We start from the raw sequence: 57671 nt of genomic DNA on the forward strand, positions 1-57671 counted from the left end.
ATGAGTGTAACTGCGCAAACGGTATGGAATAATTGTCTCCTATTTATAAAGGATAATATCCAGCCACAAGCATACAAAACTTGGTTTGAGCCAATTGTAGCGGTTAAATTAACGGACAATGCACTTAGCATTCAAGTACCAAGTAAATTTTTCTACGAATGGCTAGAAGAACACTATGTAAAATTATTAAAAGTTGCTTTAACTAAAGAATTGGGTGAAACTGCCAAACTAGTGTACATTATTAAAATGGAAAACACCTATGGCAACAAACAACCATTTACAGAAAAAATTCCAAGTTCTAATAGAAGTGCAGTAAAGTCGCAAGACGTTGATGTACCGCTTAATAATAAGAACCCAGAGTTAAGAAACCCTTTTGTAATTCCTGGTATTAGAAATGTAAAAATCGAATCTCAACTTAATCCAAACTATAATTTTGATAACTTTTTAGAAGGTGATTCTAACCGATTAGCACGTAGTGCTGGTTTAGCAGTATCTGCAAAACCTGGAGGGACATCTTTTAATCCCTTATTAATTTTTGGTGGTGTTGGATTGGGTAAAACACATTTAGCACATGCTATTGGAGTGGATATTAAAGATAAATATCCAGAAAAAACAGTTTTATACATCTCTGCTGAAAAGTTCACACAGCAATATATAGACTCTGTTAAAAAGAACAATAGAAATGACTTTATACACTTTTATCAATTAATAGATGTATTGGTTATTGATGATGTACAATTCTTATCTGGTAAATCTGGAACACAAGATGTATTCTTCCATATTTTTAATCACTTACATCAAAACGGAAAGCAAGTTATTTTAACCAGTGACAAAGCACCTGTGGATATGCAAGATATTGAACAACGTTTACTATCTAGATTTAAATGGGGACTTTCAGCCGAATTACAAACACCAGATTTTGAAACACGTGTTTCAATTTTAAAGAATAAATTATATCGTGATGGTGTAGAAATGCCTGATGATATTATTGAATACGTTGCTAAAAACATCAAATCTAATATTAGAGAATTAGAAGGTGCTATTATCTCTTTAATTGCTCAATCTTCGTTCAATAAAAAAGAAATTAATATTGAATTAGCTAAGCAAGTCGTTGAGAAGTTTGTAAAAAATACTAAACGTGAAGTTTCTATTGATTACATTCAAAAGATTGTATCTGATTACTTCCAAATGGATGTAGATACCTTACAATCTAAAACTAGAAAGCGTCACATTGTACAAGCTAGACAGTTAGCCATGTTTTTTGCAAAAAAATTCACCAAAGCCTCATTAGCTAGTATTGGTTCTCAAATTGGTAAACGTGATCATGCTACGGTTTTACATGCTTGTAAAACAGTAGATAATTTATCCACTACAGATAAGCAGTTTAGAAAATACGTTGAGGATTTAACCAAAAAACTGTCGGTTTAATTAATTAATTTCCGATATCTCGGAAAAAATATATGACTAAAATTTTAATGGTTTGCTTAGGAAACATTTGTCGTTCTCCTTTAGCAGAAGGTATTTTAAAATCTAAACTAGATGCAGACTTTTTTACAGTTGATTCTGCAGGAACCAGTGCTTATCACATTGGTAATAAACCAGATGCAAGATCCATTGCTGTTGCAAAATTAAATGGTATTGATATTTCTAGTCAACGTGCTAGACAATTCAGCAAACAAGATTTTAAAGATTTTGATGTTATCTATGCAATGGATAATTCCAATTACAATAATATTGTTGCTTTAGCAGCTAATGAAGACGATAAAGCAAAAGTAAAATTAATTTTAAACACAATATCCCCAAATCAAAATCTAGACGTACCAGATCCATATTATGGAGGTGACAAGGGTTTTGATAATGTGTATCATCTACTAGACAATGCTTGTTCTGCTATTATAGAAACCCTTTAAAATAATTAATTTATTACCTTTAAAATCTATGGATAAAGGCACACTATATTTAATACCTTCGACTTTAGGAGATTCTAATCCTTTACATGTTTTACCCATTCAAGTGAAACATATTATAGACAGATTGGATACATTTATTGTAGAAAACTCAAAATCTGCAAGAAAATTTATAAAAAGTATAGCTCCAGAAAAGCAACAATCAAGTCTAACACTATTTGAATTAAATAAGCATACAGAACCAACAGACTTACCAAATTTTATACAAACTTGTTTAAAAGGTCAAGATTTAGGTTTACTATCTGATGCTGGTTGCCCAGGAATTGCAGATCCAGGAGCAGATATTGTAAGTTTAGCACATAAACATAACATACAAGTTGTTCCTTTAGTAGGCCCATCTTCTATTCTATTAGCTATGATGGCTTCAGGGTTTAATGGACAAAGCTTTGCTTTTAATGGTTATTTACCTATTGATAAAAATGAAAGAAAAACAGAGATAAAACGTCTTGAGCGAATAAGTTTTGAGCAAAATCAAACTCAATCTTTTATAGAAACTCCTTACAGAAACAATAAATTATTAGAAGATTTATGTGCTGTTTTGGGTGACCATACAGAAATTTGTGTAGCGTGTGATATCACTCTTCCTAAAGAATTTATAAAAACTAAAACTGTAAAGGATTGGAAAAAAAATAGTGTTAACCTACATAAAAGACCAACACTATTTATTATTCATAAAAGCTAATTACTAAGCTCTATTATATTTTACTTTTACCTTTTTTAAAGGTTTTATTAATGAAGTATCGTATCCAGAGAACTTCTTCATATAGTACTTAATAGTAGCACCATTGGCATCCGCAAAGTTTTGCTCGCCATAACTTCTAAGAAATTTTTTAACACTTCCTGGACCTGCTAGATGTGCTGCAGCTAATATACCTGATTCGGTCACCTTAACACCACTAACATATTTACCATTAAAACGTTTAATATCACGACGCAATACCCATTTATTACGTTGTGCATTAGCAATAAATGCTTTTTCTTGTAGTTCAGGATTATTTAAGAAGAAATTTGGATGATGAATTCCAATAACTTTTAAAGTACTTTTTCCAAACTGATATTTTCCTAAATACCCATATTGGTTGACTCTAAAATAATCGTTTTGAGATTCTTTAAAACCTAAAGCTTCTTTAAAGCCTGTAAAGGTCTTCCCTAAATGTGGGCTATAAGATTCAGGTTGGTAACAGTTTTCAACAGTTACCTTTTGCTCCTTTAATTGTTTTGGAGCAGGTTGTATAGAAATGACTATAACAACTAAAATAGATATTGTAAGTACTAGCGATAAAAACTTTCCAATATTTTTCATTTTTCTAGTTTTTGTAACCTTAAACCATGGTGGTTTTGAGGCTAAAATTTCGACGCGCAAATATACGACATTTTATTAAAAACTGAAAATCAATATGTTAACTTGTGTTAAAAATAGATAAAGTGCCCAGTTAGCTTACCATTACCGCTTATTTCTAGCGTTGGAAAAGGTACCTTTATAACATTAATAATGTTGAAAAATTGTTTTAAAAAAGTAGATTTAGTTTTAATCTTAGTTAAATCTGCATCTAAACTTAAATAAAATTGCTGACGTCGTTGTTGATTAGGAAAATGTACAGATTGAAGGTCATTAGTTCCATACAACAATCCATCTACTCCATATCCAACTGCTATGTTTAACCACTTGGGTACATTGCTGTCTTTAAAAAAAGAATGTACATTGGCACTTAACCAATAGGTTTGACCATTATAGTCTTTAATAACCTCTTCTAATAATCCTTCTCCCAATTTTTTAGGATTTTGTTTTGCATACGGACTTCTGTTAAAAGAATACTTTAGCTGGATACGTTGCTCATCCCATAATAAATCTTGTCCTACATACAAGCCAGCACCTGCTGCGTTTGCTGCAAAATCTCCCCAAGAAAAACCCCATTCTTTAGAAAATCCATCTAAAATTTCTACTGCTGTTAGAAAAGTAAACCCTAATGTTGCACCAAATACTAACTGGTTTTGTTGACTAACTCCACTCCATTCCAATGTTTGTGCTCCAAATCGACCCAATTGATAAGCAGTAAACGTATGACCTAACTTATCCATTTGAAACCACTCCGAATTATCGTTGATAGTATGAAACTTTGAACGCTCAAAATCTGCATACCACAATTGATCTAAACCAATTAAAGCTATAGATGCTAAACCAGTTTCGGTAATAATTACAGCGCTTCTTCTTTTGATATTTAAGGTATCACTTGGTGCAAAAAATGAAGTCGTATCGGTTTGTGCAACAGTGACAACCGAAAAAAAGAATAAGAATAAATACGATATATATTTCAACAAAAAAATTATCTATTAACGCCTTGACTATTAATCCAATTGACATATTCCTGTCTATTAGCATTATGCTGATTCAGGGTTTTAGCAAATTTATGGTAACCAAAGTTTTTAACATTAGCTACAAAGTAATAGTAATCGTGTTTTTCTGGATTTAGTACAGCATCTATTGCAGAGACGTCAGGCATAGTGATTGGTCCAGGAGGAATTCCTGGGTATTTGTACGTATTATAAGGCGAATCTATTTCTAAATCTTTATATAAAACACGTTTGATGACTTGATCAAAATCATTCTCTTTAGATTTTTTAGCAAATATAACGGTTGGGTCAGCTTGTAAAGGCATACCTCTTTTTATTCTGTTTAGATACACACCTGCAACTCGAGGTCGCTCATCGACTTTTGCGGTTTCCTTTTGCACAATAGAAGCTAAGGTCATCACCTCATTGACTGATAAGTTTAACGCTTTACGTTTGGCTTGTCTATTATTATTCCAAAACTTAAAATATTCTTTCAACATTTTATCTCTAAAAGCTTCCGCAGAAGTATTCCAGAAAAATTCATAGCTATTGGGTACATACATATTTATAACAGTACCCTCTGTAAACTTATTCTTCTCTAAAAAAGCTTTATCAGTCATAGCTTTTAGTAGTGTTAAGCTGTCTGGTTCTATTTGTTGAGCAATTCGACCTGCAAGGTCTTGGATACGTTCTTGATTATTAAAACTTAGTTGTATTGGTAAATTATTAATTCGGATTGAATTAATAATATCGTTATTACTCATGTCTTTTTCAATTGCATAACGACCTGCTCTTATATTAGTCGTATATTCTTTTCTTTCAGCTAAAGCATCAAAACTATTTATGTCTTTAAGTAAAGGAATTAGTTGTTCTCTAACATCTTCATATCTTGCATCTGTTGGAATATAAATATAAGCTTTATCATTATTAAAAGCAGTGTTTTTTTTAAACATCGCTCCATAAACAAAGTTTGCAAAGTATGCAGCTATGACTAAGCCTATAATGGCAATAGCCACTAAAATTTTTTTAATATACATCTGTGTTTATTAATTGAAATAAATATTCGTTTTTATAGTGTCCGTTAATAAAATTCCAGTCTTTTTTTAGTCCTATCTCTTTAAATCCTTGGTTTTTAAAGAGAATGATGCTAGCTTCATTGTTTTCTGAAATATTACAATACAATTGGTGTAAATCTAAATGCGTAAAACAATAATTAACTAATAATTGCACTGCCTCTTTACCATAGCCTTGTTGTCGGTTTTCAGTATCCTTAATCAAAATTCCAATACCTGCACGACGATTTTTAAAATCAAAATCAAAAATATCAATCATACCAATAGCAACATCATTAGTATTACAAATCACTAACCGCAGTTGTTTGACTTCAAAAATATCTTTGTGTGCATTATCTAAATATTGCTTTATTAAATATTTTGAATAAGGTGTAATGGTATTACTAATTTCCCAAATAGTTTCATCATTTTCAATCTGATGAATAAATGCTAAATCTTCAGGCTCTAAAGCACGCAGATAAATATGTTTGCCTTGTAATGTTAGCATGTAATTTCGCCTTTAAAAACTTGAGTTGCAGGTCCAATTAACATGACCTGTTTATAGGTGTCTTTTTCTTTATTAAAAGCCACTTTTAATTGTCCGCCTTCAACATTCAAATTAATTTCAGAAGCATCCGTTTGCCCTGTCTTATGCATAGCTATTGCTACAGCTGTTACACCAGTACCACATGACAACGTTTCATCTTCTACACCTCTTTCATAAGTTCTTACCGCAAAGGTGTTTTTGTTAACTTGTTCTACAAAATTTACATTGCTTCCAATTTCATTATAAGGCTGTCCATATCGTATTGATCTACCATCGTTTTTTACATCAAAAGCTGTTAAGTCTTTAACCACTTGGACATGATGTGGTGAGCCTGTATCCAAAAACTGATGGGTATCAAAAAGTTGGATGGTAGTGACATCTTTCATTTGTAAATGGATTAAACCGTCTTCAATCTTAGCATAATGTAATCCATCAATTGCTTCAAAAGTGGTTTCGTGTTTAATAAGCTGCAAAAATTCCGCGAAAGCAACAATACAACGTCCACCATTACCACACATAGTGCTTTCGTTTCCGTCTGCATTAAAATACACCATTTTAAAATCAAGAGTAGGATGATTTTCTAACAATATCAAGCCATCAGCACCTATGCCAAATTTACGGTCACATAAAAAAGCAATCCGTTTGGTATTATTTTTGTTGAAGATACCTTGTCTGTTATCAACGATAACAAAGTCATTACCTGTTCCTTGATATTTGTAAAAAGTTAGAGTCATTTAAAAATGCAAAAATTGTAAGACAAATATAAGTTTTTTCAGTTGTTAAAACGTCGTTAAAGTTGAAATAGGCACTCAATAATTAATTAATTTTAATCGTTAGTCTAATAAATCTAAACTAAGTTTTTTATATGAAGAAGATGTTAACTTTGGTTTTAGTTTCGGTATTAGGAGGCGCAATTACTCTAGGAACCTATAAAACCTTTCTTGAAAAAGAAGAACAGCCAATTGCAACAACATTGCAGGATAATCCTGTGTTTTTACCTACCAATTATAACTCAAATAAAACTGTTTTAGCTGCTGCTGAGGGTATAGATTTTACTACTGCTGCAGACAAAACTTTAGATGCTGTAGTACATGTTAAAAATGTAGCAGTTAATAATGTACAACCAACTTTACAAGACTTGTTTTATGGTCGTGTACCACAACGTAGACAGTTAGGTACTGGAAGTGGCGTTATAATTTCGCCTGATGGTTACATTATAACTAACAATCATGTTATTGAAGATTCTGAACAATTAAGTATCACCTTAAACGACAACAGGACATTAGTCGCAGAAATTGTGGGTACAGATCCTAAAACAGATATTGCGTTATTAAAAGTAGAAACTGAAGACCAGTTACCATACACTACGTTTGGTGATAGTGATTCTGCAAAAATTGGAGAATGGGTTTTAGCTGTTGGTAATCCGTTTAATTTAACCTCTACGGTTACCGCTGGAATTATAAGTGCTAAATCCAGAGATTTAAGTGGGCAAAGTACACAATCCTTTATACAGACTGATGCTGCTGTAAATCCAGGTAATTCTGGAGGAGCCTTAGTAAATACAGCTGGCGAGTTAATTGGTATTAATACTGCAATTACTTCGCAAACAGGGTCTTACATTGGATATTCGTTTGCGGTACCTAGTAACATAGCCAAAAAAGTGGTACAAGATATTATGGAGTTTGGTAACGTACAAAACGGTATCTTGGGTGTTATTGGAGGTTCTCTAAATAGTAACTATGCCGAAAAATTAGGAGTAGCAGAAACCGAAGGGTTTTATGTAGATGATGTTGAAGAAGATACAGGAGCTGCAGAAGCTGGAATTAAAAGTGGAGACATCATTAAAAAAATAGATAATATCTCTATTAAAAAGTTTAGCGATTTAAGAGGGTTTTTAGACTCTAAAAGACCAAATGATGTGGTTAATGTAACCTTGTTAAGAAATGGTGTAGAAAAAGAACTTTCTGTTACACTGCTTAAAAGTAATACCTATATTTTACCTGTTATAGGTGTTATTAAAAATGCGAAGCCAGAAGAATTGAGAAAATACAAAACTAAACATGGTGTAAAAATCATGAAAGTTAATGGTACTTATGGCAGATATTTACAAAGTGAAGGCATTGAAGAAGGTAACATTATAACTGCCATCAATAATATTAAAATTGAATCTATTGATGATGTTGATAGAATACTAAAAAACAGAGATACTTATCAACCTTTAAGCATTGAGTTAATTAACTCTAAAGGCGAAACTAATCGCTATGGTTTGAGGTAATCTTTTAAATACTTATTATAAAATGACAAAGCACTTAATTTAAAAATTAAGTGCTTTGTTTTTTTTGTGGATTTTGTTTTACGAAATCGTTTGAAATCTGTACTTTTGCCGAAATTTTCAAATTCAATTTTAACAACACACTAAACAAAAAACAATGTCCATTAACGAAACTTACGAAAACGAATTAGCGTTTCAGGCAGACAGACGTAGAGCAACAGTAGAATTTATTAAAATTGTTAGCGATTTATGGTATGATAAATCAATTGAACTAGTCCTGTTTAGAAACCAATTAATTGACAGAAATGTTTCCGAAATTTTAAATCTTCATGAATATGCTGGCGAGTTTGTGCAAAAACCAATCTCTGTATTTGATTCTGTAGAAATTGCTCAAGCGATTAAAACACTTGACGTACCTCCTGCAAAGTTAGATATTGGTAAACTTACATATGAATATCATTTAGAAGAAAAAAAGTATAGTAACGCGATGGCTTTTGTAGCAAATAAGCTTAAAGGCGCTAGCAAAACCAAGGATATTACACCTAAAGATGTCGTACTTTATGGTTTTGGTCGTATTGGTCGTTTGGTTGCAAGAGAGCTTATGACACGTACAGGTAAAGGTAGCCAACTGCGCTTACGTGCTATTGTAACTCGTGGTACAATGGATGCAACAGTTTTAGAAAAGCGTGCTGCATTATTACGTAACGACTCTGTACATGGTGATTTTTCTGGTACAGTGACAACAGATATTAAAAATCAAGCATTAATTATAAATGGTACAACAGTAAAAATAATTAATGCTAATCAACCTGAAGATATAGATTATACTAAATATGGAATTAACAATGCGTTAATTATTGATAACACTGGTGTGTTTAGAGATAAAGAGGCATTGACACGATTAAAAAATTCGCCTGGAGCAGATAAAGTCTTGTTAACAGCACCTGGTAAAGGCGTGCCTAATATTGTGTATGGTGTTAACCACTTAGAAAATAATCCTGACCAAGTAGATATCTTTTCTGCTGCGTCTTGTACTACAAATGCAATTACTCCTGTTTTAAAAGCAATAGACGACACTTATGGCGTTAAATCTGGACATTTAGAGACCATTCATGCTTACACAAATGATCAAAATTTAGTGGACAACTTCCATAAAAAATACAGACGTGGTCGTGCAGCTGGTTTAAATATGGTAATTACAGAAACTGGAGCAGGACAGGCGGTATCTAAAGCATTACCTAGTTTTGAAGGTAAACTAACTTCAAATGCTATTCGTGTACCAGTACCTAATGGATCTTTAGCTATTTTAAACTTAGAATTAACTTCAAAAGCAAGTATAGATAGTATTAATGCAACTCTTAAAAAATATGCTTTAGAAGGTGATTTGGTTGAACAAATCAAGTACGAAATGAGTGACGAGCTTGTTTCTAGTGATATTATTGGTAGCTCTGCACCTTCTATTTATGATAGTAAAGCCACCATTGTGAGAAAAGACGGAAAAAATGCAGTCTTGTATGTATGGTATGATAACGAGTATGGTTATAGCCATCAAGTGATAAGACTTGCCAAGTATATCGCTAAAGTTAGAAGATTTACATATTACTAACATCCAATTTTAATTTCTCATCGTATATTATAAAGCCTCGCAACTGTGAGGCTTTTTGTTATATTAAACCTATAAAGCAATCCTTTTTTTATATTTTCGCAAAGCGAAAGACAACAAACTAAATTAATATGTGTAAAACAAACTATCTATTAGCAACAATTTTCGTTTTAATTTTTTCATTTGCTACCTCTGCTCAAACGCAAACAACTGATGCAACTGATAAGTTATCATTAGATTCTGGAACATTAGAAAGTCAATTTGAATATTTAACAAAAAAGTCGACCAATTGGAGAGATGAGCGTGGACGATCTTACGAAGTAATTAGAAATGAATGGGTCGCAAAAATAAAAGCAAATACTTTAGACTCGTTAAAAGCTATTAAAAAAGACTTATTGGATACTCAAAATAAGGTTTCTGCTCAAAGCACTGAAATAGACCAATTAAAAAGTAGTTTATCAAACACTAAAACTAGTTTAGAAACTACAAATCAAGAAAAAGACAGCATGTCTTTATTTGGGATGCAAATGAGTAAAACTGGTTATAATGCGTTGTTATGGTCTATTATAGCAGGTTTATTAGCGTTTTTATTGTTTTTCATTTTTAAATTTAAAAATAGCCATGCAGTGACTAGAGCTGCAAAACTTAAATTAGAAGAAACGGAAGAAGAGTTTGAAGAACATAGACGTAATGCACTAGAACGCGAGCAAAAAGTAAGACGTCAATTACAAGACGAAATCAATAAAAACAGAAACAGTTAATTCAGTTTTTAAAATAATTATATAATCAATAAAAATCTGTAAATTGAACCTTACAGATTTTTTTATGACTATCATTCAAGCAAATTCATCACATTTAAATCAAATAGCACCTTTATTTGATGCATATCGTATATTTTACAAGCAAAACTCTAATATAGACGCAGCAAAACAATTTATAAAACAACGTCTAGAGAAGCAAGACTCAATTATTTTACTTGCTTTTGTAGACCATGAGCCTGTCGGGTTTACACAATTATTTTATAGTTTTTCTAGTGTTAGTATGCAACCCTTATTTATTTTAAACGATTTATATGTCAGTAAAGATTTTAGAAAACAAGGTATTGGCGTAGCACTTTTAAATAGTGCAAAAGCATTGTGTAAAACATATAATTATAAAGGCTTGGCTCTACAAACCGAAACGACTAATCCAGCTCAAAAATTATATGAACATTTGGGTTGGACATTAGATAAAGACTTACATTATTTTTGGACTAATCAATAAAAAAAGCACAATCAAAATGATTGTGCTTTTTAAATCTTTTAAATTAAAAACTAAACTACATAGCTCCCCATTCTTTTAGGGAATCTTTATTCATCTTAACATAATCAGCATTACCAGCTTTCTCTGCTCCTGCTAAAGACGCTTTAGCAGCTTTAATTGCTCCTTTTTTGTCTCCAGCTTTTGCATGAATTAAAGATTGTTGACGCAAATACCAAAATCTTGGTTGATTTTTAGTCATTTCTACAGCCATATCAATCCATTTTACTGCTTGATTAATGTCTTTTCCTGCAGTTAAATAGTAAACCGCTGCACTATAATAATCTGCAGCTCCTGGACCAGCCATAACTTTATCTATACTTGCAGATACTTTTTTATCTGTTGGCACTTCAATTTTAACTCCAACATATGCCTTTTCCCACATCATACCTAACATTGCAGAGTCATTAGTCATATCATCAAAAGAGATAGTAAATGTCTCAATATCCATAGGCAAAGGATATACTTCTGCAGTTACTTTAGCGGCTACTTTAGAATCATCCCATTTTTGAGGTGTTCCCCAATTTTCAGTGTCAGAATAAAATACTACGTCCCAACTACTTTCATTTGGAGTTGTAAATACTGCATAAGATCCAGCTTTTACTTCTTTTCCTCCAATCATAACATCATCACTAAATGTTATTATAGTATTTTTATTTGCTCCTGTTCTCCATAATTTTCCATAAGGCACTAAATCTCCAAAGATTTTACGTCCTTTCATAGACGGTCTAGAATATTCTACAGTCATATCTGTAAGACCAACTTTTTGTTCCATTTTTTGAAACGGGCTTGGTGCTGGCGCTTCAACTTGCGCATTAACAGCTAAAGAAACTGTTAACACCATAATAAGAGTCATTAATTTTTTCATGGTTGTGTTTTTTTGATTATAAATAATAAGTCTATAAAATTAAGCATATCTAACAGCTTGTTTGTTAATAAAAACTTAAAATAAAGTGAAAACATTTTTTAAGTAATAATATTAATCGTAATATTGCGATATACAAATTAATAGATTTATAAATGGGATTAATTAAAACCGAAAAATTTTCAGATTCTCAAAATCAGATTGCACTTTTTGCAAAAGCTTTAGGCCATCCTGCTCGTGTAGCTATTATTCAACATTTATTTAAAATAAATGCGTGTGTTTGTGGTGATTTAGTGGAAGAAATAGGATTAGCTCAACCTACAATCTCTCAACATTTAAAAGAACTTAAAAACCTAGGTCTTATTCAAGGCACTATTGAAGGCACCAGCGTTTGCTATTGTATACATAAGGACAATTGGAAAGCTATGAAAGCTTTACTTAACTCCTTTTTTGATAACGATGTAAATAACAATACATGTTGCTAATATCCAGAATTAATTAAACAATTTAAATTATGACACTTTCAGAAGTAAAAAAACAATTATCAACTTTAAATCAGTTAACTTTTACATTACCTGATGGTAGCTTAGTGCCAAGTCATTTTCACGTTACTGAAGTAGGAAAAACATCCAAACACTTTATTGATTGTGGTGGGACTTTAAGACAAGAAAAAAAGATAAATTTTCAATTGTGGAGTGCTAACGATTATGACCACAGACTACATCCTGAAAAATTGATAAAAATTATTGAGCTGTCTGAAGACATCTTAAATTTAGGCGATTTAGACATTGAAGTCGAATATCAAGGAGATTTAACAATTCAAAAATTTGGATTAGAATATAAAAACAATACGTTTCAATTAACGTCTTTACTAACGGATTGCTTAGCAAAAGATAATTGTGGCGTTCCAACACAACAATCAAACAAAATAGAAAGTTGCGCTCCAGGTTCTGGTTGTTGCTAAATTAAAATCTAAAATTAAATGTTTACAGACATCAACAATTACATAGAAACTTTAGATACAGAACTTATTTCTGAACAGCGAAAAAAAACGCTTGGACCACTAATAGATTTTATATCATCAAAAAAATCACAAAACAAACCAATCAATTTAAACTTTATTTGTACTCACAATTCAAGACGAAGTCATTTATCACAAGTTTGGGCACAAGTTATTGCTCATTACTTCTCGGTTAAAAATGTAACTACCTATTCTGGTGGTACAGAAGCTACAGCTATGTTTCCAAAAGTAGGAGAAACGTTAACTAAAACAGGGTTTAAAATTACAGCTTTGTCTGAAGGAAAAAACCCAGTGTATAGCATAAAATATTCAGATAACTTGCATCCCATAATAGCATTTTCAAAAACATTTGATAATGATTTTAATCCTAAATCAGAGTTTGCAGCTATATTAACCTGTTCTAGTGCAGATCAAGGATGCCCTTTTATTGCAGGAGCAGAACAAAGAATACCAATCACTTATGAGGACCCAAAAGCTTTTGATAATACAGAGTTGCAAGACGAAAAATACTTAGAACGCTCAACTCAAATTGCTACCGAAATGAAATACGTATTCCAACAGGTAACAACTAACTAAATGAAAAAATATCTAGCAGAAACTATTGGTACATTCGCCATGATATTTTGTGGTTGTGGTGCTATGACCATAAATGAGATAACCCACGGAAGCATCACGCATGTTGGTATTGCTTCAGTTTGGGGCTTGATAGTAATGGCTATGATTTATGCATTTGGAGCGACTTCTGGTGCACATTTTAATCCTGCTGTTTCTATTGGTTTTGCAACAGCAAAAAAGTTTGCTTGGAAAGAAGTCCCAAGATACCTAATAGCCCAGTTTTTAGGCGCTATCATAGCTATAGCTTTACTAAGCTTTTTATTTCCTGAAAGTCAATTTTTAGGAGAAAGTACACCAATGATAGATTATCCAGATTATAAAGCTGCCATTTTAGAGTTTATATTGACTTTTATTTTAATGATAGTCATCATCAACATTTCTACTGGTAGTAAAGAAATAGGTGTTATGGCAGGTATAGCTGTTGGTGGAGTTATTTTACTAGAAGCTATGTTTGCTGGACCAATAACCAAAGCCTCTATGAATCCTGTGAGAACAATTGCTCCAGCAATTTTTACAGGCCATTTTAATCATGTTTGGTTTTATATATTAGCACATATTTTAGGTGCAATTTCTGCTGTTTTATCTTACAATATATTCAACCACAATACAGCAAACACAAAGTCTTGTTAAATTTTGTTTAACCTTTGAAAAATTTGGTTAAACATTTGTATCTTTATGTCATTAAATTTTCACATAATGGCAAAAAAGAAAAACATATCTAATAACGACATTATTTCATTTTATATGGATTATGTTTTGGAGCATAATGAACAACCAAAATCTGTTTACGCTTTTGCAAAACACAACAATTTTGAAGAAGCAAAATTTTACGAACATTTTGGAAGTTTTGATGCTGTAGAAAAAGGCGTTTTCAAAGCGTTTTTTGACAACACACACAAAGCTTTACAAGCAAGCGAAGACTATAATACTTTCAACCCTAGAAATAAATTATTAAGCTTTTATTTTACCTTCTTCGAGAATCTAACTGCAAATAGAAGTTATGTTGTGTATGCTTTACACAAACACAAAAACAGTTTGAAAAGTTTTAAAACATTAGCACAATTAAAATCAAGTTTTACCAATTATATTCATGATTTAGGTATCGAGTTGATTGATGTCAAACAAGAACAGTTAGAGCGTATTCAAAATAGAGGTCTTAAAGAGACTGCTTGGTTACAATTACTACTAACTATCAAGTTTTGGATGGATGACACCTCTCCGTCTTTTCAAAAGACGGATATTTTTATTGAGAAATCAGTAAACACTAGCTTTGATGTACTTAACGTTGCTCCGCTTAAAAGTTTAATTGACTTTGGAAAATTCATCTTCAAAGAAAAAATTCAGATGAATTAATTTAACACTCTTACTATTGAAAACAATAGATAAAATACCGACTTCAAAAATTGCACGTGCTACCAAAATGGTTACAACTGGAGCTAAAGTAGGTGTCAATTATTTAAAATATTATGGTGATAAAATCACTAAAACTGAAGCAGAAGCTAAAGCAAGATTAAACGAGAATAATGCAGAAGATATCTATGATGGCTTAAAGCAACTTAAAGGTAGTGCTCTTAAAGTTGCACAAATGCTTAGTATGGAAAAAAGCATTTTACCACAAGCCTATGTAGAAAAATTCTCGTTAGCGCAATTCTCTGTACCACCATTATCTGCACCATTAGTTAGTAAAACATTTAAACAATATTTTGGGAAATTACCTAGCCAAATTTACGACTCTTTCAATCTTAACTCTGTAAATGCAGCCAGTATTGGTCAAGTGCATGTAGCAGAAAAGGATGGGAAAAAACTTGCTGTGAAAATTCAATATCCTGGAGTCGCAGAGAGCATTGCTTCAGATTTGGCTATGGTAAAGCCCATTGCAATAAAAATGTTTAATATTAAAGGAAAAGACTCTGATAAATATTTTAAAGAAGTTGAAAATAAACTAGTTGAAGAGACTAACTACCTTTTGGAAGTAGAGCAAAGTAAAGCAATTGTAGAGGCTTGTAAGCATATTCCAAACCTTAAATTTCCAGAGTATTACGAGGAATTATCGTCAGAACGTATTATTACTATGGACTGGATGGAAGGTGAACACTTGTCTGAATTTACTGCTCAAAATACAGACCAAGACAAAGCTAATAGGTTAGGTCAAGCCCTTTGGGACTTTTATATGTATCAAATGCACGTCCTTAAAAAAGTACATGCAGATCCACATCCTGGAAATTTTTTAGTTTCTAAAGAAGGAGACTTAATAGCTTTAGATTTTGGTTGCATGAAAGAAGTACCAAACGACTTCTACGTACCATATTTTGAACTAGCAAAAAAAGAAGTAATTAATAATCCTAAAGCGTTTACAGAAAAAATGTACGAGCTTGAAATCTTGCGTAAAGATGATAGTAAAGATGAATTAGCATTTTTTTCAGACATGTTTCATGAGTTATTAAGTCTATTTACAAGACCATTCCACGAAGAATCTTTTGATTTTTCCAATCCAGAATTCTTTGATGCTATCTCAGAAATGGGACAACGTTACAGCAAAAGTACAGAACTACGCAAAATGAATGGTAATCGTGGTTCTAAGCACTTTATTTACATCAACAGAACATTTTTTGGATTATATAATTTGATGTTTGATTTAAAAGCAAAAGACGTTAAAATAAATAATTTTATAAATTTATAATGCAATATTTCAGCAGAAAAGATATTGACACTTTACAACACTTATATAAAATTAATCTTATAAATAGTTGTTCTGGCTTTAAGAGTGCAAATTTAATTGGTACTAAATCTAAATCAGGTCAAGAAAACGTGGCTGTATTTAGCTCTGTAACACACATTGGTAGTAGTCCTCCTCTACTTGGTTTTTTTTGTAGGCCAACAACGGTAATGCGTCACACCTATGAAAACATTAAAGAAACTAATGTTTATACGCTAAATGCTATTCATTTAGAAAATTTTGAAGATGCACATCATACGTCTGCTAAATATCAAAAAGACATTTCAGAATTTGATATGACTAATTTAATTTCTGAATACAAAAAAGGTTGCTATGCACCTTTTGTAAAAGAGTCTCCAATGCAATTAGAAATGCAATTTGTGACAGAATACCCAATTAAAGAAAATGATACGATTTTAGTTATAGGTGAAATAAAAGGTATACATATTAATAAAGATATATTAGAAGATGATGGCTTTATAAATTTATCTAAAGCCAATGTCGCTTCAATAAATGGATTAGATGGATACACAATACCAAAACTAGAAAAACGCTTAGAATATCAAAGACCGAAGTCAATAAGTAGTGAGCAGTATTAAATTACAACTTATAATACAACGCTAGTTAAGTGGATATTAATAAAAATAATTGTATCCAGAAACAATAAATTAAAACTAAACCAATGAGAATATTAGTAACAGGAGCAACAGGCTACATTGGCAAGCGCATTATTCCGTTACTACTGGAGCAAGGTCACACAGTTGTATGTGCTGTACGTGGAAAATTACGGACTGAAAAAAAATATTCAGATGAAGATAATCTTCATGTTATTGAAGCCGATTTTTTAAAACCAGAAACACTTAAGAATATTCCTAAAGATATTGATGCTGCTTATTATTTGATACACTCCATGTCAAACTCGGTAGATCAGTTCCATAAAATGGAAGAAGAATGTGCTATCAATTTTAAAACTTATATTGAAACAACTGACGCTAAACAAGTCATTTATCTTAGTGGTATTACCAACGACACCAAACTATCCAAACACTTGTTATCTAGAAAAAATGTCGAAGACACCTTAAAGTCAAACCATTATGCTTTGACTGTTTTTAAAGCAGGAATTATTGTAGGATCTGGTAGTGCAAGCTTTGAAATAATAAGAGATTTAGTCGAAAAACTACCAGTCATGATTGCTCCAAAATGGCTAAATACTAAAACACAACCTATAGGTGTACGTGACGTGTTGGCTTTTTTAACCAAAGGATTAAGCAAAACAGAACTTTATAATACGTCTCATGACATTTTTGGACCAGAAGTGCTTACCTACAAGCAAATGTTACTACAATTTGCAGAGATTAGAAAATTAAAACGCTACATTATAACTGTTCCAGTAATGACACCAAAATTGTCTAGCTATTGGTTATATTTTGTGACATCTACATCATACAAATTGGCTTCATCTTTAGTAAATAGTATGGGAATCGAAATTATTGGCGAAAAAAGCAATATTAACACACTTTTAGAAGTCAATCCAATGTCTTACAAAGAAGCTGTAAAATTTGCATTTGTAAAAATAGAAGGTAATGAGATTATCTCCAGTTGGAAAGATGCCTTTATTAACAGTCGCTATAAAAAACGTGCCTCAACAAAATACTTGAAAGTACCTAAATATGGATGCTTTAAGGATATTAAAGACCGCCAAGTTTTAGACGAACAACGCACTCTTGATAAAATTTGGGCTATTGGAGGCGAAAACGGATGGTATTATGGCACAACACTTTGGAAAATAAGAGGTTATTTAGATAAATTAGTTGGTGGTATTGGGTTACGTCGTGGGCGAACCAATAAAACAGATATCCAAACTGGTGATGCTTTAGATTTTTGGCGTGTATTATTGGCAGATAAAGATGAAAAACGCCTAATATTATTTGCAGAAATGAAATTACCTGGCGAAGCTTGGCTAGAATTCCAGGTAGCTAAGGGTAAGGTATATCAGCGTGCAACTTTTAGACCACGTGGACTTTGGGGACGATTATATTGGTATAGCGTTTTACCATTTCATGGATTTATATTCAATGGGATGATTAAAAAACTAGCCAATGCCTAAAACTATTAAAAAACAACATCTTCCAACTAAAACCTGCAATACCTGTGGTTTGCCATTTACTTGGCGTAAAAAATGGGAGAAAAACTGGGACGATGTAAAATATTGTAGTGAAAAATGCAGACGAAACAAAACAAAAATAGCTTAATCTGGTTCAGAAACAATCTAAGAACTCATGACAATGCATCTATTGTTAATGCAATTAATGAGAGTGAACAAGTAATTGCTATATTTTGTTTTGACCCTAGACAATATAATATATCTCCTTATGGATTTAAAAAGACTGAGAAATTTAGAGCACAATTTTTAATCGAAACCATAACCGATTTAAAAACACAATTAGCCAAACTAAACATTCAACTTTTTATTTATTTTGATTATACTGAATCGTGTATATCTAAACTAAATAACACCTTTAATTTTGATGCTATTTATTTTCAAAAAGAATGGACACAAGAGGAAGTAGATATTACTAATAAAGTTATAAATATATTTCCAGAATCAATAAAAATTCGTGAGACATACAATCAGTTTTTGTTCCATCCAGAAGATATTAATATTGACGTTGAAAACATCCCACAAGTCTTCACTAATTTTAGAAAAAAAGTTGAAAAATACAGCAAAGTAAGACCTGAAACTGAAACTATTTCAGCAGAAAGAGACAACTTTAATATCAAAAACAACACTAAAATTCCTACTTTAAAAGATTTGGGTTTTTCTGAATTTGAAACACACCCTAATTCAGCTTTTCCATGTAAAGGAGGTGAAACAGAAGCCATAAAAAGATTACAAAATTATTTTTTTGAAACTAAAAAATTAGGGTTCTATAAAAAGACCAGAAACGGTTTAATAGGCACTGATTTTAGCAGTAAGTTTTCTTCTTGGTTAGCAAATGGTAGTTTATCTGCAAAACGCATCTATTGGGAAGTCAAACGTTTTGAAAAAGAACACGTTAAAAATCAATCTACCTATTGGCTAATTTTTGAACTTATTTGGCGCGATTACTTCAAATACATTTCGATGAAACATGGTAATCAAATTTTTAAATTAGAAGGCATTCTAAAAAAAGATTACGACTGGAGCGTCAACAAAAATAAAATCAATAATTGGATAAATGGAACAACTGGCGAGCCATTTGTAGATGCCAACATGATAGAAATTAAAAAAACGGGGTGGATGAGTAATAGAGGACGACAAAATGTAGCCAGCTATTTTGCAAAAGAACTGGAGTTAGATTGGCGCATAGGAGCCAGCTATTTTGAAAGTTTACTTATCGATTATGATGTCCATAGTAATTATGGCAATTGGATGTACGTAGCAGGAGTCGGTAATGATCCAAGAGATCGAAAGTTTAATGTTAAACTTCAAGCAGAACGTTACGATACAAACGGAAAATACCAACGTTTATGGCTTCAAGACACTCTTTTTTGATTAGCGTCAGTTTGAGTGTTTTTTGAAGAATGAACAACATGTATCGAGAACATTTAATCAAAAATTATAAAATTAACCATTGAAAACATTAAGATTAATATTAGGCGACCAACTTAACAGTAAACATAGTTGGTATAAAGAAGACCAAGACAACGTTGTGTACTGTTTATTTGAAATGCGTCAAGAAACAGACTATGTAACGCATCATATCCAAAAAGTTATTGGTTTTTTTGCTGCAATGAGAGACTTTGCGCAACACCTAGAAAAGCAAGATTGCAAAGTAGTTTATTTTAAGTTAGACGATAAGCAAAACACGCAAAGTCTAACAGAAAACTTAACCTTTTTAATTAAAGAACATCATATTAAAAAATTTGAATATCAGCTTCCTGATGAGCATCGTTTAGATGAGCAACTAACTGCTTTTTGTAAAGATTTAGATATAGACTCACAAAGTTTTTCTACAGAACATTTTTACACTAAAAGACAAGACTTAGCTACTTTTTTTAAAGGAAAAAAACAGTTTTTAATGGAAAACTTCTATCGTGATATGCGTAAAAAACACGATATATTAATGGTAGCTGGACAACCTGAAGGTGGTAAATGGAATTATGATAAAAGCAATCGTAATAAATGGAAAGGAGAACATGACATCCCAACTTACAAATACTATAAAAATAATGTTGAAAATATAGTTTCGCTTTTAGAAAAAGAAGATGTAATAACCATAGGTGAATTTGACACTAAAACCTTTAGCTATCCTATCAACAGGACTCAAGCTTTAGATCAGTTAAAGTATTTTTGTGAAGTGCTTCTCATCCATTTTGGTGATTACCAAGACGCCATGCATACAGACGAAGTGTATTTATTTCATTCTAGATTGTCCTTTGCTATGAATCTTAAAATTATTTCACCAAAAAATGTGGTAGATACTGTCTTAAATTATTGGCGAAAACATGGTGAAAATATCAACATTAGTCAAGTTGAAGGATATATTAGACAAATCATTGGCTGGCGTGAGTATATGCGTGGCATGTATTGGGCTTTAACGCCTGACTACAAGTCTTTAAATCATCTAGAAAACAATAACAAGCTACCCGATTTTTTCTGGACTGGTAACACCAAAATGAATTGCTTAAAACAAGCCATAACCAATAGTTTAGATAACGGTTACGCACACCACATCCAACGCTTGATGGTAACTGGTAATTTTGCTTTATTAGCGCAAATACATCCAGATGACGTTGACGCATGGTATTTAGGCATATACGTAGATGCTATTGAGTGGGTTCAACTTCCCAACACAAGAGGAATGAGCCAATTTGCAGATGGCGGAAAAATAGCAACAAAACCTTACGTATCTAGCGGAAGTTACATCAATAAAATGAGTAATTATTGTGATAGTTGCCATTACAATAAAAAAGAAAAACTAGGAGACAATGCTTGTCCTTTTAATAGTCTATATTGGAATTTTCTGGACGATAAACGCCAACAATTAGGCAATAATTTTAGAATGGGTATGATGTATAGTCTTTTGGATAAAATGGAAAAAACACAACTCAGTCAAATTAAAGAAAGAGCACAAAAAATTATCGAAAATCCAGATGCTTTTTAATAACAAATGAAACAGAACCTAAGCATCGTTTGGCTAAAAAGAGACCTTCGTTTACAGGATAATGAAGCCATAACAAATGCTGCTAATTCTGGTAATCGTATCCTTCTACTCTATGTTTTTGAAGATTTCATGATTGAGGATAAACATTACAGTCAACGACATTGGGATTTTGTAAAACAATCATTGCAGGATTTAAATTTGCAATTAAAAACTTATAACTCTAAAATTTTAACCATAAATACAAAGGTTGAATTGGCTATTAAAACATTACAATCTCAATTTAATATTACTCATGTTTTTTCTCATCAAGAAACAGGATTACTTTCTACTTATAAAAGAGATATCGCTTTCGCTGAGTTCTGCAAAAAACAGAATATTATTTGGACAGAAAACATCAATAATGGTGTACAACGCGGAATAACCAATAGACAAACTTGGGTTGAAGATTGGGAAACTTTTATGATTCAAGATGACTTTGTATTTAACCCAAAAGACAAACAACTACTTACTGTTTTAGAAGTTGAAACCCTTGAAAAAAGTTTTAAAACGGTTTCACTTAAAACAACACCAAATACAAACTTCCAAAAAGGCGGAACTACTACTGGATTAAAATATTTACGTTCTTTTTTTAAAGAACGTTATAAAAACTACATGTTTCATATCTCAAAACCCTTAGAAGCCAGAACAGGTTGTAGTCGGTTATCACCATATATTGCTTGGGGAAATTTATCTATAAAACAAGTTATAAATGTAGCTGCAGAAGTAAGAAATCAATCTAAACACAAACGTCACTTAAATGCATTTATATCTAGATTACGTTGGCAATCACATTTTATTCAAAAGTTCGAGATGGAACACTTCATGGAACATAGAAGTTTAAATAAAGGCTATTTAACACTAAATAAACCAGTAAATAAAGCCTATCAAGATGCTTGGAAAACAGGACATACAGGTTTCCCATTGGTGGATGCTTGCATGCGTTGTTTAAACACAACAGGTTATCTCAATTTTAGGATGCGTGCGTTAGTCGTATCCTTTTTTACTCACAACTTATGGCAACCTTGGCAAGATTTAAGTGAGCATCTAGCAAGTCTGTTTTTAGATTTCGAAACAGGAATACACTATCCTCAAATACAGATGCAAGCTGGTGAAACAGGTATAAATATGCTACGTATTTACAACCCATTAAAAAATAGCATAGAACATGATCCTGATGGTTTGTTTATTAAAAAATGGGTTCCGGAATTGACAAACTTAGACGCTCCATTTATACATAATCCTTCAGAAATGTCTTATTTTGATCAGCAACTAACTGGTTTTGAATTGGGCAAAGACTATCCCTTCCCGATTATAAATGAAAAAGAAACCAGAAAACATGCTAGCAATATTCTTTGGAGTGTGAAAGAGCTTCCTCTTGTAAAAAAAGAAAGTTATCGAATTTTAAAACGACATACTTTAAGCGATAGAAAACAAATGCTTCGCAACCAATAGATTTGTAACATTTTACATTAAAACACCTTCAAATGTTAAATTTTGTTTAACATTAATTATTAAAAGTTAAACATTTTGTACATTTGAGTATATTCCAATATCGTTTGATACTAAACACAACACATACAAGTAAAGAAAATAAAGAGCTTATCAATGATTTGGTAGGCAAACCATTTACATTCTTACAAAGTGTAAAAATGAAAGGTGTTGGATCTAAGCGTATGATTATTGATGAAGTTAGCCCAAACATGGCATCAATATTGAATACTATTGATGATATTAATTATGGTAATATTGAATTAAGACCAAAGGGTATTATTATACACATTATTAAAGGTTTAAAAAACTTTGCATGGGTTATACCATATTATCAATTGGTGATTTACAAAATAAACGGAACTAGTATTCATTCAAACGGAAAATTTATTCATTTTAGAAATAATAAAACGTTTAAAGAAAACAAGAAATTTTTTGATAAATTATTAAATGAAAAAGTAAAATATGATGAACAGTTTAATTTTTCGCCAATATAAATGACAACAAAATTTACAATTGAAGAACTAGATCGCATCATAGAAATGGCTTGGGAAGATCGCACACCATTTGATGCTATTACATTTCAATTTGGCATCAAAGAGCAAGAAATTATACAAATCATGCGACGCGAAATGAAACCAAGTAGTTTCAGATTATGGAGAGCAAGAGTCCAAGGAAGAAGTACAAAACATAGTAAAAAAAGACCATTTGAAGAAGGTCGATTTAAATGCACAAGACAAAAACAAATTACACACAACAAAATATCTAAACGTTAGGTATATATAAAATCTGCTTTGATTTAGTAAAACTAAATACAGCAACTAAAAAAGACAACATGAACAACAAACAAACACTGGTAAAAACAAACGGTCATCACTTAAACGGTTTTGATATTGAAGAAATCGGAGACGACCACCTTTACACTGGTTTGGAAACACCAATGAGAGCAGACGCTTTCAAGCTTTCTGACAAAGAAAAAAAGGAAAGAATAGCTATATTATTTGAAGAAATAATGGAAGTAATGGGCTTGGATTTGACCGATGATTCATTAAAAGGTACACCTAATCGTGTAGCAAAAATGTACATTGATGAAATATTTTCTGGATTAAACCCTCAAAATAAGCCAAAAATTGCGTTATTTGACAACAAATACCAATACAATCAAATGTTGGTGGAGAAAAACATTACTTTCTACTCCAACTGTGAGCATCACTTTGTGCCCATAATAGGTAAAGCTCACGTAGCCTATATTTCTTCAGGAAAAGTCATAGGCTTATCAAAATTAAATAGAATTGTACAGTATTATGCTAAACGTCCTCAGGTACAAGAGCGCTTAACAAATCAAATAGCAGAAGACCTAAAAGCAACTTTACAAACAGATGATGTTGCTGTAATTATTGATGCCAAGCATTTATGTGTTTCGTCACGAGGTATTAAAGATGAATCTTCTGCTACAGTAACAACTTTCTATGGTGGACAATTTAATACACCAGAGAAAATAGCCGAATTACAGAATTATTTAAAAGAGTAAGATTATGAGCATTGTAGAAAAAGCATTAGAGTTTGCAGACAGAAAGCACAAATTTGTAACCACTAGCGACAGAATTATAGCTGCAAGAGAAGTCAAAGATTTAATTTTAGGAGTTAATGAACTTTATAAAGAAAATAAAGATCAAGAATTAATGGACTTAATGAAACGCCTAACTGTTATTAAACAGAAAATTGAAAAGCGCCTTAAAGGTAGACCTTCTGCTGCATAAACAGAAAAAGAAAATTTTCATAAACACTTAAAAAGTGGTACTAATTGGCGCATAAAAAATGTGTAGTACCGCTTTTTTTATACCTAAAAATTAAAAAAATGAAACATTTAGTTATTGTTGGAGGCAGTAAAGGCATAGGTAAAGCTATTACAGAAACCTTTTTAAATAATCACAAAGTCACAAATATTAGTCGCTCTGCTCCAGAGCTAACTCATAATAATCTAACGCATTATAGTTGCGATGTATTAACAGATGATTTACCAGACATAGAAAGCGTAGATACGTTAATTTATTGTCCTGGAAGTATTAATTTAAAACCTATTGGACGTTTAAAATTAGACGATTTTAGAGAGGATTTTGAAATTAATGTACTAGGTGCAGTTAAAGCCATACAAAAGTATATAGACCCATTAAAAAAAGGACAACATCCATCTATTGTACTTTTTAGTACTGTAGCCTCTAAACTAGGTATGCCTTTTCATGCAAGCGTTGCAGCGTCTAAAAGTGCAGTTGAGGGATTAGTAAAATCTATTGGAGCAGAAATGGCTCCAACAGTAAGGATTAACGCTATTGCACCTACCGTTACAGATACAGATTTAGCTTCAAAGTTACTACGTAATGAGAAAATGATTGAAAACATGACCGAACGCCATCCGCTTAAAAAGTTTTTAAATCCTCAAGAAGTTGCAGATATGGCAGAATTCTTAACGTCTACCAAAGCTGCGTCAATTTCGGGACAAATATTTGAAATGGACTGCGGAATTGTAAGTTTTAAAATTTAAAGTATGAATCCTTTTAAAGCATTTGCTGCCACCTTATTTTCAAAATCAGAATCAACCTTGATAGAGCCAATGTCTATTTACGATATCGAAATTAATAGTTTGCAAGGCAAAACTATTAATTTAAAAACCTTTAAAGGTAAACATATACTATTTGTTAATGTTGCTTCAAAATGTGGATTCACATCACAATACAAAGACTTACAGGAACTTCATGAAGCGCATAATGACAAACTACAAATCATTGGAGTACCATGTAATCAATTTGGAAATCAAGAACCTGGAGATGCAAATACAATAGAAGAATTTTGTGAGGTTAACTATGGTGTATTGTTTTTGATTACAGAAAAAATAGATGTAAAAGGTAATAAACAACATCCACTTTACGAATGGTTAACCCAAAAGCAAAAAAATGGAGTTAGCAATTCTAAAGTAAAATGGAATTTCCAAAAATATTTAGTTAATCCTGAAGGGCAGTTAGTAGATTACTTTTATTCTATGACCAATCCAAACAGTTCAAAAATTATAAAATACTTAAAATGAAACTATTAAAACCATTACTACTCTTTTTAGTCATCAATTTTGGAGGATTGGCATTAGGCAGTTGGCTTATGGATAATGGACCATCATCAGAATGGTACAATAATCTTAACCAAGCACCATGGACACCTCCAGGATGGGTATTTGGCGTAGCATGGACGACCATAATGATTTGCTTTTCAATATACTTAGCATATTTATTTACAAAGATAAACACACAAAAACTAAAGCTAGTATTTGCATTACAAGTATTTTTAAATGTTGTTTGGAATTATATTTTCTTTAATCAACATCAAGTTTTTTTAGGTTTAATTACAATTACAGCTTTAACAATAGTCATCTTTTATTTCTTCTTTAATTACAGACAAGAAATGAAAAACTTAAGTTATTTACTACTACCCTATATGGTATGGCTACTTATTGCTACTTCACTTAATGGATATATTTTATTAAACAACTAGAAATCAATTTGTATGAAAATATACAGACTACATAAAAAACAAAATTTACCAATTACTAAAGTTGAAGCTTGGAAGTTTTTATCAGATCCAAAAAATCTAAAGACTATCACTCCAGATTATATGGGCTTTAATATCTTGTCTGGTGCAGACAGACCTATGTTTGCAGGTCAAATTATACAATATATTGTCACACCAGTGTTAGGGATTAAAACTAAATGGGTTACAGAAATTACACACGTTAAGGAAGGTGAGTATTTTGTAGATGAGCAACGTTTTGGTCCTTACGCTTTATGGCATCATAAACATTTTATAAATGATATTGATGGTGGTGTAGAAATGGAAGATATTATAGATTATAAAATACCTTTAGGTTTTCTAGGTCAGTTAGCTCATCCTATTCTAGTCAAACCCAAGTTAGAAGAAATCTTTAATTATAGAACTAAAAAGCTTGAAGAGCTGTTTGGTAAATATTAAATAAAAAAATAAAGACTTATAACTCAAAAATGAAAAAACAAGTAAATATATTCTGGTTTAGACGCGATTTAAGATTAGACGATAATCTTGGGTTTTACAATGCCCTAAAATCTGATTATCCTGTGTTACCTATTTTTATTTTTGATAAAGAAATATTAGATAAACTACCAGAAGATGATGCACGTATTACCTTTATTTTTGAAACGCTACAAAATATGCGTAATACACTACAAGAGGAGCATAACAGTAGTTTAGCAATGTTTTATGGCACACCAAAAAACACGTTTGAACAATTGATTAAAGACTATCAAATTAACACTGTGTTTACCAATCATGATTATGAACCTTATGCAACAGAGCGTGACAAAACTATTAAGTCGTTATTAGAAGACCATAATATTAAGTTTAAGACCTATAAAGATCAAGTTATTTTTGAAAAAGATGAAGTCGTAAAAAAAGATGGCGACCCTTATGTGGTATACACACCATATATGAGAACATGGAAAGAACAATTTAAATCACATGATTTAGACATTTACTATACTAATTCCTATCTAAATAATCTCATAGAACATACAAGATTACCTAATGTTAGCCTGTCGGATATGGGCTTTAAAACATCCTCACAAGAGATTAAAGATTATACAGTAACACCAACACTAATACAGGAGTATGAAGATACCAGAAATTTTCCTGCTAAAGACAGTACGTCTCGTTTAGGGCCTCATTTACGTTTTGGAACTGTCAGTGTTAGGAAAATGGTTAAAAAGGCTATTGCCGAAAAAAATGAAATTTTTTGGCAAGAGTTAATTTGGCGTGAGTTTTTTATGCAAATCTTATGGCATTTTCCACATACTAAAGACGAAGCGTTTAAATCTAAATATGATCGTATAGAATGGCGTAACAACGAAAAAGAATTTAAAGCATGGTGTGAAGGTAAAACGGGTTATCCTTTAGTAGATGCTGGTATGCGACAACTTAACCAAACAGGATTTATGCACAATCGTGTGCGTATGTTAGTTGGTAGTTTTTTATGTAAACATTTATTAATTGATTGGCGTTGGGGAGAAGCCTATTTTGCAGAGAAACTACACGACTATGAGATGGCATCTAATGTTGGAAATTGGCAATGGGTTGCAGGATCTGGTGTAGATGCTTCACCATATTTTAGAATTTTTAATCCAACCACACAAATAGATAAGTTTGACAAGGAACATAAATTTATTAAGCAATGGGTTCCAGAGTATCAAGAATCTAATTATCCAGAACCGATAGTAGACCATAAAGAAGCAAGAGAGCGCTGTTTAAAGGTCTATAAGGAAGCGGTTGGATAAATTGGATAAAAAATAAATTCTGATAAAGATCAAATCAATTAATATAAAACTCTGTAATTTATTGTCAAATTTACTGTAGAGTTAGTTATATATTATTAACTTTATGTTCATTCAAGCTATTAATCCATACCAATCGCGTTAAAAACGTCGATAAACCAACAACATGTACCAACTTAATTACCATTCAAAATCAAAATCAGGGTTAGTTCTAAAAGATCTAGAAAACATTCTTGAAAGTGCTATCTTCACAAATTCCTCAAGAGATATTACAGGTTGCCTTATTTTTCATAATAAAAATTTTGTACAAATATTAGAAGGTAAAAAAAAGGATGTACAAGACGTTTATGAAAAAATTAAAATGGATAATAGACACTCTGATGTCACATTACTTTGGGAAAATAAGGTAGACAAACGATATTTCCCGGAATGGAATATGGCCTACCACAAACCAGAAAATGAAAACTTAAAACAATATGTCAATAACCTAATGTTACTTTCAGCTCTTTCAGATAGATCGACAGGATCGTTACTAAGTTTTTGGGCAACTGTCCGTAAAATATTAAATAATGATAAAAAACATCAACTAAAAGAAATTTAGCATTTAATGAGCAAAACTTGGATACTTATATTATCAATTTTACTGTTTTTAATACTCACTTTTGTGTATTGGAAATTAACTAGAGGGTATGTGCAACGAGTTATGGGTGAAAAAATGTGGTCGCATTGGGGAAATCGCACATTTTATTGGACCAATGTGCTATTAGTTAGTGGGTCGTTGACAGTATTGGTTATTTACCTTCTTAAAGGATCCAATATTATAGATTTTTAATTGTCTACAAAATTAAATCCAACCTTCACGTTTTGCTAATTCTTCGATATGTGCATAGTGATGGTTACAATGCCAAGCATAAATCCCTAAATTTTCGGTTAACGCTACTGTTTCATTACCTTCTGGATGGATAAATGTTCGATGTAACTGCTCTAAATTTAGTCCTTTAACAAAATATACCAATTTAGCATGCACAGCCTTTATATGATATAATGATGCATCAATAGGTTGACTATAATCGTGTTGCTTAGCCCAATCTTGTTCGTTATATGCTTTAATAATAGGGTTATCTTCAGTCATAGCCCATTTAAATCTGGTGTAACTATTATGATGACTATCTGCAACGTGATGTACAACTTGCCTAACCGTCCAGCCCTCTGGTCTGTATGGTGTGTCCAATTGTTTGTCTGTAAAATCAGACACTAATTGCTCCAGTCTATTTGGAAAATGTTCTAAAATAGAAATCCAAGCATCTATTGTAGACGCTGAAATAGTTGTTGGACAATCAAATGTACCTATAGGATATTTAAGCTGTTCTAATTCTTGGTCAGTCATAAGCATAAAAGTAAATAAAAAAACCTCAAAAGTTCCGAAACGTTGGAATTAATCTTTTGAGGTTTTTTTATCTAATAGCTAAAGGCTAAAACCAAAAGCATTTTTTTAACTAACAGCTACAAGCTCTACATCAAATACAAGAATAGCATCTGGTGGAATCACTCCTCCTGCTCCTCTTGCTCCATATCCTAAATCTGAAGGAATTACAAATCGTGCTTTATCACCTACGTTTAATAATTGGATACCTTCGTCCCAACCAGAAATAACTTGTCCTACTCCTACTTGAAAATCTAAAGGTTGGTTACGCTTGTAAGAACTATCAAACACTGTTCCGTCTGCTAGTTGACCTTTATAATGTACAGATACTTGGTTACCCTTTTCTGCTTTTTTACCATTTCCTTTTTGGATGATTTGGTAACGTAAACCGCTTTCTGTCTCTTCAAAACCTACAGCTAATTTATCTAAGGCTTCACGTTTTGCTTCACGTTCTGCAGCAACACGTTTTTCTCTAGCTCCTTCAAACGTTCTAAAGGCTTCAATAGCATTAAAGTTTTCTGCATCCTTACCGACTCTTACAATTTCTAAAGTGTCAATTTGATCACCTTGTGCTATTGCATCAACTACATCTTGACCTTCAATAACTTTTCCAAATACTGTATGATTACCATCTAACCAATCTGTTGCAATATGAGTGATAAAAAACTGACTACCATTGGTTCCAGGTCCAGCATTAGCCATACTTAAAACGCCAGGTCCATCATGCTTTAATTGAGGGTGGAACTCGTCATCAAACTTGTAACCTGGATTTCCTGTTCCTGTACCTTGAGGACAACCACCTTGTATCATAAAATCTGGAATCACTCTATGAAATTTTAAACCATCATAATAAGGCGTCCCTTGAGGTTTTACAGCATTTTCCATATTTCCTTCTGCTAAAGCTACGAAGTTTCCTACGGTTCCTGGTGTTTTTTCAAATTCCAAAGCGACTAAAATTTCGCCTTTTGTTGTATTAAATTTTGCGTATAATCCGTCTTGCATGTCATTGTTTTTTAATAAGGTGCAAAGATAGGAAACTAACATGCAAGTTTAAAAGTTAAAACTAGAAAGTTTGATCGGCTAATTTTTAGTAGTTTTGACCAAATTAAAATAAAAGAATGGGAATTTTTAGCAGTTTCAAAAAGAAACAAAACCAAGAAAATAGTGATCCAAATTATATTGAAACCATCTTAAAACATAGTCAAGATGAACCTCTTGGTGTAGCAGATAATAATCTGATTTATGCAGGATATAATGAGCTAGGTGGTTATTATTACTTTCAGACTTATGTAATTGGTAAATTTAAACTTAAAACCAAAACTGGTGCAAAATTGCGCATAGAAGGTACTAATTACACTTTAGATTTAAATGCTGATATGGATGAACTAGAATCTGAACCAGCAGACATATTTAAAGGTTATGTTACCAGAATAGATTTTGAAATTGAAAAAGACGTAGTAGAAACCATAAGACGTTCGACAATTAAAGAACTAATATTAACTACTAAAAAAAACAAACTTGTTTTTAAGCCTTTTAAAAAATCTGAAGTTTAAAACAAAATACTTTTTACTTTTCACTTTTCACTTTTCACCTAATTAGCAACTTCACTAATAAACTTGATGCGATACAATCGTAATTCTTCATCATCATAATCACCATCAAATTCATCAATAGCCACATCTATTTTATCTGTTTCAGACTCCATAAAATAATCATGTAACTCTTCTTGTTGGTCTTCGTCTAAAATATCGTTAATCCAATAATCAATATTCAACTTAGTCCCAGAATAGACAATTGCTTCCATTTCTTTAATAAAAGCTGCCATTTCCATGCCTTTTGCAGAAGCGATATCCGTTAATGGTAGTTTTCGGTCAACATTTTGGATGATATATAATTTTAATCCAGAGTTGCTTCCAGTAGATTTAACGACTAAATCGTCTGGTCTAGTAATATCATTATCTTCTACGTATTGACCTATAAGTTTTACAAAATCTTTACCATATTTTTTAGCTTTACCTTCTCCAACACCATGTACATTGGATAGTTCTTCAATTGTAGTTGGATATTTTAGTGCCATATCCTCTAAAGAAGGGTCTTGAAATATAACAAAAGGTGGTACACCTAATTTTTTAGCATTGGTTTTGCGTAGGTCTTTTAGCATTTTCATTAATGCTTCATCCACTACTACTCCTCCACCCTTTTGAGCTGTTATGATGTTACTATCGGCATCGTCACCAAAATCATGATCTTTAGTCATCATAAACGATTCTGGTTTTTTAATAAAGTCTTTACCTTTAGGAGTTAATTTAATAACACCGTAAGTTTCTATATCTTTTTTAAGTAATCCTGCTACTAAGATTTGTCGTGTCAAAGCCATCCAATAGGATTTCTCTTTATCTTTTCCTTTACCAAAAAAGGGTTGGTCATCTGTTTTATGAGAGCTTATTAATGCATTAGACTTACCAACAATAACATTAACTAACTCTTTTGCTTTATATTTTTCGTTTGTCGCATCAACTATTTCTAATACTAATTTAGCATCCTCTTTGGCTTCTTGTTTTTCTTTAGGATGACGCATATTATCATCCATATCTCCACCTTCACCTGTTTCATTATCAAACTCTTCACCAAAATAGTGCAGTATAAATTTACGTCTTGAGATTGAGGTTTCCGCGAAAGCAACCACTTCTTGTAATAATGCGTGACCAATTTCTTGCTCTGCAACAGGCTTACCAGACATAAATTTTTCTAACTTTTCTATGTCTTTATAAGCATAATAGGCTAAACAATGACCTTCTCCTCCATCACGTCCAGCACGTCCAGTTTCTTGATAATAACTCTCTATGCTTTTTGGGATATCATGATGGATAACAAAGCGAACGTCTGGCTTGTCAATTCCCATTCCAAAAGCAATGGTTGCTACTACAACGTCTATATCTTCCATCAAAAACATATCTTGATGACTAGATCGTTTTTTAGCATCTAAACCTGCATGATATGGCACAGCTTTAATCCCATTAACTTGCAAGACTTGAGCGAGTTCTTCCACACGTTTTCTACTTAAACAGTAGATTATACCAGATTTTCCTTCATGTTGTTTTACAAAACGAATAATATCTGAGTCTACTTGTTTGGTTTTAGGACGTATCTCGTAATATAAATTTGGTCTGTTAAATGATGCTTTAAAGGTATTAGCATCGTTCATACCTAAATTTTTCAAGATATCTTCTTGTACTTTAGGTGTTGCAGTTGCTGTTAACCCTATAATTGGAATATTATCGCCAATACGCTTAATTATAGATCTTAAATTACGGTATTCTGGTCTAAAATCATGTCCCCATTCACTAATACAATGGGCTTCATCAACAGCCATAAACGAGATTTTTACTGTTCGCAAAAATTCGACATTTTCTTCTTTAGTTAAAGATTCTGGAGCTACATACAATAGTTTAGTAATACCATTAGTAATGTCTGCTTTAACTTGTTTGACTTCAGTTTTATTTAAAGAAGAATTTAATACATGTGCTACACCATTTTCATTTGAGACACCTCGTATGGCATCTACCTGATTTTTCATCAGTGCAATTAAAGGCGATACTACTATAGCTGTACCGTCTTGCATTAAAGCTGGAAGTTGGTAGCATAAGCTTTTACCACCTCCTGTTGGCATAATTACAAATGTATTTTTTTGTTCTAGGATACTTTTTATAACTTGTTCTTGAAGACCTTTAAACTCGTCAAAACCAAAGTATTTTTTTAGTGCTGAATGCAAATCGCTTTTCACTAGATATAACTTACGTATTAAATTAATTATTTACACTTACATACTTTAGGCACACAAATAAATAGTTGCTAAGAATTGAATTCCCCTCCCAATTTTTTCGCTAAATTTGTTGCCATTAAGAATCTATAAAACTGTAGTTGTTTTTAGATTAAGACTAAAGATACTAAAATCTTTATAAACCAAAAAAATTAAAGACATTGAAAACTAAAGCGTCCATTATTAATAGCGCAATCGAAACTATTAAACTAGAAGGACAGTCTATACTTAACCTTTCAACATTAATTGATAATGATTTTGCAGAAGCTGTAGAACTTATCTACAATTCTAAAGGACGTGTCATAATTACAGGGATTGGTAAAAGTGCAATTATTGCTACCAAAATAGTGGCTACGCTTAATTCTACTGGGACACCAGCTGTATTTATGCACGCTGCAGATGCCATACATGGTGACTTAGGATTGATTTTGGAAGATGATGTAGTAATCTGTATTTCTAAAAGTGGAAACACACCAGAAATTAAAGTTTTGGTGCCTTTAATTAAAAATGCTGAAAATAAAATGATTGCCATTACTGGTAATAAAGATTCCTTTTTAGGGCAACAAGCCGATTTTGTTTTAAATGCGTTTGTACAGAAAGAAGCTTGTCCTAATAATTTAGCACCTACAACCAGTACCACAGCACAACTCGTCCTTGGTGATGCATTAGCTGTTAGTTTATTAGAATTACGTGGTTTTTCAAGTAAAGATTTTGCAAAATATCATCCTGGTGGTGCCTTAGGTAAAAAGTTATACTTAAGAGTACATGATATATCTTCTGTTAATATGAAACCTGAAGTAGCTTTGGACACCAATATCAAACAAGTTATTGTAGAGATTTCAGAAAAAATGCTAGGCGTCACAGCTGTTACTGAAAACAACAAGATTGTTGGAATTATTACCGATGGTGATTTGCGTCGTATGCTAAGTAAAGTTGATGATTTTAGTCAATTAACTGCTAAAGATATTATGAGTGCCAACCCTAAGCGCATAGAGGAAGACGCTATGGCTATAGACGCTATGGAAGTGTTGGAAACGTATGGGATATCTCAATTATTAGTCGAAAAAGAAGGTCTTTATGCTGGTGTCGTACATGTACATGATTTAATTAGAGAAGGGATTTTATAATGGCAAAGAAAGATGTAAATGAGATGTCGTTTTTAGATCATCTCGAAGATTTAAGATGGCATTTAATTAGAATAGTTACAGCAGTAGTTATTTGCGGAATCATAGCGTTTTGTTTCCCAAGTTTTATTTTTGATACTATTTTATTTGCGCCTCAGAAAATGTCTTTTCCAACCTATCAATGGTTGTGTAATTTGTCTCAATTCTTTGGAATAAACGATATTAGTTTTTGTGCAGACGCCTTTCCGTTTATCATTCAAAACCGCGAAATGGCTGGACAATTTTCTATTCATATCTGGACTTCTATTTATACAGGTTTTATTGTTGCCTTTCCATATATTATTTATCAATTATGGCATTTTATTAGTCCTGGATTAACTGCTAAAGAAAGAAAAACTTCAACTGGATTTATTATTATTTCATCATTGCTGTTTTTTATGGGTGTATTATTTGGTTATTACATAATCACACCTTTATCTATTAATTTCTTAGGAACATATTCTGTAAGTGCAGAAGTGTCCAATGAGATAGACATTTCATCCTACGTAGGTTTAGTAAGAGCTGCAGTTTTAGCGTCAGGAATTATCTTCGAGTTGCCTATCCTTATTTATTTTTTAGCAAAGGTAGGATTAGTTACTGCAGAGTTTTTACGCAAATACCGCAAATTTGCATTAGTCATTGTATTAATACTGTCTGCAATAATCACGCCTCCAGATGTAGCCAGTCAAATTATAGTAGCAATTCCTGTGTTGATTTTATATGAAATCAGTATTCATATTGCTAGAATAGTAGTAAAAAGAGATTTAAAAAAACAGAATAAACATGTCAGACCAAGTTAAAGACTTTAACGACTATCGTGCTAAGATGAACGACAAAATTCTTAGCGATAATAACAAAATAATCAAACGTATTTTTAATCTAGACACCAATGCATTTACCGAAGGTGCTTTAGACGTTAAAACTAAAGAATTGTTAGGCTTAGTAGCCTCAACCGTTTTACGTTGTGACGATTGCGTTAAATACCATCTAGAATCAAGCTTTAAGCAAGGTTTATCTAAAGCAGAAGTTATGGAAACCTTAAGCATAGCTACGTTAATTGGTGGTACTATAGTTATTCCTCATTTAAGACGTGCTTACGAGTATTGGGAAGCATTAGAAGCACAAGGTTAAACTTTACATAAAATAATAGTCCTATTTTAATAGTTATATCTAAATGACTATTTTTAGCACAATTAAACACACCACATGAAGCTTAGAGCCGAACATTTAATGAAGTCCTATAATGGACGTAAAGTTGTAAAAGACGTCTCTCTTGAGGTTAATCAAGGAGAAATTGTAGGATTATTAGGTCCAAATGGAGCTGGTAAAACCACATCGTTTTATATGATTGTTGGTTTAATTAAGCCTAATGGTGGGCAAATATTTTTGGATAATACAGAAATTACTAAATATCCAATGTACAAGCGTGCACAAAATGGTATTGGTTACTTAGCACAGGAAGCATCTGTATTTAGAAAACTAAGTATTGAAGATAATATTTTAAGTGTTTTACAACTAACGAAGCTTAGTAAAAAGGAGCAATTACACCGAATGGAGTCTTTGATTGAAGAATTCAGTTTAGGACACATTAGAAAAAACAGAGGTGATTTATTGTCTGGTGGTGAGCGTCGTCGTACAGAAATTGCACGTGCTTTAGCCACAAATCCTAGTTTTATTTTATTAGATGAACCCTTTGCAGGAGTTGATCCAGTTGCAGTAGAAGATATTCAACGTATAGTCGCACAATTAACCAAAAAGAATATTGGTATTTTAATTACAGACCACAACGTACAAGAAACTTTAGCTATTACAGATAGAACCTATTTAATGTTTGAAGGAAGCATCCTAAAGGCAGGAGAACCTGAAGAATTGGCTAACGATGAAATGGTACGTAAAGTGTACTTAGGACAAAATTTTGAGTTGCGTAAAAAGAAGATTAGAGAATAGTACTAATAATTCACTACCTCATAAAAAAAATCCCAATTGAAATTCAATTGGGATTTTTTTTATGACAACTTATCTTTCTTAGTATCTTTCATCATTGCTTTCTGCTCTGCCAAAATCTTTCTTTGATAACGACCTTGTACAACATCTGTTATCACTAATATAGCAATCACAAAGTAGAAGGTTGTTTTACTCATTGATTCTATTGGGTTGCCAAATAACTTTAAATGTGCTAAGTGACCACCTTCAGTGACTAACATAATTCCTACTATAAATAGGATAAATAAGCCAAGGACTTCGTACATTCTGTTTTTTGCTAAAAACACTGAAATTCTATCTGCTAAAAACAACATTAATAACCCACTAATAACAATAGCTATTGCCATGACAATGAAAGCAGTTGTGCTATTTTCAATATCGCTAGTTAATCCAATTGCTGCTAAAATAGAATCGAATGAAAATACTAAATTCATAATAACTATACTAGTAATTACTGCATTGGCAGATTTTCTACTTTTACCATCACCTTCAATATCATGATCTAAATCAGGAGCACCAATCATGTGCCAAATTTCTTTTATAGCAGTATAAATTATAAATCCACCACCAGCAAGCACAATTAGACTATGTCCATTAAATTCAAAGGATGCAACGTCTCCAATTTCTCCAGTTAAAAAAGAAAATGGCTCTTGAAAAAAACCAATGATTCTAACCAATACAAATAGTAAAACTATTCTTAAAACAATAGCGATTAAAATCCCCTTTTTTCTAACCCCTTTTTGATCGGCTTCTGGTGCTTTTTTGGACTCTAAAGAAATATATAACAGGTTATCAAAGCCTAAAACAGCTTGTAATAAAATAAGCATTAGTAATGTAAAAACAACTTCTAACATAGTATAAGATTAGTTAATATTATTAAATAAGGATAGTAAAATATATAAGGCAATAATAATTGGTATGGCTGCAAAATGCAAGACAATTAATAGCACGATACTTAAAATAATAAAGATGTAACGGACTGCATTAGTCTTAAACGACCAATCTTTAAATTTTAAAGCAAATAGTTTTATAGGTGAGTTTAATAAGTAACAACTCGTTAAAGTTAGAGCAATTAAAAACCACTTGTTTAATATTGTTGCGTTAATTAAATCGTTATTCTGAAACTCTAAAATTAAAGGCAGAGATAAAATTAGCAAGGCGTTTGCAGGTGTTGGCAAGCCTTTAAAGTAGCTTTGTTGGTCTTCGTCTAAATTAAAACGTGCTAACCTGTAAGCAGATGCTAACGTAATAAATAATCCAATAAAGGGTAACAAATTTAACTTATAACCACTCCATTGCATAGTTTCTGACCATTCACTTACAGGTGTTATAGCTTTGCTATTACTAGCTAACTCTAATAACTTAAACATGATAATTCCAGGCACCAAACCGCTAGTTACCATATCGGCCAAGCTATCTAACTGTAAACCTAGCTCACTTTGGACTTTTAATTTTCTAGCTAATAGACCATCAAAAAAATCAAAGAAAATACCTAAAAACACAAAAAAAGCAGCAAACACAAAATGGTTATTGACTGCAAAGATGACTGCCACACTTCCGCAGAATAAATTTAGAAGTGTTACAAAATTTGGTATAAAAGCTTTAATAGTCATTAGTTAGTTTTTTGTAAAAATAGCAAAGTATTTTGGTCTATTCCAAACACTAAACAATATAGTATTAAAATTGAAGTTTAATATATAGAAAAATTATAGCATCTTTGTAAAAAAAATTGACATTGAAAATACGCTTACTAGCTTTTTTATTACTGAGCACGTCCATAAGTATAGCTCAAACTACACGTAAATATTCTAACGAATTTATGAATATTGGCGTGGATGCAGCTGCATTAGGTATGAGTAATGCTGTTGTTGCACGAAGCAGCGACGTTAATTCTGGTTATTGGAATCCTGCTGGATTAATAAACTTAGAAGACAACCAGTTAGCCTTAATGCACTCTAGCTACTTTGCAAATATTGCTAATTACGACTATGCTGCATTCGCTATGCCATTAGATGACAGGAGTGCTTTTGGAATCTCTTTGATACGTTTTGCGGTTGATGATATTTTAGACACTACACAATTAATTGACGAACAAGGAAATGTAAACTATGATAGAATCAGCTTGTTTTCTACTGCAGATTACGGGTTAACGTTTTCGTATTCTAGAGATTTACCTATTGAAGGTTTAAGCTACGGAGTCAATGCCAAAATTATTAGACGTATTATTGGAGATTTTGCTTCAAGTTGGGGTTTTGGGTTAGATGCTGCCATTCAATTTGAAAGTAACAATAATTGGAAGTTTGGTATCATGGCTCGAGATATAACAACCACTTTTAATGCTTGGAATATTGATGAAGACGAATTTGCTAAAGTGCAAAACGCTGTTGAAGGACAAAACCAAGAATTACCTGAAACTACAGAAATCACCATACCTAAGCTGCAAATTGGTGTGGCTAAATTATACCGTTTTCATTACGATTATACATTGGAAGCCGAGTTAGATTTAAATGTTAGATTCGAGCAGAATAACGATATTCTATCCTCCTCTTTTGCAAGTATTAATCCAGCTTTAGGATTTGAATTTGGGTATTTAGATATGATTTATTTAAGAACTGGAGTTGGTAATTTTCAAAACGAATTACAGTTTGATAACTCGGAAGATTTGACCTTTCAGCCTAGCTTTGGTGTAGGTTTTAAATATAAGGGTATTCAAGTGGATTATGCTTTTACAGATATTGGCGACCAAAGTGTCGCTTTATACTCTAATGTGTTTTCTTTAAAACTTGATTTTAGTGTGTTTAGATAAGTTATCTTTGTAGTATGACCTTAGTATTACGTTTATTCTTTTTATTTCTAGTTTCTACCAGTTTTTCTCAAACATTACCTTTATCTGAAGATAGTACTGTTAGTGTCATAACTTTTGGTCCAGGTAGCAATTTAAATGATGCTTTTGGACATAATGCTATCCGTATTAAATCTCGTTTTTTTGATAGAGCTTATGACTTTGGTCGATATAACTTTGATGACCCAAATTTTTATCTAAATTTTGCTCAAGGGAAATTAAAATATCTTCAAGGAAAAACAAACTATCAAGGTTTCATTACTTCATACATCAATGATGACAGAACTATTATAGAACAACAATTAAATCTAACAACTTCACAAAAACAACAATTATATAATTACTTAGAAGCCAACTATAAGAAAAATGAAGGCGCCTATTTATATGACTTTTTTTATGATAATTGTGCTACCAAAATTAGAGATATAATTGAAACGACTTTAAACGGAAATTTAAATTACAATTTACCTAAAGACTACAAAGACCAAACATTTAGGACATTAATTGATAAACACCTACATTGGAATACTTGGGGAAGTTTTGGAATTGACATTGCACTTGGTTCCATAATTGACAGAGAGGCTACTCCTAGAGAACAGCTATTTTTACCTGAAAAAATTTATCAATTTTTTGAAGTTGCGACTTTAAAAAATTCTGGAGAAAAATTAGTTAGCAACACCAAGGTTATTTACACTAAAGAAGGAGTTAATGAAAACAAGCAAGCCAATTTTTTAATAAGCCCTCTATTTACAATATTGATAATTTCTGCAATTATTATTTTTTTAACTTACAAAGACTTTAAAAACAAAAAAAGAACTAAATGGTTAGATCTTATTGTTTTTATATTAACTGGATTGGTTGGATTGGTTTTATTTTTATTGTGGTTTGCTACGGATCACACAGGTACAGCTTATAACTATAATTTATTATGGGCTTTTCCTTTAAGTTTATTTTGCGTGTTACAATTATTAAAAGTCAATCCTAAAAAATGGTTTATTGGGTATATTAAATTTTTGATTTTAATGCTATGTCTAATGTCATTACATTGGACTATTGGTGTGCAACGCTTTGCTCCTGCTTTAATTCCTTTAGTATTTACTCTGTCTGTTAGATATGTGTTTTTGTTGAATTATTTCAAGAAAACTGCATAGCTTTTTTAATCGATAAGTTACCAGAATAAATTTTATACTCAACACTGTTGACTACTAATTATTGTCCTCTAAAAAAGATTACTGTGCTTAAAGTTTTAACAATAATATTAATGTCCAATAAAAAACTACGGTGTTTGATGTAATACAAATCGTATTGAAGTTTTAACAAACTATCATCTATACTTGAACCATAACGTGCTTTTACTTGAGCCCAACCTGTAAGTCCAGGTTTTACAATGTGTCTTGTCTCATAAAATGGAATGACTTGAGATAACTCGTCCACAAAATATGGTCGTTCTGGACGTGGTCCAATCAAACTCATATCTCCTTTTAGAATATTTATAAATTGAGGAAATTCATCAAAACGAGAGACACGCAAAAACTTCCCAAAAGCAGTAATCCGACTATCATTTTTGGTAGCCCAAACCGCACCTTTAGTTTCAGCATTTTTAACCATAGTTCTAAACTTATAGATTTTAAATGGTACTCCGTTTTTACCAACACGTTCTTGAGTGTAAAATAAAGCTCCTCTATTTCCAATAAGGTTTCCTAGTAACACTATTGGTAACAACAAAGTACCAATAATCAAACCAATAATGGATAATACAACATCAAATAACCGTCTATATGTTAAGTACAGTTTATTTTTATTATTTCGACTAAATGGAAAATATTTATAAAAGTCTTTACCTACAAACTGTACAGGGACACGATATGTAATATCTTCATATACCTGAGTATATTCTTTAATTGGGAATCCTTTTTCTAATAGTGTGATTAAATCTGAATAGATGGAAGGTGTAATGTTTTCAGAATTATAACTTGCTACAACCACTTCAGAAATACTCTCATCCTTAATAATTTGATGCATTGCTGTAGGCTCATATTCTTTTAAACCTTTAAATTTTACAGCATCAGTTTTTTCGGTTTCACAATTTATAAAACCAACTATTTTATAGTTAGGATCTGCATTAGCAAAAGCATCGATAATACTTTTTATATTTGACGTTTCGCCAACCAATAACACCTTTTTAAAAAATCGTGGTGATGAAATAAAAGTAATGTAAGCCCAACGCCAAAGGTATAACCCAAATAATATGGCTAAATAAAAATATAAAATTTGCAATCTATTTTCTGGTAAAGAAGGCGTAAAAAATGGGGTTAGTAAATAAAATAAAACAGTTACTGATGTGGTTAATAAAACAGTACCCAAAACGGTCTCTAACCGACTAGATTTTTGTAAATCGTATAATTCTAGAACTGTTCCAAATACAGAGATATACAATGCAAGTACAATAAACCAAGCCCAATGTTGATCATAGACTCTAAAATAATCAAATTCAAAAAAAGTACTAACTACAAACAAAGACAAACCAACAAAAAGCAAATCAAACAAACGTAATAAAATTTTACGTTCAGAAATTTCAAAGTGAATGCCACTAGTATCTGTCATTGGTATTGGTTGGAAGAATTATTTCAAAGATAACAAGTAATTGTATTATAACAAGTTTTTTACTTTAAAGTGGTTAACCATTGTTGTTTAATATGTTTCCAATCAAATGATTCGGCTTTTAATCGTGCTTGTTTTATAACAGATGTTCTAAAAACAGTATTGTTTTTATATTGTTTAATAGCATCTACAAAAGCTTCTGGATGATTTGGATTGACTAGTATACCTTCGCTATTATGCTCTATTAAATATGGTAGTCCTCCAACATTAGTAGATACTATTGGTAAACCTAAAGCCATAGCTTCAATAACACTAACAGGTGTGTTATCAAAATTTGTAGTATTAATAAACACTGAGTAGTTAGTTGATAATGCTACCCATTCTTTTTTGGTTAGCTTTCCTGTAAAAGTCACATCAATACCTAATTGGTCTGCATATGCTTTGGTGGTTTTCAAGCTCCCATCATTATCTGGTCCGACCATACATAGTGTCGCTTTTGGGTATATTTTTTTTAATTGAAATAAAATAGTTACAGCAAGCTTAGGATTGTATAGGTTAGAAAAGGATCGAACCCAAAGCAAATCAACCTTATCCATAGATCGCTCAGTAAATGAATAATTATTAATAGAAATACTATTAGGAATTACTGACACATTGAAATATCCAAATGTTTCAAATTCAGATTTAATAAAATCAGAGGGTGAAATATTTATATAAGATTTATTAAATATCGAAGCGCTGAGTTTAGGATTATTTTTTAAACGCTTTGGTAAATTACCTCCATGTAATATTGGTATGTACTTTAAGTTTAACCATTGACACAATTTGCTAACTGCATATGCATAAAAAAAATTTAAGGTGCTGTAGGTATCAATTAAAACATAGTCTGTCGTTTTTCTCTTTTGAAAAACCGTCCATAACATATCCAGAAATCTCAAAATAATATTTGAATAGCTTGATGCATATGTAACCTCAAAACCTGCTGCCTCAAGCCCTTTTCCAAGGGTGTCAATAGTTGTAGCAGTTTTACCTTTTTTTGATAACTTGTTGCCTATGTAAACTAAGTGCTTCAAATAGTTATAATTTATACAAACTTATACTTCCTTCTGTATGTATTAGTGTTGCTGGTACATTTTTATTTCTAGTCACATAATAATCTACATTAAACTGTTTTAAATAATCTATTATTGCTTTCATATTGTTTAGACTATTAATGGTCTCTTGTCGTTTTTGCCATTCAATAAACTGCTGTGGATTGCCTTCTATTAACATCGAAGCCCCTTTTCCATCAAATATAACTGATCGTTTTGTGGCTCCTCTGTAAATATAGCTAGCACATAAAACATCAGATTGATTGGTGTTTTTATTGATGTATTTGGACATTCTATCTATAGCTAACTCAGTATCTTTTTCTGTAGAAAATACGCTTAAATTATGTGGCAAAATAGTTTTAGAGATATCTTCTCCAAAAAACGGAACCTTATTAAACCACAAGCTTTGACTAAATACCAATAGTACTAAATAAGTACCTACAACGTAAGGTGCGTATTTTAATCTGTTTTTATTGGCATTAATAATTCTTTCAAAAATAAAAGCCCAAGCAAAATACGCTGGAATGACTGCTACTTTTTGCACTCGGATTAACTGAAAGGATAATCTTAAATTAAGTCCAAAAAGTTTGTTTATTAATTGCTCTACTGGTACACTAATGGTAGGAATTAGTATAAGAATAACGGTTAACAACACTAATAATTTCGCTTTTTTATGCTGATCTTGATTTTTAAAAGAGAGTATAAAAAATAATATTAATGGTATAATAAAAAACAAGGTTTTTAGCTGTAGCCACTGTCTTAAAAACTGAAACGGTTGACTAAAGTAATCTGGAATCCTAGTGTGAAAGGCTTTTTCAAATGCATCAAGATTATAAGTGACTTCTGAAGATGTTTTTCCAAAATAAGTTAATACAAATGGCAACATTCCCAAAGCAATAGCAGCAAGTATTAAAACAAATTGACGTAATGTTACACGTGCTTTATTTTTAAAATATATTTGATTTAAGACTATAAATGAAAGAAATAATAATACGCCTCCAAGTCCTGTAATGGGATGAAAATTAAAAATTAACCCAATTAAAAAACTGGCAATTAATACTTTATAAAAAGGTTTTGAAAAGATTAAAAAAGGTAAGGGTAATAGACTAATATAAACTGTTCTTGGCATGATAGTCCATAAGTCTGAAATACCCCAAATCTCCAAGCCTGGAAGCCAAATAATACCTCTAATTAGTATTGATACAAGTAATGCCACCCAAAAATTACTGACGAATCTAAACAGTAAGAAAAACCATAATATTCCAAAACTTAAATGGCAAATAAAACCTAAAACATTAACCGCTTGTATGTAATTGTAATTGGTAAATGTTGCCATAAAACGCAACGTTTGCACATAAAATGGCGTGTAATATTTAACATTTTCAATGTTATCCAAATATAAATCCTCTTGAAATAATGCTGGATTGTCAAATTTTTGAGCAACAGGAATTATATTTTGTATATCAGATGAGAGTTCACTATAATTAGCATCTAGGTTATCTATATAATAAGCAACAGCAATAACTAAATTAAATACAATTATTACAAGTAATTTTTGCTTACTTAAACGCTTCATTTAATTAGATTTTGGAGCTTTAGTTATGTCATAATGCACAGCTTGTAATAATAATTGAAACCCAATGATGATGGTTAAAGTTACTAACATGATGGTTCCTGTAGGCGCAAAGATAGCTTTGGAGCTATAGTACCACCACGTATACAACCCATAGATAAATCCGAATAAAAATAATGGCAATCCAAATAATAAATAGATAGAAGACATATTAAAATCGTAAACAAAATACGATTTAACAATACGCTTAACAAAGGTTTTGAATAGTTTGGGTAAAAACACAAAAGGCATTTTCCAGACACTCATATTTGACTTTTCATCGCCATAAATGGCTGGCATAGGTACATCTTTTATTCTAACATCCTGAAAATACAACTCGGCAATTAAAGAGGTTTCAAAATAATATCGGTTAGCAATATTGTTAAAATCTAATTGCTTTAATGTAGATGTTTTAACTGCAAAAAAACCATTAGTTGGATCAAAATTATTCCAGTAACCAGTTGCTGCTTTTGTTAAAAATGATAGTCCTAAATTTCCTATTTTACGTACAGTAGGCATATTTTTTAAAGCTTTAAAATCTCTAAATCTATTACCTTTAGCATATTCTGCTTTGTCTTCTATTAACGGATTAATTAAAGCTTTTATGTAGCTGGTATCCATTTGATCATCCGCATCTACTTTAACAACAATATCAAATTGATCTTGTATAGCTTGTTTGAAGCCTGTCTTAGTTGCGCCTCCAACCCCTAAGTTTTTTTCATTTTTTAGATGTACTGATTTTTCAAAAGTCTCTAAAATAGAATTAGGAAGAGCCTCTTCTCCACAATCATCAACAATGTAAACTACATCAATAAATTCTGGCAATTTATGCAATACATCAGCAATATGTTTTGACGCATTGTAATAAGGTATAACAACTGCTATTTTATTTTGATTTAACATTAATAAAGTAATAACGTGGGACAATTAGCATAACCACAATTAATAAAAAGTAACCTAAAATAGTAAATAATGAACGGTAAATATATAAATGTTCTCCAAAAAATAAGGTAACTAGCATGGCTATTACCAATCCGCTTAACGCAGATTTTAAATATCTTACTCTACCAAATTTTAAAAACAAATAATTACTTAACCATTTAAAGTATAAAAACAAACCTACTAATCCCACTTCATTTATCAAACTTAAGTAAATATTATGCGCTGAAAATTGAATGAGCAATCTATTATTTAATCCAATACCAAATGGCATAATCAATGGGTTTTCAATTAAATAATACAAATATCTTACGGATAATTCTTTTCTACCTGATCCTAAATCTTCATATAATTCGCCAACATTTAAATTCTGTCCTGTAAAAATCCCTGGATCTGATACTTTATTTACAACCCTATTTTCAATGGTTTCGGTAATGGTTTCAATTAATTCTAAATTTAAAAAAAACGCAATAATAATTCCTATTGATATAACAATTGAAAGACCAAAAAACTTTTTAGTACTAGAAATAAATAAGTAACAAACAAATACAATTAACGCTAAATACGTAGTCCTAGAACCTGATACACCAATGGTAGCCAAACTAGTTAAGATGGTTATTATAATTAAAATACGATTGACCTTTAATTGCTGCTGCATTAATAAACCAATTGCAAACACTAGAGAAAACAACATATTCATCCCTAAATTAATTTTATTAGGACCTAATGCTCCAGATAAAAAACCTCCATATGCTTGTAGATAGACATCATTCCATAAAAAAGGAACTAAACCAGCATGTTGAGAAAATACTAATATAGCTTCTGCTATTGCTAGAATTAATATAAAGCTAGCTGCTCTTTTATAATTGAATCGGTTTCTTATATACATAGCCATTAACACTGCAGTGTAAAAGAAAATAAGTAAATGATAATAATACAGACAGGTTTGTACAAACCATAGAGGTCTGCCTTTATATATACTAAAAGCTGCATTAAAAATTAATGTAAATCCAGCCCACAATATAAATGTGTTGAGATATTTAAAATAAGTTTTAGATTTAATATAAACAGTAAATAACTTTAAATTATTAAAGACAATAAACAATATAACAACACCTGTCATATCATATAATCTCAACTCATTATCACCAGTTAAACTGTATTTAAGAGCTGGTAAATTATAAAAATAAGAGATGACCATTAAAGCCAATGCTAATTTTACATAAAGTGACTTAAATAAGTTTTCTATTTTTTTATTAATGTATTCTGTTTGTGTCATTAAACTAAAATAGATTGGTAGATAGCTTTTATTGTTTTAATTGTTGAAGTTTCAGAAAATTGATGCGCTACTTTATGATGAAATGTATTTCCAGCTAATTTAGCTTTTTCAGGATTATATATGTAATCTAATAACGCTTTTTCCATCTCTAAGCTATTTTCAGAAGGTATTAATTGACCTTCTGTACGCTCTGAAATTACCAAATTACAATCGCCTACATGTGTTGCAATAACTGGTAAACCTGCTAAACCATATTCCAATAGAGCCAAAGGTAAGCCTTCAGATTTTGAGGATAAAATACCTATACTACACTGCGACAATATAGCAGATATATCTGGACAACTCCCATAAACAAAAACATTTTGTTCTAATTTATTGTCTTTGATATAATTAAACACAGATTTAGAATACTCATCCTTAAAATCATGTCCCACCAAATGTAAAGTCCAATCTGGATGTTCATTTAGAACTACTTTGAAAGCCTTTAGTAAATTTAAATGGTCTTTTTGAGGACGTAAGTTAGCTAAACATACTATGCGTTTACCAAACTCTCCTTTTAAGTTAGTGGTGGAAGTTAATTCATTTTTAACAGCAAAATTTGGTAAATAGCTAACCGACTTCACCTTTAAATTATTTTTTGCCCAAGCTTCTAATTTAGAATTCACACTAAAAACATGATTAAAAAAATAAGAACATATTTTTAATATGCCTTGTGAACGTTGATCTAAAAATTCACTTTTCCCATAATGATCATGCCAAACTAGTTTTAGTTTTGGTTTTAAAATTTTAATAATAGTCGCTAAAAAATAAGACGTAGAATGCGCATGAATTACAGTAATTTGATGTTGATTTACAAAACGAAGTAAACGTCTTGTAGCTTTGATATCTAAAGTGTTCTGTTTATTTAAAAATAGATATTCAACTTCATTTTTGATACTTGATTGTAATAAACCTTCAGCTCTTGTGGCACATAAAAATGACCCTTCAATCTCATCTACTAAAGCATTAGCAAAATTAACTGCTACTCGTTCTGCTCCACCAGCTTCTAAAGAATCAATAAGTTGCAATACTTTCATTTATGCGACAATTAGTTTTTTAATTTCCGCCTCAAAAGCATCTAAAGTATAATCTTGAGACCAATTGGATGCTAATTTAGACATTTGCTGTAATTGTTCTTTAGATTGTAAATGAGTTTCTATTTTTGATATAGCATCTGTTATACTAGGTTCAATCAAAATCCCTCGTTTACCATAATCTAACATATTTGGCACGCAAGATATAGGTGTTGCAATGGGTATGACTCCAAAAAACATAGCTTCAGCTAAAGCTTTTGGCCAACCTTCAGATTGAGAGGCTAATATGGTGAAATGTGCCGATTGCAATGCAGTTTTAACGGTTTCGCTAGTTTGATTTCCGTGTAAACGAATATATTCTGATAAATTATTATCAGATATATATTGTTGTAACTCTTCTTTTAAAATACCGTCTCCATACAGATCTAAAGTTATAGCATAGCCTTTCTGTTTTAAAGCTTCTACAATTTGAATAGCCAGCAAAGGTCGTTTTCCACTAACCAAACTACCAACAAACACAAAGTGTAATTGTGCTGAATAATCTCTTTGTAATGCTATTAGTCGATCTTCATTTTTAAAAGTTGCTGTAAAAAAAGGTTTAATATTTTTGGTTTGATTGTACCAATGTCCATAAACAATTGCAGTCATATTTTTAGTCCATCGTGTACTAGATAATATTTTTTTTTGAATGCGGTAACTTAATGGTTGTACTGCATGTGGATCCCAATTCCCAGCATATTTTGCTGTTTTTATTTTTTTTGGAAATAACATCTGAACCACACACCCTAACAACCCAATATTACTTGGACAACGTAAGTGAATATGATCTGCACGACGACAGGCTTGATATAATTTATACAGAATAAATGGTAAGGATAACAAAGACAGTAATGACCTACCAAACGTTACAAATGCAATGGAAGGAATTTCTGTTAAGGTTATGTTTTTGTGTTGATAAGCAATATCAATATCTGTAATGGGTTGATTGGTTTTTGGTGCCACAATCTCCACGTCATTAACATATTTTAACCACAAATTCATTTCGCGCACGTATGGTGCGTAAGCAAACCATTGCTGATTTTGGGACTTGTGTAAAACATGTGTGATGATTAAAAATCGCATTATTGAATTTTGGGTTTGTTAAAGATAAGCGAAAGCCAGCCCATTTTACGACCTGCAGTTTCTGTAAAGGCTTTTAATTTGTCTTTAGAGGTAAAGATATTTGTAAATCTGATGGTCATCAGCAACAACTCGGTAGCATGAAATTTAAATCGTGCCTTTAAACTTGGATTAGGGTATTTTACTCGCCAAACATACCAGCTATTTCTAACTACCATTTTACCATAGTTGTATTGATTAGGACGTCCAGAACCATCATGATAATGAGCTAATCTAGCATTTGTATTAATATATAACGCTCCTATTTTAGCCAATCTAATAGAGAAGTCTGCATCTTCATACAAACCATAACCTTCAAAATACGTTGAAAATGATAGTTGATCAAACACTTCCCTTTTATAGCTAGACACGCCTCCCATAATTTGCTCAACTTCATAAATTTTTCCAGAAGGTGGCAAAAAACTTACCGAGCGTCCATGAGCAAACGTAGGTAAAAAACCAGGTTTGGCATCTGGCTGTAATCCAAAAACACGTCTTATTTTAAAACGAGAAGGCTCATTACGCATCCAACCATCATAATAAAATTTTGAAGGATTGTTTTTATGATTCGATGCTTCCCAATCGACTTCGTTGGTAATGCAACCTCCTACTGCCAATGCGTTTGGATGTGTAGTATAAGTAGATAATAAATGTTTAAAATAATCTGCTTCTAAAACGACATCGTCATCTAAAAAACAAATAATAGCGCTATTTTTATCAACTTTACTAATTCCAAAATTACGTTGTTTAGTTAACCCTCTATTGCTGTCATCAACTTTAAAATAGCTAAGATTATTAAATGTTTTCTCTTTTAATACAACTTCAGTAGCATTATTTGTAGAACCATCAATAATTAAAATATCATTAGGATAGAGTGTTTGCAAAGCTACCGACTCTAAAAGCGTTACAATCGCTTTTGGTCGCATGTAGGTGCAAATGACTAATGAAAAAGACAAATTCATTATTGTTGTTTGGTTTTAAACTGGTTGTAAATTTCTAAAAAATAAGGTTCTCTACGTAATGTATTTAACCACAAGTCTCTATTAGAGGTTTGTAAATTTTCAAATGCGACTTCTGTTAATGAATTATGAAATTCTAAAATTTGCTCTGCAATGGGCACATTACCCTTCTCTTCTATGATTAAACAATGTTTAGACCAATCTATTTTAGTAGATAAAGGTAAACGACAATCTGTATTTATTAAAATCGGGATACGTCCTACTGCTAAGGTCTCGTAAAAACGTACTGAAAAATTACCGACACCTCTTAAACAAAAAGTATAAGCATTATTAAACATATTGTCGTAAAACTGTTTTGAACTTTCCTTTTGGGTTAATTCAGTTTGTAAACCTGCTCTATATTGGTGACGTAAAATAAACTGCGTATTTAATTGGTCATTAACTGCTAATTGGCTTAGATACTTAGCGCGTTTTATACTAGATGGATAAAACGCTTGGTTATCGGCTAGAATAAGATTAAATAATCTTTTAACTTGATATTTAATATGATTTGTTAATTCTTTGATATACTTTTTAAAACCAGATTGTGCATGACCAACAAATCCAATACTGGGTTGCTTTTCTTTTTTTAAAGCTGAAAAACCTTGTAGTAAAAAAGAGTCGTAAGGGTCATTAATAAAAGATGGTATTACAAACGTATTGTGGTCTAATTTGCTATCAAAACCACCTAATCTAAAGGTATAACTATTAGGTATGTAATTAGTAAACCCATAATCTCCAGCAGTGTATATCCAAATAGGTTTTTGATATTGTTTTGCTAAATTCAACAATGAAGATATTTCTTTTTTATGCTTAAAAAAAACAGTATAATCTACAGGAAACACCACAATATCTGCATCTTCAATAGCATCTACCAATTGATATTTAGACAGCAAGGTGTCGTTTTCTTTAAACACCAAATCAAACAGTAACGGAAAGACTTGACGTCGATACGTTTCGGTTAAAAAATCGGTATTTGTATAGAGTTTAAGCATGGTGTTTAGATTGGAGTTTGGCACTCCAAAATTGGCTACATTTCCATTGTTTTTTATACTGCTTAATATAAGCAAATGGATTTTTAGTTGAACTATGTTTAAAACTGCGTAATCCTAATAACAATTTGTAACCTAATAATTGGTGTTTTGTAAAATAAGTTTCGTTTAACAACATGATGGTTGGAGATGGTTTAGGCTTGACGACATCATCAGCCCAAAGCTGTTTGACTTTGGTACGATAACCACCAATTGGTGCTTTTAAATGCGTGATTTTAATATCTGCAAAATACACCACATCTTCGCCCAAATGTCTTAATTGCATACCAAAATCATTGTCTTCGCCATAATTAAATTCGTAATTCATGTTAAACTTAACTTGCTTGATTAGACTAGATTTAACGATGCTATTCCCTGCTCCGAAAATACTAGTTTGTGCGGTTTTTAAATAGGTTTGCGTTTCGTTAGGTTGTAAATATACCGTTGTACCTACCTGTACACCATATTGCTCGATATGATTAAATAGCGTTTTAATTAGATTAGTTTCCAATCTATTATCATCATCACCTAAAAAGGTCCATTCGCTTTCAACTTGTGATAAAGCTAAATTACGTGCATTACAAACTCCAGATTGATGGGTAAAAGTATGTTTGATATTGAAAGGCCAATCTTGAGTGGTTAAATAATTTAATTCTGAAACAGAATCGTCAAGTGGATTTTGCTCGACAATAATGACGTTTTTTGGTAAAATAGTCTGAGCGGATAAATCTTTTAAAACATCATACAAATATTGCTTTCTACCTATGGTTGGAATAATAACATCGATGTCTTTATTATTGATGACTTTTTTAGAGGATTGAATAGAAATTTGATCCAGATTAAAGTGAGTTGATAACTGTTTATAAAACAAACTTTTCAGCAACGGAAAAAAAGTAAATTTTCTCTCATAAATCAAATAACATGCGCTTAAGAAAAATATCCAAACCCATTTATAGTGTTGCTTGACAAACTTAAATAAGGTGTCAGTTGACGCTTGTTTTGTTTCAGTTTTTACTGAAGTGTTTGGTAGCAATAATCTAGGTTCAGAATAACAAAACAACCCTTCTACCATAGCACGTTTAGCTAAAGAATTGAAAAAATAGTCAAAGCATTCTAAAAAATTTAAATCCTCTTTTAAATGAGTTAAAACCGAAGCATGTATACCTCCAACATGGCTACTCATAAACCAGGTTGGGAAAGTCACACTCTTATTTATTTTTAAGAAGTAAGAGCGTTCAACATACCCTATTTGTTTAGGTAGATAATCTGTTTCTGACAAGTTATAACTTGCTAGTACACGTTGATGGTGAAAAATTTTTGAAAAGTCATCAATATTTAAATGGTCTAAATACTGTTGTTCACACCAAATAATCAATTCATCTGTGTTAGTTTGAGCAATTTTTTCAAGGGTTTTAGTTATTGTCTCTCCAATACCAAATCCATCAGTAATGGGTTGCTGTTTAGCATCCAATACTTGAGTTAATTTGCTATGTTGATGTACTAATATAATCACGTTTCTAAAACTTGAAATTCAGTGTTTCCGATAATAGCTGCATATTTAGAAAAGCTACTATTATACATTGGTTTCACATTTAAAAAATAAACTTTCTCACTATTAGCAATCATAAAAAAGTCGATTAATGTTTTTAAATGCCCATCTAACTGAGAACTCTTTGAAAAATTATCCATGTGAAACGGATTGCCTTCAACAACTTTAATAGCTGTATTTTGCTTAATGTAATTAACAAAATTAATACTATCCGAAAACACATAAGCACTTTTATTACTTTCTGCCTTAACGCGATTAATGATTGCTAATAGCTGCTTGCTCAATTGTTCTTGTTGGGTTACTGAAAGCACTTTGTGAGTTGTATCTTCAAAATCTCCCATAAGCGTTGTAAATCTGGAATGAAATGCAATGTAAGGTTCAGAAGTCATTTCATTAAGCTTTTCTTCTAATAATTCACTCTTTTTAAATAATGCATTAAAATCGGCTCGCCATTTTTGTTCTAGATCTTGGGTATCTAATTCTGGAAACGTAGCTTTAGAATAATCAATATTAGCATATACATAAAAGGTATTTGCTTTAGATTTTTTTATTGTTTGTAATGGGATAGCAGTAAAATTATTAACTAAATACAAACATTTAGATTGGGTTGGATGCCAAGTCAAATTTCTTCTTTTTAACTCCCAATCTACTTCATTTGGTTCTAAAAAAGTAGAGAGTGTAAATGGGTTATCAAATAAAATTTTGAAATCGTAACCCAATTGCTCAGCGATTTGATAAAAGGATACGATACCTTTTAAACGATCGACCAATCCACCATGAGTAAACAAACCATCAAAACAGACAACTATTTGCTTTTGTTTAGGTTGCTTCAAACTAAAGTATTTTAAGTAATGAAAAAACAACATTTGCTTTTTCTTTTTTTTACTTAAAAATTGCTTTAACTTTTTAAAAGTCATTAGTATTATTTTTTTGAAATAATAGATTGGTAGTATTCTATATTTTTATCTGCAATGGTATTGATATCAAAAGTAGACTCCACTTTTAGACGTGCTTGTTGTCCCATCTTTAAACACAATGCTTTATCGTTGAAAAGTTGTACTATTTTTTCACTATAGGTATCTATATCTGAAGGATGCGCTAAATAACCATTTACGCCATCATCAATCAGCTCTTGTGCCCAACCAATACTAGTATTGACCACTGGTTTTTGTAATGCCATACTTTCAATCGTAACCATGCCTAGTGTCTCAGCTAAACTTGGAAATGTACAAACATGTGCTTGTTTAATTTGATTTTTAACTTCAGAATAGGGTATTTTTCCTAGATATTCAACGTTTAATTTCGCTTTGTCAGACAACACATTTTGCATTAAAGCGTAGGTAGAAGCAGCTCCAGTTTTTACATCTGGTGCATCACCACCAATTAATTTTAATTTGGCATTAGGTTCTACTTCAATGACTTTATTAAAGATTTCTGCTAATTCTAAAACTCCTTTTTTTCTGATTATAGTTCCAATATATAGTATCGTCTTATCTTCATAAACATTTGGTGCATCATTATTAAAATGATCTAACTGTAAGCCATAATGTATGGTCTTAATGTTATTTCGGTGTAAACCGAAAATTTTAGCAGTTTCTTGACCTGCAAATGTAGTTGGTGCAATGTAAGCTTTGGCTTTGAGCAATGCAGATTTTTCAAATACAAAGTTTTTAAACTTCTGCTGTCTTTTATCTAGCTTACAGAAATACGCATCACTACCATGAAAACGAATCACTAGTGGTGCTTTTAAATTCATAAACGCAGTAATACCTGTCCAATCTGGAGCTTCCAGAATATTAATATTCTCTTTAACTACGACTGTATTAATATAGTTTTGCAAGTGCTTTCTATAGAAATACCATGTTAAAAATGAAAACTTTTTCTTTGCAATTAAATGAATCCTTACGCCTTTATCATTAATGATTTCATCTTTATTTTGGTGATAAACAAAAACAGTAACTTGTTCTCCTTTATTAACTAAAGTAACAGCTAAATTTTTGATACTTGTCGCTATTCCTGCTGCGTGAGAGACTTTAGGATGTGGATATTCTGATGTGATTAAACCTATGTGCATTAAACTAGGTTTTTAATAGTGTTCCAAATAGTCTCTGATGCTTTTGTTGGCGTTTTACCGACTACAATCTCATACCATAGTTTACCTTGTTCTACATTAGAAAGTTGCCCATCTAAAATTTGTTTTACTATACCTTCTAAATCATTTTTATTGGTACAAAACACAGCTGCTTCTTGACTTGGCATACTTCTAAAGTGTACATACTTATAATTCTGTCCAATATCTCTAATACCGTTTTTAAGTTGTGGTTGCTCATAATTATAATAAATACAAGCTTTATCATGAACCACAAAATCAAATACTGTCGAAGAACACACGTTGGTTACAAACTCAGAATGCTCGCACACATTATAAAGCATTTTAAAGTCTTCTTTTGCAGGTAACACTTGATTCCATTGGTCACCAACTTGCTTCCAAATAGGATCTAACACTTCAATGATATCTTTATTTTCTTCTATTACAGCGTCATAACGCGTTGTAAAATCTACTGGACATTTTCTATAGATAATGCCTAAGTTTTCGCCTTTACTATTTAAACTTCTAACAGCATTGGCTAAGTCTTCAAGATAGTATTGATCTAAAGGTGACGTGGTTTCGTCATCACCAGAATAGCAAATGTATTTTTTGTTGATATCTAAATTATATTGCTTAAAAAAGTCTTCTCGACTTAATTTTAAACTGGTGTCATAATGTGGTTCAAACTGTGGTGTACCTGTCACAAAGACTTGTTGTTCTTTTACAAAAGGGTAGTATTTTAATACTTCCTCTTTCATTAAATCACTCCAAACACAATAATAATCTGTCTCAACCACTTGCATGGCTTTAGGTACATTATCCCAAGAATAGACAAATGCTACTGTTGGAATGCCCAAATCTTGAGCTGCTAATAGCGCACTAATAGATTGTGTGGCACGCTGTGTAGTACAAAAAATTAAATCTGGTTTATGTTCTTCTAATTGTGCTTTACAATAGGCATATTTTGGGTTTTTACGCTCTAAATCGTTTATTTTTTGACGGATTTTTTCAACGCCTTTCTCTGAAGAATATAAACCAATTAATAATTTAGTATATAAACTTTTAAGCGTATTTTTTAATCCTTTGTAATTAAACGGAAATTTATAAGTCGGATAGACCTCATCATTAAACTTATCTCGCGACACATTTAATTCTGCTCTTTTACGAGCACGAGAATAAATTGGAGTTAATGGATGAATTTGATGGTTTTCGATTTTAACTTCATTAAAACCTAGATTATCTTTTAAAGAAAATACTGTATTATTCCAATAGGTAATATCAAAACCCATTTGCTCACCTATAGCTTTAAAATTGGTAAAAGCAAAGTTTCTAAGACCAACTCCATCAGGAAAAAAGACAAATACTTTTTTTTTCATATGTAAAATAGAAAATTAGCCTTTTTGATTTTTCAATTTATCGCGTTGTACTTGCTCAATTGGTAAAATATCTTGGCTTTTAAAAGCTAAAGCTTTATGAACCGCTTTTAAATCTCTTGATAGTTTACGCATTCCGATAGGCTCTAAAGAGGCTGCATGATCTGTGCCTTTCCATGTTCTATCTAACGTATAATGACGCTCAACAATATTTGCTCCTAGCGTATATGCTGCAACATCTACTGCAATACCTAGATGATGTCCAGAAAAACCAATATGCTTGACTTCGTTACCATATTTTTTAATCAATAAATTGATATCTAATAAACACACATCTTCAAATGGTACTGGATAACCAGAGGTGCAATTGTACAATACTAAATCTTTATTTCTGTTGTGTTTTTTGAAAAGCTCTACCAAATCCTCAATTTCATCTTTAGTAGTCATTCCTGTAGAGATATGAAGTTCTCCTTTATAATTCTCACACAACCACTCTAACATCTTAACATTATTGTTACATGCTGAAGGTATTTTAATAAACTTAGGGTTTAAAGACGCTATTTCTTTTGCAGAAGTCACATCCCAAACAGAGGTTGAATAATCGATACCTATTGCTTCACAAAAGTCTTTTAACTCTTGATGTTGGGTTACATCAAACTCTAAATACTCGCGATGTTCACCATAAGTATCTCCATAAGAATTAGATGGGTTAGGATGTGGACTATTGTACTGCTCCTCTGTCAATAACTCTTTATTGTGACGCTTCTGAAACTTGACAGCATCTACATTACAGAATATTTTAGCCATTTGAATTAATTCTTTGGCTATTTGCATATCACCTTTGTGGTTGCAACCAATTTCGGCAATGATGTAAGGTGTTTTGTAAGTATTCATAGTTTAGGACTAAAATCTTTTATTATAATTTTTCACAAACTGACAAGCTTCTCTAATCGCACCATTAGCAGAGTCTTTAGACAATACCACATCAGCGTTTGTTTTAATTTCTACCATAGCATTATTTGGTGCTAATGACCAACCAACACTAACTATATTGGCTAAATCGTTAACATCATCACCAACATAAGCGATGTTACTTAGTTCTATATTTTGCTCTTTAGCTAATTTATTTATCAAAGTAAATTTATCTTTTACTCCTAAATAGACTTGCTCTATTTGAAGCTTTTGCATACGCTTAGCCACTAATTCTGAGTTTTCAGAGGTCATGATTACTACCTCAACATCGAACTGGCGTAAAATTTCTAATCCCATTCCATCACGCATATCAAAACGTTTGGTATGTTCGCCATCCTTAGTGTAAGTAATACTTCCATCCGTAAAGA

At 31.6% G+C, this 57671-nt stretch carries 63 protein-coding genes (1 of these 63 running past the window's edge); 37 read left to right on the forward strand and 26 right to left on the reverse strand.

The features are described 5' to 3' along the window. The 3 genes from dnaA to Ollyesu_RS00015 are packed head-to-tail and all read left to right on the forward strand — an operon-like array spanning window position 1 to window position 2649. Window positions 1-1428 (forward strand): chromosomal replication initiator protein DnaA, encoded by a 1428-nt coding sequence (gene dnaA, locus Ollyesu_RS00005; protein ID WP_111659210.1) that lies wholly within the window; start codon window positions 1-3, stop codon window positions 1426-1428. 32 nt (window positions 1429-1460) lie between these two features. Beyond that, window positions 1461-1910, forward strand: a complete 450-nt coding sequence (locus tag Ollyesu_RS00010; protein WP_279301767.1) for a low molecular weight phosphotyrosine protein phosphatase — start codon at window positions 1461-1463, stop codon at window positions 1908-1910. Between the two features lie 28 nt (window positions 1911-1938). Then, window positions 1939-2649, forward strand: a complete 711-nt coding sequence (locus Ollyesu_RS00015; RefSeq protein ID WP_279301768.1) for an SAM-dependent methyltransferase — start codon at window positions 1939-1941, stop codon at window positions 2647-2649. A 3-nt stretch (window positions 2650-2652) separates the two neighbouring features. Here Ollyesu_RS00015 and Ollyesu_RS00020 read toward each other — a convergent pair whose 3' ends face one another. From Ollyesu_RS00020 to dapF, 5 genes are all read right to left on the reverse strand, one after another. Continuing rightward, window positions 2653-3270: a peptidoglycan-binding protein LysM gene (locus Ollyesu_RS00020; protein WP_279301769.1), complete on the reverse strand. Its 618-nt coding sequence runs from the start codon at window positions 3268-3270 to the stop codon at window positions 2653-2655. 107 nt (window positions 3271-3377) lie between these two features. After that, entirely contained in the window at window positions 3378-4283 is a 906-nt protein-coding gene (locus Ollyesu_RS00025) for a DUF2279 domain-containing protein (RefSeq protein WP_279301770.1), read from the reverse strand. Between the two features lie 8 nt (window positions 4284-4291). Continuing rightward, window positions 4292-5335 (reverse strand): endolytic transglycosylase MltG, encoded by a 1044-nt coding sequence (gene mltG / locus Ollyesu_RS00030; RefSeq protein WP_279301771.1) that lies wholly within the window; start codon window positions 5333-5335, stop codon window positions 4292-4294. Continuing rightward, window positions 5325-5858 carry a GNAT family protein gene (locus Ollyesu_RS00035; RefSeq protein WP_279301772.1) on the reverse strand — a complete coding sequence of 178 codons (534 nt, stop codon included), beginning with the start codon at window positions 5856-5858 and terminating at the stop codon, window positions 5325-5327. The genes mltG and Ollyesu_RS00035 overlap by 11 nt, the downstream gene beginning before the upstream one ends. After that, a complete protein-coding gene (gene dapF, locus Ollyesu_RS00040; RefSeq protein ID WP_279301773.1) occupies window positions 5852-6631 on the reverse strand; it encodes a diaminopimelate epimerase in 780 nt (259 codons plus the stop codon). The genes Ollyesu_RS00035 and dapF overlap by 7 nt, the downstream gene beginning before the upstream one ends. Before the next feature lie 131 nt (window positions 6632-6762). Here dapF and Ollyesu_RS00045 point away from each other — a divergent pair, with 131 nt between their 5' ends. The 4 genes from Ollyesu_RS00045 (at window position 6763) to Ollyesu_RS00060 (ending at window position 11035) form a co-directional block, all read left to right on the forward strand. Further along, window positions 6763-8172, forward strand: a complete 1410-nt coding sequence (locus tag Ollyesu_RS00045) for a trypsin-like peptidase domain-containing protein (RefSeq protein ID WP_279301774.1) — start codon at window positions 6763-6765, stop codon at window positions 8170-8172. A 154-nt stretch (window positions 8173-8326) separates the two neighbouring features. Continuing rightward, the gene (locus tag Ollyesu_RS00050; protein WP_279301775.1) at window positions 8327-9775 is read left to right on the forward strand and encodes a glyceraldehyde-3-phosphate dehydrogenase; all 1449 of its coding nucleotides are present in this window, start codon (window positions 8327-8329) and stop codon (window positions 9773-9775) included. A gap of 128 nt (window positions 9776-9903) precedes the next feature. Then, a complete protein-coding gene (locus Ollyesu_RS00055; RefSeq protein WP_279301776.1) occupies window positions 9904-10533 on the forward strand; it encodes a tRNA (guanine-N1)-methyltransferase in 630 nt (209 codons plus the stop codon). Between the two features lie 64 nt (window positions 10534-10597). Beyond that, window positions 10598-11035 (forward strand): GNAT family N-acetyltransferase, encoded by a 438-nt coding sequence (locus tag Ollyesu_RS00060; RefSeq protein ID WP_279301777.1) that lies wholly within the window; start codon window positions 10598-10600, stop codon window positions 11033-11035. 55 nt (window positions 11036-11090) lie between these two features. Here Ollyesu_RS00060 and Ollyesu_RS00065 read toward each other — a convergent pair whose 3' ends face one another. Continuing rightward, window positions 11091-11939: a DUF2911 domain-containing protein gene (locus Ollyesu_RS00065; protein ID WP_279301778.1), complete on the reverse strand. Its 849-nt coding sequence runs from the start codon at window positions 11937-11939 to the stop codon at window positions 11091-11093. A gap of 152 nt (window positions 11940-12091) precedes the next feature. On the opposite strand from Ollyesu_RS00065, the gene Ollyesu_RS00070 reads away from it, so the two are divergent. The 23 genes from Ollyesu_RS00070 to Ollyesu_RS00180 all read left to right on the forward strand — a co-directional run bounded on the left by Ollyesu_RS00070 (window position 12092) and on the right by Ollyesu_RS00180 (window position 29139). Continuing rightward, on the forward strand, window positions 12092-12421 hold the full coding sequence (locus tag Ollyesu_RS00070; RefSeq protein ID WP_279301779.1) for a metalloregulator ArsR/SmtB family transcription factor: 330 nt from the start codon (window positions 12092-12094) through the stop codon (window positions 12419-12421). A gap of 29 nt (window positions 12422-12450) precedes the next feature. Continuing rightward, window positions 12451-12900, forward strand: a complete 450-nt coding sequence (locus Ollyesu_RS00075; RefSeq protein WP_279301780.1) for a DUF6428 family protein — start codon at window positions 12451-12453, stop codon at window positions 12898-12900. Window positions 12901-12918: 18 nt separating this feature from the next. Then, the gene (locus Ollyesu_RS00080; RefSeq protein ID WP_279301781.1) at window positions 12919-13533 is read left to right on the forward strand and encodes a protein-tyrosine-phosphatase; all 615 of its coding nucleotides are present in this window, start codon (window positions 12919-12921) and stop codon (window positions 13531-13533) included. Further along, window positions 13534-14202 (forward strand): aquaporin, encoded by a 669-nt coding sequence (locus Ollyesu_RS00085; RefSeq protein ID WP_279301782.1) that lies wholly within the window; start codon window positions 13534-13536, stop codon window positions 14200-14202. A gap of 66 nt (window positions 14203-14268) precedes the next feature. Continuing rightward, window positions 14269-14925: a TetR family transcriptional regulator C-terminal domain-containing protein gene (locus Ollyesu_RS00090; protein ID WP_279301783.1), complete on the forward strand. Its 657-nt coding sequence runs from the start codon at window positions 14269-14271 to the stop codon at window positions 14923-14925. Between the two features lie 16 nt (window positions 14926-14941). Further along, window positions 14942-16252: an AarF/ABC1/UbiB kinase family protein gene (locus Ollyesu_RS00095; protein ID WP_279301784.1), complete on the forward strand. Its 1311-nt coding sequence runs from the start codon at window positions 14942-14944 to the stop codon at window positions 16250-16252. Then, the gene (locus tag Ollyesu_RS00100; protein WP_279301785.1) at window positions 16252-16887 is read left to right on the forward strand and encodes a flavin reductase family protein; all 636 of its coding nucleotides are present in this window, start codon (window positions 16252-16254) and stop codon (window positions 16885-16887) included. Before Ollyesu_RS00095 ends, Ollyesu_RS00100 begins: the two co-directional genes overlap by 1 nt. Before the next feature lie 83 nt (window positions 16888-16970). Then, complete coding sequence (locus tag Ollyesu_RS00105) at window positions 16971-18395, forward strand: SDR family oxidoreductase (protein WP_279301786.1); 1425 nt, start codon at window positions 16971-16973, stop codon at window positions 18393-18395. 4 nt (window positions 18396-18399) lie between these two features. After that, window positions 18400-18540 carry a DUF2256 domain-containing protein gene (locus Ollyesu_RS00110; protein ID WP_279303079.1) on the forward strand — a complete coding sequence of 47 codons (141 nt, stop codon included), beginning with the start codon at window positions 18400-18402 and terminating at the stop codon, window positions 18538-18540. Next, a complete protein-coding gene (locus Ollyesu_RS00115; RefSeq protein ID WP_279301787.1) occupies window positions 18510-19823 on the forward strand; it encodes a DASH family cryptochrome in 1314 nt (437 codons plus the stop codon). The genes Ollyesu_RS00110 and Ollyesu_RS00115 overlap by 31 nt, the downstream gene beginning before the upstream one ends. A gap of 79 nt (window positions 19824-19902) precedes the next feature. Then, window positions 19903-21435: a cryptochrome/photolyase family protein gene (locus tag Ollyesu_RS00120; RefSeq protein ID WP_279301788.1), complete on the forward strand. Its 1533-nt coding sequence runs from the start codon at window positions 19903-19905 to the stop codon at window positions 21433-21435. Window positions 21436-21441: 6 nt separating this feature from the next. Next, window positions 21442-22926, forward strand: coding sequence for an FAD-binding domain-containing protein (locus Ollyesu_RS00125; protein WP_279301789.1), 1485 nt, complete (start codon window positions 21442-21444; stop codon window positions 22924-22926). Window positions 22927-23009: 83 nt separating this feature from the next. Next, on the forward strand, window positions 23010-23459 hold the full coding sequence (locus tag Ollyesu_RS00130; protein ID WP_347567256.1) for a hypothetical protein: 450 nt from the start codon (window positions 23010-23012) through the stop codon (window positions 23457-23459). Beyond that, on the forward strand, window positions 23460-23738 hold the full coding sequence (locus tag Ollyesu_RS00135) for a TIGR03643 family protein (protein ID WP_279301790.1): 279 nt from the start codon (window positions 23460-23462) through the stop codon (window positions 23736-23738). A 59-nt stretch (window positions 23739-23797) separates the two neighbouring features. After that, window positions 23798-24493 (forward strand): GTP cyclohydrolase I FolE, encoded by a 696-nt coding sequence (gene folE / locus Ollyesu_RS00140; RefSeq protein WP_279301791.1) that lies wholly within the window; start codon window positions 23798-23800, stop codon window positions 24491-24493. 4 nt (window positions 24494-24497) lie between these two features. Continuing rightward, entirely contained in the window at window positions 24498-24722 is a 225-nt protein-coding gene (locus Ollyesu_RS00145; RefSeq protein ID WP_279301792.1) for a hypothetical protein, read from the forward strand. Between the two features lie 98 nt (window positions 24723-24820). Further along, window positions 24821-25504 carry an SDR family NAD(P)-dependent oxidoreductase gene (locus Ollyesu_RS00150; protein ID WP_279301793.1) on the forward strand — a complete coding sequence of 228 codons (684 nt, stop codon included), beginning with the start codon at window positions 24821-24823 and terminating at the stop codon, window positions 25502-25504. Between the two features lie 3 nt (window positions 25505-25507). Continuing rightward, window positions 25508-26044, forward strand: a complete 537-nt coding sequence (locus tag Ollyesu_RS00155) for a glutathione peroxidase (protein WP_279301794.1) — start codon at window positions 25508-25510, stop codon at window positions 26042-26044. Beyond that, a complete protein-coding gene (locus Ollyesu_RS00160; RefSeq protein WP_279301795.1) occupies window positions 26041-26502 on the forward strand; it encodes a tryptophan-rich sensory protein in 462 nt (153 codons plus the stop codon). The genes Ollyesu_RS00155 and Ollyesu_RS00160 overlap by 4 nt, the downstream gene beginning before the upstream one ends. A gap of 12 nt (window positions 26503-26514) precedes the next feature. Then, window positions 26515-26976, forward strand: coding sequence for an SRPBCC family protein (locus Ollyesu_RS00165; protein ID WP_279301796.1), 462 nt, complete (start codon window positions 26515-26517; stop codon window positions 26974-26976). A gap of 29 nt (window positions 26977-27005) precedes the next feature. After that, the gene (locus tag Ollyesu_RS00170; protein ID WP_279301797.1) at window positions 27006-28310 is read left to right on the forward strand and encodes a deoxyribodipyrimidine photo-lyase; all 1305 of its coding nucleotides are present in this window, start codon (window positions 27006-27008) and stop codon (window positions 28308-28310) included. A gap of 163 nt (window positions 28311-28473) precedes the next feature. Further along, window positions 28474-28908 carry a BLUF domain-containing protein gene (locus Ollyesu_RS00175; RefSeq protein ID WP_279301798.1) on the forward strand — a complete coding sequence of 145 codons (435 nt, stop codon included), beginning with the start codon at window positions 28474-28476 and terminating at the stop codon, window positions 28906-28908. A 6-nt stretch (window positions 28909-28914) separates the two neighbouring features. After that, complete coding sequence (locus Ollyesu_RS00180; RefSeq protein ID WP_279301799.1) at window positions 28915-29139, forward strand: hypothetical protein; 225 nt, start codon at window positions 28915-28917, stop codon at window positions 29137-29139. 12 nt (window positions 29140-29151) lie between these two features. Here Ollyesu_RS00180 and Ollyesu_RS00185 read toward each other — a convergent pair whose 3' ends face one another. Both Ollyesu_RS00185 and Ollyesu_RS00190 read right to left on the reverse strand, forming a co-directional pair. Further along, window positions 29152-29694 carry a YfiT family bacillithiol transferase gene (locus Ollyesu_RS00185; protein WP_279301800.1) on the reverse strand — a complete coding sequence of 181 codons (543 nt, stop codon included), beginning with the start codon at window positions 29692-29694 and terminating at the stop codon, window positions 29152-29154. Window positions 29695-29799: 105 nt separating this feature from the next. After that, window positions 29800-30732, reverse strand: a complete 933-nt coding sequence (locus Ollyesu_RS00190) for a peptidylprolyl isomerase (RefSeq protein ID WP_279301801.1) — start codon at window positions 30730-30732, stop codon at window positions 29800-29802. 116 nt (window positions 30733-30848) lie between these two features. Here Ollyesu_RS00190 and Ollyesu_RS00195 point away from each other — a divergent pair, with 116 nt between their 5' ends. Further along, entirely contained in the window at window positions 30849-31283 is a 435-nt protein-coding gene (locus Ollyesu_RS00195) for a hypothetical protein (RefSeq protein WP_279301802.1), read from the forward strand. A 38-nt stretch (window positions 31284-31321) separates the two neighbouring features. Here the strand turns inward: Ollyesu_RS00195 and recQ are convergent, their stop codons facing one another. Next, window positions 31322-33514 carry a DNA helicase RecQ gene (gene recQ / locus Ollyesu_RS00200; protein WP_279301803.1) on the reverse strand — a complete coding sequence of 731 codons (2193 nt, stop codon included), beginning with the start codon at window positions 33512-33514 and terminating at the stop codon, window positions 31322-31324. A gap of 197 nt (window positions 33515-33711) precedes the next feature. On the opposite strand from recQ, the gene Ollyesu_RS00205 reads away from it, so the two are divergent. The 4 genes from Ollyesu_RS00205 (at window position 33712) to lptB (ending at window position 36660) form a co-directional block, all read left to right on the forward strand. Beyond that, entirely contained in the window at window positions 33712-34677 is a 966-nt protein-coding gene (locus Ollyesu_RS00205; RefSeq protein ID WP_279301804.1) for a KpsF/GutQ family sugar-phosphate isomerase, read from the forward strand. Beyond that, window positions 34677-35513: a twin-arginine translocase subunit TatC gene (gene tatC, locus Ollyesu_RS00210; protein WP_279301805.1), complete on the forward strand. Its 837-nt coding sequence runs from the start codon at window positions 34677-34679 to the stop codon at window positions 35511-35513. Before Ollyesu_RS00205 ends, tatC begins: the two co-directional genes overlap by 1 nt. Continuing rightward, on the forward strand, window positions 35497-35844 hold the full coding sequence (locus Ollyesu_RS00215) for a carboxymuconolactone decarboxylase family protein (RefSeq protein WP_279301806.1): 348 nt from the start codon (window positions 35497-35499) through the stop codon (window positions 35842-35844). Before tatC ends, Ollyesu_RS00215 begins: the two co-directional genes overlap by 17 nt. A gap of 75 nt (window positions 35845-35919) precedes the next feature. Next, window positions 35920-36660: an LPS export ABC transporter ATP-binding protein gene (gene lptB, locus Ollyesu_RS00220; RefSeq protein WP_111659127.1), complete on the forward strand. Its 741-nt coding sequence runs from the start codon at window positions 35920-35922 to the stop codon at window positions 36658-36660. 59 nt (window positions 36661-36719) lie between these two features. On the opposite strand, the gene Ollyesu_RS00225 is transcribed toward lptB, so the two are convergent. Together Ollyesu_RS00225 and Ollyesu_RS00230 are read right to left on the reverse strand one after the other, a co-directional pair. Further along, window positions 36720-37550: a tellurium resistance protein TerC gene (locus Ollyesu_RS00225; protein ID WP_279301807.1), complete on the reverse strand. Its 831-nt coding sequence runs from the start codon at window positions 37548-37550 to the stop codon at window positions 36720-36722. A gap of 9 nt (window positions 37551-37559) precedes the next feature. Further along, window positions 37560-38309, reverse strand: coding sequence for a CDP-alcohol phosphatidyltransferase family protein (locus Ollyesu_RS00230; RefSeq protein WP_279301808.1), 750 nt, complete (start codon window positions 38307-38309; stop codon window positions 37560-37562). A 206-nt stretch (window positions 38310-38515) separates the two neighbouring features. Here Ollyesu_RS00230 and Ollyesu_RS00235 point away from each other — a divergent pair, with 206 nt between their 5' ends. After that, window positions 38516-39502, forward strand: coding sequence for a PorV/PorQ family protein (locus Ollyesu_RS00235; RefSeq protein ID WP_279303081.1), 987 nt, complete (start codon window positions 38516-38518; stop codon window positions 39500-39502). 14 nt (window positions 39503-39516) lie between these two features. Beyond that, window positions 39517-40689, forward strand: a complete 1173-nt coding sequence (locus Ollyesu_RS00240; RefSeq protein ID WP_279301809.1) for a DUF4105 domain-containing protein — start codon at window positions 39517-39519, stop codon at window positions 40687-40689. Between the two features lie 58 nt (window positions 40690-40747). Here Ollyesu_RS00240 and Ollyesu_RS00245 read toward each other — a convergent pair whose 3' ends face one another. The 15 genes in view from Ollyesu_RS00245 to Ollyesu_RS00315 are tightly spaced (at most 59 nt apart) and all read right to left on the reverse strand, a layout consistent with a single transcriptional unit that may run on beyond the window. Next, window positions 40748-42142 carry a sugar transferase gene (locus Ollyesu_RS00245; protein WP_279301810.1) on the reverse strand — a complete coding sequence of 465 codons (1395 nt, stop codon included), beginning with the start codon at window positions 42140-42142 and terminating at the stop codon, window positions 40748-40750. Between the two features lie 59 nt (window positions 42143-42201). Beyond that, complete coding sequence (locus tag Ollyesu_RS00250; RefSeq protein ID WP_279301811.1) at window positions 42202-43212, reverse strand: glycosyltransferase; 1011 nt, start codon at window positions 43210-43212, stop codon at window positions 42202-42204. Between the two features lie 4 nt (window positions 43213-43216). Continuing rightward, the gene (locus Ollyesu_RS00255) at window positions 43217-44806 is read right to left on the reverse strand and encodes a hypothetical protein (RefSeq protein ID WP_279301812.1); all 1590 of its coding nucleotides are present in this window, start codon (window positions 44804-44806) and stop codon (window positions 43217-43219) included. Further along, entirely contained in the window at window positions 44807-45745 is a 939-nt protein-coding gene (locus tag Ollyesu_RS00260; protein ID WP_279301813.1) for a glycosyltransferase family 2 protein, read from the reverse strand. It abuts the gene before it with no gap. Beyond that, window positions 45729-47060, reverse strand: a complete 1332-nt coding sequence (locus Ollyesu_RS00265; RefSeq protein ID WP_279301814.1) for an O-antigen ligase family protein — start codon at window positions 47058-47060, stop codon at window positions 45729-45731. The genes Ollyesu_RS00260 and Ollyesu_RS00265 overlap by 17 nt, the downstream gene beginning before the upstream one ends. Further along, window positions 47060-48136, reverse strand: a complete 1077-nt coding sequence (locus Ollyesu_RS00270; RefSeq protein ID WP_279301815.1) for a glycosyltransferase — start codon at window positions 48134-48136, stop codon at window positions 47060-47062. Before Ollyesu_RS00270 ends, Ollyesu_RS00265 begins: the two co-directional genes overlap by 1 nt. Further along, a complete protein-coding gene (locus Ollyesu_RS00275) occupies window positions 48137-49255 on the reverse strand; it encodes a glycosyltransferase family 4 protein (RefSeq protein ID WP_279301816.1) in 1119 nt (372 codons plus the stop codon). Next, window positions 49255-50253 (reverse strand): glycosyltransferase, encoded by a 999-nt coding sequence (locus tag Ollyesu_RS00280; RefSeq protein ID WP_279301817.1) that lies wholly within the window; start codon window positions 50251-50253, stop codon window positions 49255-49257. Before Ollyesu_RS00280 ends, Ollyesu_RS00275 begins: the two co-directional genes overlap by 1 nt. Continuing rightward, on the reverse strand, window positions 50253-51284 hold the full coding sequence (locus Ollyesu_RS00285; RefSeq protein WP_279301818.1) for an exostosin family protein: 1032 nt from the start codon (window positions 51282-51284) through the stop codon (window positions 50253-50255). The genes Ollyesu_RS00280 and Ollyesu_RS00285 overlap by 1 nt, the downstream gene beginning before the upstream one ends. Further along, window positions 51277-52833, reverse strand: coding sequence for a glycosyltransferase family A protein (locus tag Ollyesu_RS00290; protein WP_279301819.1), 1557 nt, complete (start codon window positions 52831-52833; stop codon window positions 51277-51279). Before Ollyesu_RS00290 ends, Ollyesu_RS00285 begins: the two co-directional genes overlap by 8 nt. Then, on the reverse strand, window positions 52830-53786 hold the full coding sequence (locus tag Ollyesu_RS00295; protein ID WP_279301820.1) for a hypothetical protein: 957 nt from the start codon (window positions 53784-53786) through the stop codon (window positions 52830-52832). The genes Ollyesu_RS00290 and Ollyesu_RS00295 overlap by 4 nt, the downstream gene beginning before the upstream one ends. A 5-nt stretch (window positions 53787-53791) precedes the next feature. After that, entirely contained in the window at window positions 53792-54943 is a 1152-nt protein-coding gene (locus Ollyesu_RS00300; protein ID WP_279301821.1) for a glycosyltransferase family 4 protein, read from the reverse strand. Further along, entirely contained in the window at window positions 54943-56334 is a 1392-nt protein-coding gene (locus Ollyesu_RS00305) for a UDP-glycosyltransferase (protein WP_279301822.1), read from the reverse strand. Before Ollyesu_RS00305 ends, Ollyesu_RS00300 begins: the two co-directional genes overlap by 1 nt. A 15-nt stretch (window positions 56335-56349) precedes the next feature. Continuing rightward, complete coding sequence (locus Ollyesu_RS00310) at window positions 56350-57225, reverse strand: N-acetylneuraminate synthase family protein (RefSeq protein WP_279301823.1); 876 nt, start codon at window positions 57223-57225, stop codon at window positions 56350-56352. 9 nt (window positions 57226-57234) lie between these two features. Next, window positions 57235-57671, reverse strand: the 3' portion of a protein-coding gene (locus Ollyesu_RS00315) for an acylneuraminate cytidylyltransferase (RefSeq protein WP_279301824.1). The gene runs 718 nt beyond the window's last position; 437 of the gene's 1155 nt are visible here — the last part of the coding sequence; its start codon lies off the right edge, out of view — the gene reads right to left on this strand; the stop codon is at window positions 57235-57237.

Source organism: Olleya sp. YS (assembly GCF_029760915.1).
Taxonomy (GTDB): domain Bacteria; phylum Bacteroidota; class Bacteroidia; order Flavobacteriales; family Flavobacteriaceae; genus Olleya.

Coding starts and splice junctions, on each gene's coding strand:
- Ollyesu_RS00165 (WP_279301796.1), top strand. CDS start 26,515: ATGAAAATATACAGACTACATAAAAAACAAAATTTACCAATTACTAAA.
- Ollyesu_RS00020 (WP_279301769.1), bottom strand. CDS start 3,270: ATGAAAAATATTGGAAAGTTTTTATCGCTAGTACTTACAATATCTATT.
- Ollyesu_RS00065 (WP_279301778.1), bottom strand. CDS start 11,939: ATGAAAAAATTAATGACTCTTATTATGGTGTTAACAGTTTCTTTAGCT.
- Ollyesu_RS00280 (WP_279301817.1), bottom strand. CDS start 50,253: ATGAATTTGTCTTTTTCATTAGTCATTTGCACCTACATGCGACCAAAA.
- Ollyesu_RS00015 (WP_279301768.1), top strand. CDS start 1,939: ATGGATAAAGGCACACTATATTTAATACCTTCGACTTTAGGAGATTCT.
- Ollyesu_RS00160 (WP_279301795.1), top strand. CDS start 26,041: ATGAAACTATTAAAACCATTACTACTCTTTTTAGTCATCAATTTTGGA.
- Ollyesu_RS00125 (WP_279301789.1), top strand. CDS start 21,442: ATGAAACAGAACCTAAGCATCGTTTGGCTAAAAAGAGACCTTCGTTTA.
- Ollyesu_RS00060 (WP_279301777.1), top strand. CDS start 10,598: ATGACTATCATTCAAGCAAATTCATCACATTTAAATCAAATAGCACCT.
- folE (WP_279301791.1), top strand. CDS start 23,798: ATGAACAACAAACAAACACTGGTAAAAACAAACGGTCATCACTTAAAC.
- Ollyesu_RS00260 (WP_279301813.1), bottom strand. CDS start 45,745: ATGTTAAATCAAAATAAAATAGCAGTTGTTATACCTTATTACAATGCG.
- Ollyesu_RS00115 (WP_279301787.1), top strand. CDS start 18,510: ATGCAGACGAAACAAAACAAAAATAGCTTAATCTGGTTCAGAAACAAT.
- Ollyesu_RS00300 (WP_279301821.1), bottom strand. CDS start 54,943: ATGCACATAGGTTTAATCACATCAGAATATCCACATCCTAAAGTCTCT.
- Ollyesu_RS00050 (WP_279301775.1), top strand. CDS start 8,327: ATGTCCATTAACGAAACTTACGAAAACGAATTAGCGTTTCAGGCAGAC.
- Ollyesu_RS00105 (WP_279301786.1), top strand. CDS start 16,971: ATGAGAATATTAGTAACAGGAGCAACAGGCTACATTGGCAAGCGCATT.
- Ollyesu_RS00265 (WP_279301814.1), bottom strand. CDS start 47,060: ATGACACAAACAGAATACATTAATAAAAAAATAGAAAACTTATTTAAG.
- Ollyesu_RS00270 (WP_279301815.1), bottom strand. CDS start 48,136: ATGAAAGTATTGCAACTTATTGATTCTTTAGAAGCTGGTGGAGCAGAA.
- Ollyesu_RS00090 (WP_279301783.1), top strand. CDS start 14,269: ATGGCAAAAAAGAAAAACATATCTAATAACGACATTATTTCATTTTAT.
- dapF (WP_279301773.1), bottom strand. CDS start 6,631: ATGACTCTAACTTTTTACAAATATCAAGGAACAGGTAATGACTTTGTT.
- Ollyesu_RS00010 (WP_279301767.1), top strand. CDS start 1,461: ATGACTAAAATTTTAATGGTTTGCTTAGGAAACATTTGTCGTTCTCCT.
- Ollyesu_RS00085 (WP_279301782.1), top strand. CDS start 13,534: ATGAAAAAATATCTAGCAGAAACTATTGGTACATTCGCCATGATATTT.
- Ollyesu_RS00145 (WP_279301792.1), top strand. CDS start 24,498: ATGAGCATTGTAGAAAAAGCATTAGAGTTTGCAGACAGAAAGCACAAA.
- Ollyesu_RS00150 (WP_279301793.1), top strand. CDS start 24,821: ATGAAACATTTAGTTATTGTTGGAGGCAGTAAAGGCATAGGTAAAGCT.
- Ollyesu_RS00135 (WP_279301790.1), top strand. CDS start 23,460: ATGACAACAAAATTTACAATTGAAGAACTAGATCGCATCATAGAAATG.
- Ollyesu_RS00175 (WP_279301798.1), top strand. CDS start 28,474: ATGTACCAACTTAATTACCATTCAAAATCAAAATCAGGGTTAGTTCTA.
- Ollyesu_RS00035 (WP_279301772.1), bottom strand. CDS start 5,858: ATGCTAACATTACAAGGCAAACATATTTATCTGCGTGCTTTAGAGCCT.
- Ollyesu_RS00180 (WP_279301799.1), top strand. CDS start 28,915: ATGAGCAAAACTTGGATACTTATATTATCAATTTTACTGTTTTTAATA.
- Ollyesu_RS00285 (WP_279301818.1), bottom strand. CDS start 51,284: ATGCTTAAACTCTATACAAATACCGATTTTTTAACCGAAACGTATCGA.
- Ollyesu_RS00310 (WP_279301823.1), bottom strand. CDS start 57,225: ATGAATACTTACAAAACACCTTACATCATTGCCGAAATTGGTTGCAAC.
- mltG (WP_279301771.1), bottom strand. CDS start 5,335: ATGTATATTAAAAAAATTTTAGTGGCTATTGCCATTATAGGCTTAGTC.
- Ollyesu_RS00255 (WP_279301812.1), bottom strand. CDS start 44,806: ATGAAGCGTTTAAGTAAGCAAAAATTACTTGTAATAATTGTATTTAAT.
- Ollyesu_RS00155 (WP_279301794.1), top strand. CDS start 25,508: ATGAATCCTTTTAAAGCATTTGCTGCCACCTTATTTTCAAAATCAGAA.
- Ollyesu_RS00295 (WP_279301820.1), bottom strand. CDS start 53,786: ATGACTTTTAAAAAGTTAAAGCAATTTTTAAGTAAAAAAAAGAAAAAG.
- Ollyesu_RS00195 (WP_279301802.1), top strand. CDS start 30,849: ATGGGAATTTTTAGCAGTTTCAAAAAGAAACAAAACCAAGAAAATAGT.
- Ollyesu_RS00230 (WP_279301808.1), bottom strand. CDS start 38,309: ATGACTATTAAAGCTTTTATACCAAATTTTGTAACACTTCTAAATTTA.
- dnaA (WP_111659210.1), top strand. CDS start 1: ATGAGTGTAACTGCGCAAACGGTATGGAATAATTGTCTCCTATTTATA.
- Ollyesu_RS00070 (WP_279301779.1), top strand. CDS start 12,092: ATGGGATTAATTAAAACCGAAAAATTTTCAGATTCTCAAAATCAGATT.
- Ollyesu_RS00075 (WP_279301780.1), top strand. CDS start 12,451: ATGACACTTTCAGAAGTAAAAAAACAATTATCAACTTTAAATCAGTTA.
- Ollyesu_RS00240 (WP_279301809.1), top strand. CDS start 39,517: ATGACCTTAGTATTACGTTTATTCTTTTTATTTCTAGTTTCTACCAGT.
- Ollyesu_RS00190 (WP_279301801.1), bottom strand. CDS start 30,732: ATGCAAGACGGATTATACGCAAAATTTAATACAACAAAAGGCGAAATT.
- lptB (WP_111659127.1), top strand. CDS start 35,920: ATGAAGCTTAGAGCCGAACATTTAATGAAGTCCTATAATGGACGTAAA.
- Ollyesu_RS00245 (WP_279301810.1), bottom strand. CDS start 42,142: ATGACAGATACTAGTGGCATTCACTTTGAAATTTCTGAACGTAAAATT.
- Ollyesu_RS00045 (WP_279301774.1), top strand. CDS start 6,763: ATGAAGAAGATGTTAACTTTGGTTTTAGTTTCGGTATTAGGAGGCGCA.
- Ollyesu_RS00055 (WP_279301776.1), top strand. CDS start 9,904: ATGTGTAAAACAAACTATCTATTAGCAACAATTTTCGTTTTAATTTTT.
- Ollyesu_RS00275 (WP_279301816.1), bottom strand. CDS start 49,255: ATGCGATTTTTAATCATCACACATGTTTTACACAAGTCCCAAAATCAG.
- Ollyesu_RS00215 (WP_279301806.1), top strand. CDS start 35,497: ATGTCAGACCAAGTTAAAGACTTTAACGACTATCGTGCTAAGATGAAC.
- Ollyesu_RS00080 (WP_279301781.1), top strand. CDS start 12,919: ATGTTTACAGACATCAACAATTACATAGAAACTTTAGATACAGAACTT.
- Ollyesu_RS00235 (WP_279303081.1), top strand. CDS start 38,516: ATGAATATTGGCGTGGATGCAGCTGCATTAGGTATGAGTAATGCTGTT.
- tatC (WP_279301805.1), top strand. CDS start 34,677: ATGGCAAAGAAAGATGTAAATGAGATGTCGTTTTTAGATCATCTCGAA.
- Ollyesu_RS00185 (WP_279301800.1), bottom strand. CDS start 29,694: ATGACTGACCAAGAATTAGAACAGCTTAAATATCCTATAGGTACATTT.
- Ollyesu_RS00170 (WP_279301797.1), top strand. CDS start 27,006: ATGAAAAAACAAGTAAATATATTCTGGTTTAGACGCGATTTAAGATTA.
- Ollyesu_RS00225 (WP_279301807.1), bottom strand. CDS start 37,550: ATGTTAGAAGTTGTTTTTACATTACTAATGCTTATTTTATTACAAGCT.
- Ollyesu_RS00305 (WP_279301822.1), bottom strand. CDS start 56,334: ATGAAAAAAAAAGTATTTGTCTTTTTTCCTGATGGAGTTGGTCTTAGA.
- Ollyesu_RS00100 (WP_279301785.1), top strand. CDS start 16,252: ATGCAATATTTCAGCAGAAAAGATATTGACACTTTACAACACTTATAT.